At 63.2% G+C, this 56,034-nt stretch carries 50 protein-coding genes and 2 pseudogenes (1 of these 52 only partly in view); 36 read left to right on the top strand and 16 right to left on the bottom strand.

Features of this window, described 5'->3' with window-relative positions; all coding sequences use genetic code 11:
• On the top strand, positions 1-1,065 hold the 3' portion of the coding sequence (gene cysN / locus M1B35_RS20050; RefSeq protein ID WP_123337135.1) for a sulfate adenylyltransferase subunit CysN. 834 nt of this gene lie to the left of the window's left edge; the window shows 1,065 of its 1,899 coding nt (coding positions 835-1,899); its start codon lies beyond the left edge, outside the window; its stop codon occupies positions 1,063-1,065.
• 148 nt (positions 1,066-1,213) lie between these two features.
• On the opposite strand, the gene M1B35_RS20045 is transcribed toward cysN, so the two are convergent.
• The 3 genes and pseudogenes from M1B35_RS20045 to M1B35_RS20035 form a co-directional block, all read right to left on the bottom strand.
• Positions 1,214-2,119, bottom strand: coding sequence for an acyltransferase (locus tag M1B35_RS20045; protein WP_268262860.1), 906 nt, complete (start codon positions 2,117-2,119; stop codon positions 1,214-1,216).
• A complete protein-coding gene (gene pta / locus M1B35_RS20040; RefSeq protein WP_123337131.1) occupies positions 2,120-4,219 on the bottom strand; it encodes a phosphate acetyltransferase in 2,100 nt (699 codons plus the stop codon). It lies immediately after the preceding gene.
• Between the two features lie 61 nt (positions 4,220-4,280).
• Positions 4,281-4,619 (bottom strand): annotated as a pseudogene (locus M1B35_RS20035) (DUF3565 domain-containing protein).
• Here M1B35_RS20035 and M1B35_RS20030 point away from each other — a divergent pair.
• The 3 genes from M1B35_RS20030 to M1B35_RS20020 all read left to right on the top strand — a co-directional run bounded on the left by M1B35_RS20030 (position 4,588) and on the right by M1B35_RS20020 (position 7,005).
• Complete coding sequence (locus M1B35_RS20030; protein ID WP_123337129.1) at positions 4,588-5,073, top strand: FKBP-type peptidyl-prolyl cis-trans isomerase; 486 nt, start codon at positions 4,588-4,590, stop codon at positions 5,071-5,073. The pseudogene M1B35_RS20035 and the gene M1B35_RS20030 overlap by 32 nt on opposite strands.
• A 134-nt stretch (positions 5,074-5,207) precedes the next feature.
• Positions 5,208-5,690: a glutathione peroxidase gene (locus M1B35_RS20025; protein ID WP_123337127.1), complete on the top strand. Its 483-nt coding sequence runs from the start codon at positions 5,208-5,210 to the stop codon at positions 5,688-5,690.
• 211 nt (positions 5,691-5,901) lie between these two features.
• Complete coding sequence (locus tag M1B35_RS20020) at positions 5,902-7,005, top strand: NADH:flavin oxidoreductase (RefSeq protein WP_268262859.1); 1,104 nt, start codon at positions 5,902-5,904, stop codon at positions 7,003-7,005.
• Positions 7,006-7,102: 97 nt separating this feature from the next.
• Here the strand turns inward: M1B35_RS20020 and M1B35_RS20015 are convergent, their stop codons facing one another.
• On the bottom strand, positions 7,103-8,302 hold the full coding sequence (locus M1B35_RS20015) for a glycosyltransferase family 4 protein (protein WP_268262858.1): 1,200 nt from the start codon (positions 8,300-8,302) through the stop codon (positions 7,103-7,105).
• Positions 8,303-8,342: 40 nt separating this feature from the next.
• Positions 8,343-9,098 (bottom strand): sulfate transporter CysZ, encoded by a 756-nt coding sequence (gene cysZ / locus M1B35_RS20010; protein WP_123337121.1) that lies wholly within the window; start codon positions 9,096-9,098, stop codon positions 8,343-8,345.
• A 309-nt stretch (positions 9,099-9,407) separates the two neighbouring features.
• Between cysZ and trxB the strand changes: the two genes are divergently transcribed.
• Positions 9,408-10,370: a thioredoxin-disulfide reductase gene (gene trxB / locus M1B35_RS20005; protein WP_123337119.1), complete on the top strand. Its 963-nt coding sequence runs from the start codon at positions 9,408-9,410 to the stop codon at positions 10,368-10,370.
• 94 nt (positions 10,371-10,464) lie between these two features.
• Here trxB and M1B35_RS20000 read toward each other — a convergent pair whose 3' ends face one another.
• The 6 genes from M1B35_RS20000 to M1B35_RS19975 all read right to left on the bottom strand — a co-directional run bounded on the left by M1B35_RS20000 (position 10,465) and on the right by M1B35_RS19975 (position 13,539).
• Positions 10,465-10,803, bottom strand: a complete 339-nt coding sequence (locus M1B35_RS20000) for a HopJ type III effector protein (RefSeq protein ID WP_123337117.1) — start codon at positions 10,801-10,803, stop codon at positions 10,465-10,467.
• Positions 10,796-11,092 (bottom strand): DUF1244 domain-containing protein, encoded by a 297-nt coding sequence (locus tag M1B35_RS19995; protein WP_123337115.1) that lies wholly within the window; start codon positions 11,090-11,092, stop codon positions 10,796-10,798. The genes M1B35_RS20000 and M1B35_RS19995 overlap by 8 nt, the downstream gene beginning before the upstream one ends.
• Positions 11,093-11,170: 78 nt before the next feature.
• Positions 11,171-11,542: a dihydroneopterin triphosphate 2'-epimerase gene (folX, locus tag M1B35_RS19990; RefSeq protein WP_123337112.1), complete on the bottom strand. Its 372-nt coding sequence runs from the start codon at positions 11,540-11,542 to the stop codon at positions 11,171-11,173.
• Positions 11,543-11,544: 2 nt separating this feature from the next.
• Entirely contained in the window at positions 11,545-12,105 is a 561-nt protein-coding gene (gene folE, locus M1B35_RS19985) for a GTP cyclohydrolase I FolE (RefSeq protein ID WP_123337110.1), read from the bottom strand.
• 21 nt (positions 12,106-12,126) lie between these two features.
• Positions 12,127-12,837 carry a dihydromonapterin reductase gene (folM, locus tag M1B35_RS19980; RefSeq protein WP_123337108.1) on the bottom strand — a complete coding sequence of 237 codons (711 nt, stop codon included), beginning with the start codon at positions 12,835-12,837 and terminating at the stop codon, positions 12,127-12,129.
• 132 nt (positions 12,838-12,969) lie between these two features.
• The gene (locus M1B35_RS19975; protein WP_123337106.1) at positions 12,970-13,539 is read right to left on the bottom strand and encodes an antibiotic biosynthesis monooxygenase; all 570 of its coding nucleotides are present in this window, start codon (positions 13,537-13,539) and stop codon (positions 12,970-12,972) included.
• A gap of 212 nt (positions 13,540-13,751) precedes the next feature.
• Between M1B35_RS19975 and M1B35_RS19970 the strand changes: the two genes are divergently transcribed.
• Positions 13,752-14,711: a MerR family transcriptional regulator gene (locus tag M1B35_RS19970; RefSeq protein WP_123337533.1), complete on the top strand. Its 960-nt coding sequence runs from the start codon at positions 13,752-13,754 to the stop codon at positions 14,709-14,711.
• Positions 14,712-14,718: 7 nt separating this feature from the next.
• On the opposite strand, the gene M1B35_RS19965 is transcribed toward M1B35_RS19970, so the two are convergent.
• Positions 14,719-15,321 carry a hypothetical protein gene (locus M1B35_RS19965; RefSeq protein ID WP_123337104.1) on the bottom strand — a complete coding sequence of 201 codons (603 nt, stop codon included), beginning with the start codon at positions 15,319-15,321 and terminating at the stop codon, positions 14,719-14,721.
• 55 nt (positions 15,322-15,376) lie between these two features.
• Positions 15,377-15,850 carry a PAS domain-containing protein gene (locus M1B35_RS19960; RefSeq protein WP_123337531.1) on the bottom strand — a complete coding sequence of 158 codons (474 nt, stop codon included), beginning with the start codon at positions 15,848-15,850 and terminating at the stop codon, positions 15,377-15,379.
• 156 nt (positions 15,851-16,006) lie between these two features.
• Here M1B35_RS19960 and M1B35_RS19955 point away from each other — a divergent pair, with 156 nt between their 5' ends.
• Positions 16,007-16,462 (top strand): flavodoxin, encoded by a 456-nt coding sequence (locus M1B35_RS19955; RefSeq protein ID WP_123337102.1) that lies wholly within the window; start codon positions 16,007-16,009, stop codon positions 16,460-16,462.
• On the opposite strand, the gene M1B35_RS19950 is transcribed toward M1B35_RS19955, so the two are convergent.
• Positions 16,443-17,339 carry a LysR family transcriptional regulator gene (locus tag M1B35_RS19950; RefSeq protein ID WP_268262857.1) on the bottom strand — a complete coding sequence of 299 codons (897 nt, stop codon included), beginning with the start codon at positions 17,337-17,339 and terminating at the stop codon, positions 16,443-16,445. The two genes, M1B35_RS19955 and M1B35_RS19950, sit on opposite strands and share 20 nt — an antisense overlap.
• Positions 17,340-17,436: 97 nt before the next feature.
• On the opposite strand from M1B35_RS19950, the gene M1B35_RS19945 reads away from it, so the two are divergent.
• The 9 genes from M1B35_RS19945 to M1B35_RS19905 all read left to right on the top strand — a co-directional run bounded on the left by M1B35_RS19945 (position 17,437) and on the right by M1B35_RS19905 (position 28,273).
• On the top strand, positions 17,437-17,823 hold the full coding sequence (locus M1B35_RS19945; RefSeq protein WP_123337098.1) for a CidA/LrgA family protein: 387 nt from the start codon (positions 17,437-17,439) through the stop codon (positions 17,821-17,823).
• Positions 17,813-18,499 carry an LrgB family protein gene (locus tag M1B35_RS19940; protein WP_268262856.1) on the top strand — a complete coding sequence of 229 codons (687 nt, stop codon included), beginning with the start codon at positions 17,813-17,815 and terminating at the stop codon, positions 18,497-18,499. The genes M1B35_RS19945 and M1B35_RS19940 overlap by 11 nt, the downstream gene beginning before the upstream one ends.
• 154 nt (positions 18,500-18,653) lie before the next feature.
• Complete coding sequence (locus M1B35_RS19935; protein WP_123337094.1) at positions 18,654-19,436, top strand: class II aldolase/adducin family protein; 783 nt, start codon at positions 18,654-18,656, stop codon at positions 19,434-19,436.
• Positions 19,436-20,332, top strand: a complete 897-nt coding sequence (locus M1B35_RS19930; protein ID WP_268262855.1) for an alpha/beta fold hydrolase — start codon at positions 19,436-19,438, stop codon at positions 20,330-20,332. The genes M1B35_RS19935 and M1B35_RS19930 overlap by 1 nt, the downstream gene beginning before the upstream one ends.
• Before the next feature lie 186 nt (positions 20,333-20,518).
• Positions 20,519-21,430: an SDR family oxidoreductase gene (locus M1B35_RS19925; protein WP_123337091.1), complete on the top strand. Its 912-nt coding sequence runs from the start codon at positions 20,519-20,521 to the stop codon at positions 21,428-21,430.
• A gap of 104 nt (positions 21,431-21,534) precedes the next feature.
• Complete coding sequence (locus M1B35_RS19920; RefSeq protein WP_268262854.1) at positions 21,535-21,993, top strand: hypothetical protein; 459 nt, start codon at positions 21,535-21,537, stop codon at positions 21,991-21,993.
• A 383-nt stretch (positions 21,994-22,376) separates the two neighbouring features.
• Positions 22,377-24,167, top strand: coding sequence for a DUF1302 domain-containing protein (locus M1B35_RS19915; protein ID WP_123337087.1), 1,791 nt, complete (start codon positions 22,377-22,379; stop codon positions 24,165-24,167).
• 25 nt (positions 24,168-24,192) lie between these two features.
• Positions 24,193-25,560: a DUF1329 domain-containing protein gene (locus M1B35_RS19910; RefSeq protein WP_123337085.1), complete on the top strand. Its 1,368-nt coding sequence runs from the start codon at positions 24,193-24,195 to the stop codon at positions 25,558-25,560.
• Positions 25,561-25,708: 148 nt separating this feature from the next.
• Complete coding sequence (locus tag M1B35_RS19905; protein WP_268262853.1) at positions 25,709-28,273, top strand: LuxR C-terminal-related transcriptional regulator; 2,565 nt, start codon at positions 25,709-25,711, stop codon at positions 28,271-28,273.
• A 21-nt stretch (positions 28,274-28,294) separates the two neighbouring features.
• Here M1B35_RS19905 and M1B35_RS19900 read toward each other — a convergent pair whose 3' ends face one another.
• Positions 28,295-29,086, bottom strand: coding sequence for an IclR family transcriptional regulator (locus tag M1B35_RS19900; protein ID WP_268262852.1), 792 nt, complete (start codon positions 29,084-29,086; stop codon positions 28,295-28,297).
• A 166-nt stretch (positions 29,087-29,252) separates the two neighbouring features.
• Here M1B35_RS19900 and hmgA point away from each other — a divergent pair, with 166 nt between their 5' ends.
• Genes hmgA through maiA form a run of 3 tightly spaced genes read left to right on the top strand, consistent with a single transcriptional unit; the run spans position 29,253 to position 32,512 of the window.
• Complete coding sequence (gene hmgA, locus M1B35_RS19895; protein ID WP_268262851.1) at positions 29,253-30,557, top strand: homogentisate 1,2-dioxygenase; 1,305 nt, start codon at positions 29,253-29,255, stop codon at positions 30,555-30,557.
• Positions 30,558-30,560: 3 nt separating this feature from the next.
• On the top strand, positions 30,561-31,865 hold the full coding sequence (gene fahA / locus M1B35_RS19890; protein WP_268262850.1) for a fumarylacetoacetase: 1,305 nt from the start codon (positions 30,561-30,563) through the stop codon (positions 31,863-31,865).
• A gap of 11 nt (positions 31,866-31,876) precedes the next feature.
• Entirely contained in the window at positions 31,877-32,512 is a 636-nt protein-coding gene (gene maiA / locus M1B35_RS19885) for a maleylacetoacetate isomerase (protein ID WP_268262849.1), read from the top strand.
• Between the two features lie 36 nt (positions 32,513-32,548).
• Here maiA and M1B35_RS19880 read toward each other — a convergent pair whose 3' ends face one another.
• Positions 32,549-33,352 (bottom strand): SirB1 family protein, encoded by an 804-nt coding sequence (locus M1B35_RS19880; protein WP_268262848.1) that lies wholly within the window; start codon positions 33,350-33,352, stop codon positions 32,549-32,551.
• Positions 33,353-33,535: 183 nt separating this feature from the next.
• Between M1B35_RS19880 and M1B35_RS19875 the strand changes: the two genes are divergently transcribed.
• From M1B35_RS19875 to M1B35_RS19795, 17 genes and pseudogenes are all read left to right on the top strand, one after another.
• Positions 33,536-34,555 (top strand): Leu/Phe/Val dehydrogenase, encoded by a 1,020-nt coding sequence (locus tag M1B35_RS19875; RefSeq protein ID WP_123337071.1) that lies wholly within the window; start codon positions 33,536-33,538, stop codon positions 34,553-34,555.
• Between the two features lie 378 nt (positions 34,556-34,933).
• Positions 34,934-36,493 carry a type VI secretion system protein TssA gene (gene tssA / locus M1B35_RS19870; RefSeq protein WP_123337069.1) on the top strand — a complete coding sequence of 520 codons (1,560 nt, stop codon included), beginning with the start codon at positions 34,934-34,936 and terminating at the stop codon, positions 36,491-36,493.
• A 31-nt stretch (positions 36,494-36,524) separates the two neighbouring features.
• A complete protein-coding gene (gene tssB, locus M1B35_RS19865; protein ID WP_123337067.1) occupies positions 36,525-37,031 on the top strand; it encodes a type VI secretion system contractile sheath small subunit in 507 nt (168 codons plus the stop codon).
• 27 nt (positions 37,032-37,058) lie between these two features.
• The gene (gene tssC / locus M1B35_RS19860) at positions 37,059-38,534 is read left to right on the top strand and encodes a type VI secretion system contractile sheath large subunit (RefSeq protein ID WP_123337065.1); all 1,476 of its coding nucleotides are present in this window, start codon (positions 37,059-37,061) and stop codon (positions 38,532-38,534) included.
• A 14-nt stretch (positions 38,535-38,548) separates the two neighbouring features.
• A pseudogene (gene tssE, locus M1B35_RS19855) lies at positions 38,549-38,955 on the top strand (type VI secretion system baseplate subunit TssE).
• A 473-nt stretch (positions 38,956-39,428) separates the two neighbouring features.
• Positions 39,429-41,216: a type VI secretion system baseplate subunit TssF gene (gene tssF / locus M1B35_RS19850; protein ID WP_123337061.1), complete on the top strand. Its 1,788-nt coding sequence runs from the start codon at positions 39,429-39,431 to the stop codon at positions 41,214-41,216.
• On the top strand, positions 41,180-42,187 hold the full coding sequence (gene tssG, locus M1B35_RS19845) for a type VI secretion system baseplate subunit TssG (RefSeq protein WP_123337059.1): 1,008 nt from the start codon (positions 41,180-41,182) through the stop codon (positions 42,185-42,187). Before tssF ends, tssG begins: the two co-directional genes overlap by 37 nt.
• 6 nt (positions 42,188-42,193) lie before the next feature.
• On the top strand, positions 42,194-44,842 hold the full coding sequence (gene tssH, locus M1B35_RS19840; protein ID WP_268262847.1) for a type VI secretion system ATPase TssH: 2,649 nt from the start codon (positions 42,194-42,196) through the stop codon (positions 44,840-44,842).
• 10 nt (positions 44,843-44,852) lie between these two features.
• On the top strand, positions 44,853-46,370 hold the full coding sequence (locus tag M1B35_RS19835) for a sigma-54 interaction domain-containing protein (RefSeq protein WP_268262846.1): 1,518 nt from the start codon (positions 44,853-44,855) through the stop codon (positions 46,368-46,370).
• A 95-nt stretch (positions 46,371-46,465) separates the two neighbouring features.
• Positions 46,466-46,606 carry a type VI secretion protein gene (locus M1B35_RS19830; RefSeq protein WP_268262845.1) on the top strand — a complete coding sequence of 47 codons (141 nt, stop codon included), beginning with the start codon at positions 46,466-46,468 and terminating at the stop codon, positions 46,604-46,606.
• A 17-nt stretch (positions 46,607-46,623) separates the two neighbouring features.
• Positions 46,624-47,817 carry a type VI secretion system-associated FHA domain protein TagH gene (gene tagH / locus M1B35_RS19825; protein ID WP_268262844.1) on the top strand — a complete coding sequence of 398 codons (1,194 nt, stop codon included), beginning with the start codon at positions 46,624-46,626 and terminating at the stop codon, positions 47,815-47,817.
• A 5-nt stretch (positions 47,818-47,822) separates the two neighbouring features.
• Positions 47,823-48,329 (top strand): type VI secretion system lipoprotein TssJ, encoded by a 507-nt coding sequence (gene tssJ / locus M1B35_RS19820; protein ID WP_123337529.1) that lies wholly within the window; start codon positions 47,823-47,825, stop codon positions 48,327-48,329.
• Positions 48,326-49,657: a type VI secretion system baseplate subunit TssK gene (gene tssK, locus M1B35_RS19815; RefSeq protein WP_123337049.1), complete on the top strand. Its 1,332-nt coding sequence runs from the start codon at positions 48,326-48,328 to the stop codon at positions 49,655-49,657. The genes tssJ and tssK overlap by 4 nt, the downstream gene beginning before the upstream one ends.
• Positions 49,658-49,662: 5 nt before the next feature.
• A complete protein-coding gene (gene icmH, locus M1B35_RS19810; RefSeq protein ID WP_123337047.1) occupies positions 49,663-50,532 on the top strand; it encodes a type IVB secretion system protein IcmH/DotU in 870 nt (289 codons plus the stop codon).
• Positions 50,533-50,546: 14 nt separating this feature from the next.
• On the top strand, positions 50,547-54,074 hold the full coding sequence (gene tssM, locus M1B35_RS19805; RefSeq protein ID WP_268262843.1) for a type VI secretion system membrane subunit TssM: 3,528 nt from the start codon (positions 50,547-50,549) through the stop codon (positions 54,072-54,074).
• Positions 54,074-54,802, top strand: a complete 729-nt coding sequence (locus M1B35_RS19800) for a PP2C family protein-serine/threonine phosphatase (RefSeq protein ID WP_268262842.1) — start codon at positions 54,074-54,076, stop codon at positions 54,800-54,802. The genes tssM and M1B35_RS19800 overlap by 1 nt, the downstream gene beginning before the upstream one ends.
• Positions 54,799-55,854 carry a serine/threonine-protein kinase gene (locus M1B35_RS19795; protein WP_268262841.1) on the top strand — a complete coding sequence of 352 codons (1,056 nt, stop codon included), beginning with the start codon at positions 54,799-54,801 and terminating at the stop codon, positions 55,852-55,854. Before M1B35_RS19800 ends, M1B35_RS19795 begins: the two co-directional genes overlap by 4 nt.
• The last annotated feature ends 180 nt before the right edge of the window (positions 55,855-56,034 follow it).

Below are 56,034 nucleotides of genomic sequence, written 5' to 3'. Positions count from 1 at the left end.
CTGCCGTCGGGCAAGAGCAGCCGGGTCAAATCCATCGTCACCTTCGAAGGTGAGCTGGAGCACGCCGGCCCAGGCCAGGCCGTGACCCTGACCATGGAAGACGAGATCGACATCTCCCGTGGCGACCTGCTGGTACATGCCGACAACGTGCCGCAAGTGACCGACGCCTTCGACGCCATGCTGGTGTGGATGGCCGAAGAGCCGATGCTGCCCGGCAAGAAGTACGACATCAAGCGCGCCACCAGCTACGTGCCGGGTTCCATCACCAGCATCGTGCACCGTGTGGATGTGAACACCCTGGCCGAAGGCCCGGCGAGTTCGCTGCAACTGAACGAGATCGGCCGGGTCAAGGTCAGCCTCGACGCCGCCATCGCGTTGGACGGTTACGACAGCAACCGCACCACTGGTGCGTTCATCGTGATCGACCGTTTGACCAACGGCACCGTGGCGGCGGGCATGATCATCGCTCCGCCGGTCACCCACGGCAGCTCGGCTCAGCACGGCAAGTTGGCCCACGTGGCCACCGAAGAGCGCGCCCTGCGCTTCGGCCAGCAACCGGCTACCGTGCTGTTCAGCGGCCTGTCGGGTGCTGGCAAAAGCACCCTGGCTTATGCGGTTGAGCGTCGCCTGTTCGACATGGGCCGCGCGGTGTTCGTCCTCGATGGCCAGAACCTGCGTCACGACCTGAACAAGGGCCTGCCTCAGGACCGCGCCGGGCGTACCGAGAACTGGCGTCGTGCGGCCCACGTGGCCCGTCAGTTCAACGAAGCCGGCCTGCTGACCCTGGCCGCTTTTGTTGCACCGGACGCTGAAGGCCGTGAACAGGCCAAGGCGCTGATCGGCAAGGAGCGTTTGCTGACCGTTTACGTCCAGGCTTCTCCAGCGGTGTGCGCCGAGCGCGATCCGCAAGGCCTGTACGCGGCGGGCGGGGATAACATCCCGGGCGAGTCCTTCCCTTACGACGTGCCGTTGAATGCCGATCTGGTGATCGACACCCAGGCCCTGTCGCTGGAAGAAAGCGTCAAGCAGGTGCTGGATCTGTTGCGTCAACGCGGCGCGATCTAAACCACGCGGCCACAAAAAAGCCCGCCACCGAGTGATCGGTGGCGGGCTTTTGCATTGTGGGTGTTGCGGCTGATGTCATCGCCGGCAAGTCGCCTCCTACATGGGAATGCGATCAACCGTAGGAGCCGGCTTGCCGGCGATGGAACCCTCAAGACCGGCCAGGATATTCCTGATGCAACCGCTCGAGCAGTGCATCTTTGTCTTCCCACAGCTTATTGATCCACCCCTGGAACGCCAACCGGTACTCCCCATCCTGCTCATAATTCTTGCCAATGAACTGTGGCGGAATCTGCACTTCTTCAAACTGCACCACCACGTCTTTGACTCGACCGCACAGCAGGTCCCAGTAACCGGGCCGTCCGGCTGGGTAGTGGATGGTCACGTTGACGATGGACTCCAACTGTTCGCCCATGGCATCCAGCACAAAAGCAATGCCGCCGGCCTTGGGTTTGAGCAGGTAGCGAAACGGTGATTGCTGCTGGGCGTGCTTGCCCTCGGTAAAGCGCGTGCCTTCAGCGAAGTTGAAGATGCCCACCGGCTGGTTGCGAAACTTCGCGCAGGTCTTGCGGGTGGTTTCCAGGTCCTTGCCTTTCTTTTCCGGGTACTTCTCCAGGTAGGCCTTGGAATAGCGCTTCATAAAGGGAAAGCCCAATGCCCACCAGGCCAGGCCGATGACCGGCACCCAGATCAGTTCCTGCTTGAGAAAGAACTTCAGCGGGCGGATGCGTCGGTTGAGCACGTACTGCAGCACCATGATGTCGACCCAGCTCTGGTGGTTGCTGGTCACCAGATAAGAGTGCTGGTAGTCCAGGCCCTCCAGGCCGCGCAGGTGCCAGCGGGTGCGGCAGACCAGTTGCATCCAGGCCTTGTTGTTGCTGATCCAGGCCTCGTGGGTGTGGTTCATCAGCCAGATGCTCAAGCGCTGGGTGAGGGCGAAGGGCAGGGCCTTGACGATCGCCACGCAGAACAGAAACGAGCACAGCAGGATGGTGTTCAGCGCCAGGAGCAGCGAGGCGATGACCCCGCGCAGGGCGGCAGGCAGAAATTCCAGCATTTAGACATCCATAGGTCGGTTGGCGGCTTGGATCGCGGTGAGGGCGATGGTGTAGACGATGTCATCGACCTGGGCGCCGCGCGGCAGGTCGTTCACCGGTTTGCGCAGGCCTTGCAGCATCGGCCCCAGGCTCACGCAATCGGCGCTGCGTTGCACCGCCTTGTGGGTGGTGTTGCCGGTGTTCAGGTCGGGGAACACAAAGACCGTGGCCTTGCCGGCGACCTGGCTGTTGGGGGCCAGTTGCCGGGCCACGTTTTCATTGGCAGCGGCGTCATATTGCAGCGGGCCGTCGATCAGCAGCGTGCTTTGCGCTTCATGGGCCAGCAAGGTGGCTTCGCGGACCTTTTCCACTTCTTCGCCGCTGGCCGAGTCGCCGCTGGAATAGCTGATCATCGCCACTCGCGGGGTGATGCCGAAGGCGGCGGCCGAGTCGGCGCTTTGCAGGGCAATCTCCGCCAGTTCGCTGGCGCTGGGGTGCGGGTTCATCACGCAGTCGCCGTACACTAGCACCTGCTCGGGGAACAGCATGAAAAACACGGAGGACACCAGGGTGCAGCCGGGTGCGGTCTTGATCAGTTGCAGGGCCGGGCGAATGGTGTTGGCGGTGGAGTGAATGACCCCCGAGACCAGGCCGTCGACTTCATCCAGGGCCAGCATCATGGTGCCGATCACCACCGGGTCTTCCAGTTGCTGCTCGGCCATGGGCGCGTTGAGGCTTTTACTCTTGCGCAAAGCCACCATGGGCTCCACGTAGCGCTCGCGCACCAGGTCCGGGTCGAGGATCTCCAGGCCCGGCGGCAACTCGATGCCGTGGGCGCGGGCCACGGCCTGCACGTCTTCCGGTTTGGCCAGGAGCACGCAGCGGGCAATGCCCCGGGCCTGGCAGATAGCCGCCGCTTGTACGGTCAACGGCTCGCTGCCTTCCGGCAGGACGATGCGTTTGTTGGCCTCCTGGGCACGCTGGATCAACTGATAGCGGAACACCGCCGGTGACAGGCGCATTTCCCGCGGGGTGCCGCAGCGCTGGTGCAGCCAGCGGGCGTCCAGGTGGCTGGCGACGAAGTCGGTGATGATTTCCGCGCGCTCGCGGTCATCGATGGGGATTTCCTTGTTCAGGCCATTGAGCTGGTTGGCGGTGTCGTAAGAGCCGGAGCTCACCGACAGCACCGGCAGGCCGGCATTCAGCGCGCCGCGGCACAGCTCCATGATCCGTGGGTCGGGCAGGGTGTCACTGGTCAGCAGCAGTCCGGCCAGAGGCACGCCGTTGATCGCTGCCAGGCTGACAGCGAGGATGATGTCGTCGCGGTCGCCCGGGGTTACCACCAGCACGCCGGGCTTGAGCAGTTCCACGGTGTTGCGCATGGTGCGCGCGCAAATGATGATTTTGCTCATGCGCCGGCTTTCATAGTCGCCGGCATTGAGCACTTGGGCGCCCATCAGGTCCGCCACATCGCGGGTGCGCGGGGCATTCAGTTCCGGCTGGAAGGGGATGCAGCCCAGCAGGCGGAAGTCGCCGCTGCGCAACAGCGGCGAGTGTTCTTTCAGGCGCGCGGAGAATTGCTCCATGCTTTCGTCGGTGCGCACCTTGTTGAGGATCACCCCGAGCACTTTCGGGTCTCGCGGGCCGCCAAACAGCTGCGCTTGCAACTCCACGCGCCCGGACAGTTCGGTGAGCACTTCGTTTTCCGGCGCCGAGACCAGGATCACCTCGGCATCCAGGCTTTTCGCCAGGTGCAGGTTGACCCGGGCCGCGTAGCTGGCGCTGCGGGTCGGCACCATGCCCTCGACGATCAGCACGTCCTTGCCGATGGCGGCTTCCTGATAGAGGGTGATGATTTCTTCCAGCAGCTCATCCAACTGACCGTCGCCGAGCATCCGCTCGACATGGGCCAGCGCCAGGGGCTGCGGCGGCTTGAGGCCGTGGGTGCGGGCCACCAGCTCAGTGGAGCGCTCGGGGCCGGTATCGCCGGGATGGGGCTGGGCAATGGGCTTGAAAAAGCCGACTTTCAGGCCGGCCCGTTCCAGGGTACGCACCAGCCCGAGGCTGATGGAGGTCAGACCCACACCAAAATCGGTGGGCGCGATAAAAAAAGTTTGCATGCGAATTCTCAGAAGGTGCATGGCAAAGGTGGCGGTCTATGGCTGGCCGCCTACCTGATCGTCAGGCGCTAAGGTTATCGTTATCCGCGCCCTGCGCACACCAGCCACAGGCAAAGGCCTGGCCTATTTTTTCCTGGCGTTGCGCGGGGTCCAGGACCCAGCTGCGGGATTGCCAGGGCGGCAGGTGGCGCAAGTGCTGGGTGTGGCCGCAGGACAGTTCGACGACCCAATGGCTGTCTTCATCCTGATGAAAACCGGTGACTGTGGAGGGTTTCATGGGTGTCCGTCTGTCTGGGTTCCGTTCGCTTTCGAGCGATGGCTTCGCTAAACTTGCGGCTCTTCATTTCTAATGCAAAAGGTCTCGCCCCATGCTGATCGCCGCCAATAAGGCTGTCTCCATCGACTATACCCTGACCAACGACGCTGGTGAGGTCATCGACAGCTCTGCCGGCGGCGCCCCGCTGGTCTACCTGCAAGGCGCAGGTAACATCATCCCAGGCCTGGAAAAAGCCCTGGAAGGCAAGCAGGTTGGTGATGAACTGACCGTTGCCGTAGAACCTGAAGATGCCTACGGCGAATACGCGGCCGAACTGGTCAGCACCTTGAGCCGCAGCATGTTCGAAGGCGTCGACGAGCTGGAAGTGGGCATGCAGTTCCACGCGTCCGCTCCGGACGGCCAGATGCAGATCGTCACCATCCGTGACCTGGACGGCGACGACGTGACCGTTGACGGCAACCACCCGTTGGCCGGCCAGCGTCTGAACTTCCAAGTAAAAATCGTCGCCATCCGCGACGCCAGCCAGGAAGAAATCGCTCATGGCCACGTCCATGGCGAAGGTGGCCATCACCACTGATTTTCTGCGCTAAGCTCAAGTTGACTGGAGAGCGCCCGAGGGCGCCTTTTTAGTCGGCGCGGTTATTGCCGTGGGCACAGGGTGTGCTGTCGAGAGGCTGTTTTCTGTTAGAACACGGGAATTTGGAGTTCGTCATGAGTGCTTTTCACGACCTTAAATTGAAAGCCCTGGATGGTCAGGAGCTACCGCTCGCCCCTTTCAAAGGGCACGTCGTGCTGGTGGTCAACGTCGCCTCCAAGTGTGGCCTGACACCACAATACGCGGCGCTGGAGAACCTCTATCAGCAGTACAAGGGCCAGGGGTTCAGTGTCCTGGGCCTGCCGTGCAATCAGTTCGCCGGGCAGGAGCCGGGCTCCGAGCAGGAGATTCAGGACTTCTGCAGCCTCAACTATGGCGTGACCTTTCCGCTGAGCAGCAAGCTGGAGGTGAATGGTCCGGAGCGTCACCAGTTGTACCGTCTGCTGGCGGGCGAAGGCGCGGAGTTCCCTGGGGATATCACCTGGAACTTCGAGAAATTCCTCCTGGGCAAGGACGGTCGCGTCCTGGCGCGTTTCTCCCCACGCACGGCACCGGATGATCCGGCGGTGGTTCAGGCGATCGAAAAAGCCCTGAGCTGACCCTGACTGCCGGGCCCCGCTGCCCGGCCAGTTCCCCCGAGTTTCCTTGAATTCCCTTCTGCGCTTTTGCACCTTAATCACCCTGATCAATAGTGCTGTGCTGCGCTTCAGGCGATGAATATTATCGCCATCATAAGTTTGTCGGCCCGCGTCCTGTCGGGTGTCGACGTCCCGATCAATGATCCGAGCCCGCTGATCCCCGGAGTGCCGCATGCCTGTACAAGCCTTGTTCAAACCCTTCCAGCTCGGTGCCTTGGAGTTGCCGACCCGTGTGGTCATGGCGCCCATGACCCGCTCGTTTTCCCCGGGTGGTGTCCCCAACTCGAAAGTCATCGAATATTACCGGCGTCGTGCCGCAGCCGGCGTGGGCCTGATCATCACCGAAGGCACCACCGTCGGGCATCCGGCCGCCAACGGCTACCCGAACGTGCCGCATTTCTACGGTGAGGCGGCCTTGGCCGGCTGGAAGAAGGTGGTGGATGCGGTCCACGCCGCAGGTGGCAAGATCGTTCCGCAACTCTGGCACGTGGGTAACGTGCGACGCCTGGGCACTGAGCCGGACGCCAGCGTGCCGGGCTTTGGCCCCAGCGAGAAGCTCAAGGACGGGCAGGTGGTGGTGCATGGCATGACCCATCAAGACATTCAGCAGGTCATCGCAGCGTTCGCCCAGGCGGCCAAGGATGCCCAGAGCATCGGCATGGACGGCGTGGAGATCCACGGCGCCCATGGCTACCTGGTGGATCAGTTCTTCTGGGAAGGCAGCAACCAGCGCACCGACGAGTACGGCGGCGACCTGGCCCAGCGTTCGCGTTTTGCCATTGAGTTGATCCAGGCGGTGCGTGCGGCGGTGGGCCCGGACTTCCCGATCATCTTCCGTTTCTCCCAGTGGAAGCAGCAGGATTACAGCGCTCGCCTGGTGCAAACCCCGGAAGCCCTGGGCGCGTTCCTCAAGCCTCTGGCGGATGCCGGCGTGGATATTTTCCACTGCTCGACGCGGCGTTTCTGGGAGCCGGAGTTCGAAGGTTCCGAGCTCAACCTGGCTGGCTGGACCCGCAAGCTCACCGGCAAACCCACCATCACCGTGGGCAGCGTCGGCCTGGACGGCGAGTTCCTGCAGTTCATGGTCAACACCGACAAGGTGGCGCAGCCGGCGAGTCTGGAAAAGCTCCTGGAGCGCCTGAACAACGACGAGTTCGACCTGGTGGCCGTGGGCCGCGCCCTGTTGGTGGATCCGGATTGGGCGCAGAAGGTGCGTGAAGGTCGTGAGCAAGACATCCTGCCCTTCAGCCGCGAGGCGTTGATGACCTTGGTTTAAGCGCGACCTGATCACGGGCAGGCCCACGCCTTCGACCGAGATGGCGTGGGTTTGCCGATGATGGGTTCAGATCAGCCCGGTCTCAGTGCTGCAGTGTTCAAGGCAGTAACCGGCCGTCAGGCAGCCCTTGCTCGACCTGGCAGGCCCCGCGCAATTGGTTCTCAAACTGCTCGATGATTGCCGGCCAGCCCTGGCGGCTGGCATGTTGCCGAGCATTGAGCCGCACCCGACGCAGGGTTTCCTGCTCCTCCAGCAGCCAGGTGGCGGCGTCGCAGAAGGCGCTTTCATCCCCCGGCATGGCCAGCACCCCGTTATAGCCGTGGCGAATGTGCTGGGCGGCCGCGGCTTGGTCATACGCCACCACGCCCAACCCCGATGCCAGGGCTTCGAGCACCACGTTGCCGAAGGTCTCGGTCAGGCTGGGAAAAAGAAACAAGTCCCCCGACGCGTAATGACTGGCCAGGGTTTCGCCGCGCTGGCTGCCACAAAAAATCGCCTCGGGCAGTTCCTGTTGCAAGCTCGCCCGCTGTGGCCCATCGCCCACCACAATCAGCTTCATCCGCCGTTGTGGATAGGCGTTGCTCAGGCTGTTGAAGCAGCGCTTGAGCAGGCCGAGGTTCTTCTCCGGTGCCAGGCGCCCGACATGGATCACCGCAATGTCGTCGGGCCCCAGGCCCCAGCTTTCTCGCAGGTCGTTGCGGCGCCTGGTGGGGTGGAAGAGTTGGCTGTCGACGCCTCGGGCCAGCAGGGCCAGGCGTTCGAAATGCCGACGTTCCAATTCCAGGCGCTGGCTGGTGCTGGGCACCAGGGTCAATTGGGAGCGGTTGTGAAACCAGCGCAGGTAATGGGTCAGCAGGCGGGTCAGCAGGCCCAGGCCGTACTGGCTGGAGTACTGTTGGAAGTTGGTGTGGAAACCGCTGACCACGGAAATCCCCAGGCGCCGCGCCGCCCGTAGGGCAGACAGCCCCAAGGGACCTTCGGTGGCGATGTACAACACGTCCGGGCGCTGGCGCTTCCAGCGGCGTAACAGCTTGTGCATCGACGACTGGCCCCATTGCAGGCCTGGATACCCCGGCAGCGGCCAGCCGCGGCATAACAGCAAGGCGTCGTCGCTGGGGCGGGTCTGATCACAACCCTGGCGTGGGCGGATCAGCTCAACCTGGTGTCCACGGGCGCGCAGGCCGTCGCACAGGCGGCCCAGGGTATTGGCCACGCCGTTGATTTCCGGGGGGAAGGTTTCGGTGATCAGGGTGATGTGCAGGGCTGTCGTCATGACCTCAGTGTCGGCTGAGGCCATGTCGCCCGCATGACGTTGCGATGATGGATTTGTGACCCGATCAGCGTTGCTCGGCCACCAGCTTCTCGGCCCCGCGTTCGCGGACCCAGAACAGGGTGGCCCCGGCCACGGCGGCCGGCATCATGAGGATATTGACGAAGGGGATCATCAGCGCCAGGTAGACGATGCCGCCGAACCCCAGGCTCTGCCAGCGCTTCTCACGCAGCCAGGCGAGCATTTCGTTCCAGCCCAGCTTGTGGTTGTCCGCCGGGTAGTCGATGTATTGGATTGCCATCATCCACACGCCGAACAACAGCCACAGCGGTGCGGCAATCAGGTTCACCACGGGAATGAACGAGAGAATGAACAGGCCGATGGCCCGGGGCAGGAAATACCCCAGTTTGCGCATTTCCCGCGCCAGGGTGCGAGGGATCATGGCGATCAGCTCGCCCCAACTGAACGCCGGGAACTCGTCGGTGCCACGTACCACGATCTCGACTTTCTCCGCGAGAAAACCGTTGAAGGGCGCGGCGATGATATTGGCCAGCATGGTGAAGCTGAAAAACACCATCAGCGCCACCAGCACCACGAACAGCGGCCAGAGCAGGTAGCTGAGGAAACTCAGCCAATCGGGGAGTGAGGGCATCAGGGTGTCGACCCACAGACTGAACTGATGGCCGGCCAGATAGATCAATCCGACGAACAACACCAGGTTGATCATCAGGGGCAGGAGGACGAACAAGCGCAGGCCCGGGCTGAGGACCAGCTTCAGGCCTTCACGCAGGTATTGCGGGCCGGACAGTACGGGGGCGGGCATAAAGTGCTCCGAGCAGTGGAAAACGCGCCGACCTTACCGGCTTTGCCCGAACGGTGAAAGCGCGGTGAACAGGTCGACATCAACGGTAACAAAGCCCCTTTGAAATGGAGCGTTACCGGATAGAGACCGCCTATGAGCTGGATTGTTAAACCGTATTTCCTTAATCTTCGCCCCCTCTATACGCTTCACCCATATTTTTTGGGACGGGCGAGTTTTAACCTTCCCCAAGGTTTCGCCGTCCTTTTTTATTCCAGCCGGCTATCCGGCGTTCCGCGCCAGGTCACCCGGGCCGGTCGATAGGAGTGACTCATGTCTGAAGTACGCCATTCGCGTGTGATTATTCTCGGTTCCGGCCCTGCCGGTTACAGCGCAGCGGTCTACGCGGCCCGTGCCAACCTCAAGCCATTGCTGATCACCGGCATGCAGGCTGGCGGCCAACTGACCACCACCACCGAAGTCGACAACTGGCCGGGCGACGTCCATGGCCTGACCGGCCCGGCGCTGATGGAGCGTATGCGTGAGCACGCCGAGCGTTTCGAGACCGAGATCGTTTTCGATCACATCAACGCCGTGGACTTCGCCGCCAAGCCTTACACCCTGACTGGCGACAGCGCGACCTACACCTGCGATGCGCTGATCATTGCCACTGGCGCCAGCGCTCGTTACCTGGGCCTGCCATCGGAAGAAGCGTTCATGGGTAAAGGCGTTTCCGCTTGCGCCACCTGCGACGGTTTCTTCTATCGCAACAAGCCTGTGGCCGTGGTCGGTGGCGGTAACACCGCTGTCGAAGAAGCCCTGTACCTGGCCAACATCGCCAGCAAGGTCACCCTGATCCACCGTCGCGATACCTTCCGCGCCGAGAAGATTCTGATCGACAAGCTGAATGCCCGGGTTGCCGAAGGCAAAATCGAGCTCAAGCTGAACTCCAACCTGGACGAAGTGCTGGGCGACAACATGGGCGTGACCGGTGCGCGCTTGAAGAACAACGACGGCAGCTTCGACGAACTGAAAGTCGACGGCGTGTTCATCGCCATCGGCCACACCCCGAACACCTCGCTGTTCGAAGGCCAGCTGGCGCTCAAGGACGGTTACCTGGTGGTGCAGGGCGGTCGTGATGGTAATGCCACCGCCACCAGCGTCGAAGGCATCTTCGCGGCCGGTGACGTGGCTGACCACGTTTACCGCCAGGCCATCACCTCGGCCGGTGCCGGCTGCATGGCGGCACTGGACACCGAGCGTTACCTGGACGGCCTGCAGAACGCTTCGTTCTAAATCCGTTGCAATAAAAAAACCGGCGCAAGCCGGTTTTTTTATGGGCAACCCTCTGACCAACGCCGCTCCTACGGGGTGGCGTGTGGGGCAGGGATCAGCGCCGGGTCAGGGGCTGGGCCGCCAGCTTCACGCCGGCCAGGCCATGGGCGATCAGGGCGCGGATGTTGCCGTGGTCGCTGCCTTGCGGGGTGGCCAGTACGGAGCGGTAATGCTCACCGAAGGCCAGCAGGGCTTCTTCATCGCTCAAGCCTTCCAGCAGGGCCAGGCCCAGGGTCTTGCACGAGCCTTCGTTCTGCCCGGCGGCGTTTTCCACGTCGCCATTGGTGAAGGCTTGCGGCTGGTAGTCGTAACCGGCGGCGATAAAGGCCAGTGTGTCAGCGAAGGCGTGTTCGCCGCTCTTGAGGCTGGCGCGCAGGGTGTTCAGGTCAGTCATGGGTTTTTCCTTTGGCGAACGCCGCTTGCTGCTCGGCGCTGGCTTCTTTCTGGTAGAGATTTTTCCATTCGGCGTAGGGCATGCCGTACACCACTTCACGGGCGTCATCGAGGCTGAGCTCGATCTGGCGCTCGTCGGCCTCGGCCTTGTACCACTTGGACAGGCAATTGCGGCAGAAACCGGACAGGTTCATCAGGTCGATATTCTGCACATCCTTGCGGCTGTCCAGGTGCGCCACCAAGCGGCGAAAGGCCGCGGCCTCAAGTTCAAGACGTTCTTGGGAAGTCATAAGGTTCACTGCGAAAAAAGTGGAAGACAGCAGCCGCTGCAAGCCAAAGCCGTTCGGCTTTCGACGTGCAGCTTGCCGCTAACGACTGGCCGCCAAGGTAATTGACACCGACTCGGCAAAACGCAGGGCGTGGGGTTTGTCGACTTCGACTTCGGCGTACAGCACCGACCCATTGCTCATCACCAGGTCCAGCAACTCCTGGGTCAGGCGTTCGAGCAGGGCAAAACGGTTGCCCTCCACATGGGCGATCACCGCCTTGGTGATGGTGCGGTAGTTCAGGGCGTGGTCGATGTCGTTATCGCGCACGGCTTCCTGGGCGGCATAGAGGATGGTCAGGTTGATCAACACATCCTGCTTGTTGAGGATTTCGTCCTCGTTGATGCCGATAAAGGTTCGCAGGCGCAGGTCCTTGACCCGGATGCGAGCCATTCCTGGCTGAAGTTGTGGCATTGCTACTTACTCCGTCCAATCAATTGCAGGAATTCCTGGCGTGTGGTGCTCGAGTCGCGGAAGGCGCCGAGCATCACCGAGGTGTGCATGGTGGAATTCTGTTTCTCGACGCCGCGCATCATCATGCACATGTGCTTGGCCTCGATCACTACGGCCACGCCGGCGGCCTGGGTTACACGCTGCACCGCGTCGGCGATTTCCCGGGTGAGGTTCTCCTGGATCTGCAGGCGCCGGGCGAACATGTCGACGATTCGCGCGATCTTCGACAGGCCCAGCACTTTGCCGGTGGGAATATAAGCCACATGGGCCTTGCCGATGAAGGGCAGCAAGTGGTGTTCGCACAGTGAATACAGTTCGATGTCGGCCACGATCACCATTTCATCGCTTTGCGAGGCAAACAGGGCGCCGTTGACGATTTCTTCCAGCGACTGCTCATAACCGTGACACAGGTATTGCATGGCCTTGGCCGCGCGTTGCGGCGTATCGAGCAGGCCCTCGCGTTCGGGGTCCTCGCCAAGACCCTTGAGGATCTCGCGGTAGTGCTGGGGCAGGGTTAAAGACATACAACATCCTCGCGGGAAGGCTTATTTGACGTGTCTTCCGCCATTAACGGTCAGGGTCGTGCCGGTGACATAGGGGTTGTCCAGCAGATAGCGCAGGCTCTGGTAGATCACTTCGCTGCCGGGTTCGATGCCCAGCGCGGATTTGGCCAGGGCCTTGGCGCGGTACGCCGCGTCGTCGTCGGGGTTGAACAATAGCAGGGCCGGGGCTATGCCGTTGACCTTGATCTGCGGCGCGTACTGGGCGGCGAACGACAGGGTCAGGCTCTCCAGGCCGGCTTTACTGGCGCAGTAGGCGATGTGCTTGCTGCTGCCTTTGCGGGTCACGTCGTCGCTGATATGGACGATGTCCGCCGGTGTGGAGCGTTCCAGCAGTTCGGCGCAATGCAAGTTAATCAGGTAGGGCGCGAGCATGTGCACGTTGAACATACGGGTGAAGGCAGCGCCTTCCTGGTCCTGGGTTTCCGCCAGCCACTCTGAAGCGTTATGGACGATGGCCCGCAAGCGGTCGGTATGGTTTTTCAACTCGCCGATCAAGGCCAGGATTCCGGCTTCACTGGAGAAGTCGGCGAACAGCAGGGTGGCGCCCTTTTCGCGCAAGGTCTGCAGGCCGGGGCGATCGCTGCGATAGGTGACAATGACCGGGTGCCCGTCTTCCAGCAGGCGCAGGGCGCAATGCAGGCCGACACGCTGGCTGGCACCCGTGATCAGGATCGGGGCGGAGGAGGGGTTCATGGAGGGCTCGCGTCGCGGGTGGAGCAAAACTATACCAGCGGGTGGCGCGCTGTGCCTGTTGTGGCTGTTGCGCCCAGGGGGAGCATCGCTGGCAAGCCGGCTCCTACAGGTGGGAGCCGGCTCGCTGGCGAATCACGGGTTTTGGGTCGATGGAGTGGCTGGCAGCGTGCGGACCGGGGTGCTGTGGAGCCAGTTGGCCAGCAACCGGGTCGACAGCGGGATGAACAGGTAGACCATCAGCGGCGTCAGGGCCAGGGTGCTGACGAAGACCCGGGGCAGCAGGCTCAGGTCGCTCAGCAGCGGGCCGAGGACGAAGTTGAACAGCAGGGACACCGGAAAGAATGCCAGCCAGATCGCCACGGCCTGTTTCCAGCGCGGTGGGCGTTGATCGATGGCGCCAAACCAGCCGTCGATGCCACTGACCCGATGCTCGGACGGGTGGGCGAACAGGTCGCTGCCGCGGGCCAGCCAGGCGGTGCGCGACGCCGAGTGCTCCCAGGTGTGCAGGGTCTGCTCGTCGGCAAAGCGGAAGATGATCTGGAATTCGTCATCGTCGGGCGGCGGGGCCAGGACGCCGGAGCCCAGGTAGCCGGGAAAGTCGGTGGCCAGTTGCTCGCCTTCGCGCAGCCAGGCGATCAGATCCTGGTAACGCCCGTCGGCAACGCGCCGGGCAACCATCAAGGTGACGGGTGAGGTAGACATTATGTATCTCCGTAAAGCCTATGCGCTGCCTGGATAAGGCAGGCGCCGAACGTGGCCCGGGGTGTTGGGCCGCGTTTGCGAACAAGCAAGGATTATTCCTGATTCCTGGCCAACCACCAACGACATTGGTCGGCTTTTGTCTGGCTTGAGGCACAGCGGCCCAGGAAGAGTAGAATGGCCGCCACTTTGCTTAATCGGTGTTTTCTCCCCAGATGCCCGTCATGACTGAACTTGCCCGCGTCTCCCAGCCCGCCAGCCCCCTGGTGCAGGACGATCTGTTTCCGATCCGCGAAGTTTCGCGGCTGACCGGGATCAACCCTGTGACCTTGCGCGCCTGGGAGCGGCGCTATGGTTTGATCCAGCCCACGCGCACTGAAAGTGGGCATCGCCTGTACTCCATGGGCGATGTCGAGACGGTCCGCGAGATCCTCGGCTGGATCGAGCGCGGCGTGTCGGTGAGCAAGGTTGGCAAGATCCTGGCCAAGACCCAGGTGGCCCAGAACCTGGACCGTGTGGCGCCGGATGAGGGGTTGCAGGGCGAATACGCGCAGTGGCGCAGCCAGTTGGGGGTGGCGGTCAGTGCCTTTGACGAGGCGCAACTGGAGCGGTTGTACGGGCAGATTTTTTCCAGCTATTCACTGACCGTGGTGTTCCAGGACATTCTCATGCCGTTCTGGAGGCAACTGCTGCAGGCCCAGGAAGCGTTTGGACGTGCCTGTGAGTGGTTGTTTCTCGACGGCTTTTTGCGGGCGCGGATCAGTCAGCGCCTGGCCTTGCAACGAGGTGCCCAGGCGCGGCCGTTGCTGTTGGCGGCGCTGGGTGATCAGGGGCGTGAGTTGGAGTTGCTGGTGACGGCCCTGATGCTGGGCAGCGGCGAGTTCGAGGTCCGGGTGCTGGGGCAGGGTGCGCCCCTGGATGAATTGACCCTGGTTTGCGAGAAGATCAAGCCGGCGGCGCTGGTGCTGTTTTCCAACCATGCGCCGGCCGCCGAGCTGCCACGACGCCTGAATCGCCTGGCCATGACCCTGGATTGTCCTTTGATGCTGGCCGGCGATACCGCCGAACTGGCCCAGGACAGTCTCGCCACTTCACCGGTGGCCTGCCTGGGTAACGACGCACGGGTGATCCCACAACGGCTGCGGCAGTTTCTCAGCGGCAAGTTGGATACCTGAGCGCGGGTCAGGCGTGAAGGGCGGGATGGGTCAGGCGATGTTGTTGCAGGATGAACTGGCGTAGCCGCTCGGTTTCTTCCAGATCGCTCTGGTCCAGCCGGTAGGCATAAAAGCCGCTGTCAGTCTCGCGCTCGAACTTGCCATGCAAGGCGATGCGCTCATAACCCGACGGGCTGAACCACAAGGCGAACTGCTTGGGCGGTTTGGTGCGGTTGCGGATCTCCAGCAGCACCCCTTTGAACGACACCTCGTGAACCCACAGCTGCCCGGGTTGGCCTTTGGCGTTTTCCAGCGCGACCGGCTCCTCCAGAATCAGGCGCCATGGCCGCACCATCGGGCCGTCCTCGTAGATGCTCGGCACGCCCAGGCGCAGGTGCAGGGCATGGAACTCGTCTTCCACGAGGTGCAGGGGGAAGGTCATTTGCTGATTTTCGAAATGCGCCTGGATGGTGACCTTTTCATTGGCGGCCAGCCGCGTGAGCAAATCACGAATCTGCGCGCCACCATTGACCATCAGGCTCGAGTTGGCATCCCGCATGTTGAGTTGCGGGTTGTGCTGCATGGTCTGAATGAAGTCCAGTTCATCCTGGGTCAGTAGGGCATCGCGCATGGTCTGCTCGAAAGAAAAGGTTACAAAGTCGTCGGGGGAATATAGCTACTGACCACTAATTCGATAAATTGTTTTCGCCGTTTGTCGCCTTTATTGCAGCCAGCTCAGCCTGGGCTTCGGCCAGTTGCTGCTCCAGCTGGGCCAGTCGCTGTTGTGCCTTGACCTGCGCGGTGACGTCTTTCTGCACCCCAATGAAGTAGGTCAGTTGGTCGCTGTCGTTGAACACCGGGGTGATCGACAGCTCATTCCAGAAGTGGCTGCCGTCCTTGCGGTAATTGCGCAGGACCTGACGGCACGGCTGGCCTTGGCTCAGGGCCTGACGAATCGCCACCAGGCCCGGCTGGTCGCGATCGCCGGACTGGAGAAAGCGGCAATCCTGGTACAGCACTTCGTCGGCGCTGTAGCCCGTGAGCCGCTCGAACGCCGGGTTCACGTAGATCACGATGTTGTCTTCGCCTTCCTGTTCGGCGACCACAATGCCGTCGTTGGAGGCGTTGATCATCCGTTGCAGCAAGTGAGCATTGATCATCATCAGGTTCCGCAATCGTTCGGCAGGTGCCGCATTTTAAGAGATGCCGGCAAGCTGTCCACTTGCCATTAGCTTTTGGGACGACCGCCCAGGGTCCGGATTTTAGCGCCTAGCTGTTAATATCCCAGTCTTTTACTCAGCTTCAGGATCAGATTGATGAAAGTCGCCATCCTTTCCGGCTCGGTGTACGGCACGGCTGAAGAAGTCGCCCGGCACGCTGCCAACCTTCTCAAAGCCGCAGGTTTCGAGGCCTTGCACAACCCCCGCGCGACCCTGGCGGAGCTCCAGGCGTTCGCCCCACAAGCCTTTTTGGCCGTGACCTCCACCACGGGCATGGGTGAGCTGCCGGACAACCTGGTGCCGCTGTATTCGACCCTTCGTGACCAATTGCCCGCCGCTTGGCGTGGCCTGCCTGGGGCGGTGATCGGCCTAGGCGACTCCAGTTACGGCGACACCTTCTGTGGTGGTGGCGAGCAGATGCGCGAGCTGTTTGCCGAGCTTGGGGTTACCGAGGTGCTGCCGATGCTGCGCCTGGACGCGAGTGAAAGCGTGACCCCGGAAACCGATGCCGAGCCTTGGCTGGGCGATCTGGTCAAGGCGCTGCGCGGCTGACCCTGCGCTCGCGCAGCAACGCCAGCCAGGCTTGCGCGGCCTTGGACAGATAGGCCCCGCGACGCCAGATAAAGGCAATGTCCCAGCGCAGGTACTCGGGGGCCTTGAGGGTCAGGCGCACCACGCCTGGCCTCACCAGGCCCCGGGCGACCACGCTGGGCAGCAGCACCACGCCTTGCCCGGCAGCCACCAGGGCCGCGAGAAAATCCGCCTGGCCGCTGCGCCCGCCTTCCTTGGGGGTAAAGCCCACTTGCTGGCAGGCCTGGAGCAGGCGATCGTTGAGCACGAAGCTGCGCTGATACAGCAGGAAGGGCGTCTCGGCCAATTCCTCCAGCCGCACCTGAGCATTCATCGCCAAGGGGTGGTCGGCCGGCAGCAGGGCGTCCAGAGGTTCGTCGCAAAAAGACTGGTAGTCGAACAGCGGGTCTTTGGGCGTCAGGCTGCCGCCCAGTTCCAGCTCGCCGGTTTGCACCGCCTGCTCGATGTTCAGGCTGCCGCCTTCCAGCAGTTGCACACTGATGTTCGGGTAGCGTCGGCGGTATTCGGCGAACAACCCGGCAAACAGGGCATCGCTGCCCAGCAGCGGCAAGCCCAGGCGCAACTCGCCACGGGCCAATTGGCTCAAGTCATCCAATTCACTGAGCAATTCGCTGCGCAGCCGGAGCATGCCTTCGGCCCGTTGCAGGACCACGTTGCCGGCCGCCGTCAGGTGAATATGGGAACCCTGGCGATCCAGCAGCGGGGTTCCAAGGCTCTGCTCCAGCTGGGCGATCTGCTTGCTGACCGCCGACTGGCTGATGTGCAGGGTCTTGGCCGCTTGGGTAAAACCGCCTTGATGGATCACTTCGACAAAACTGCGCAGTTGCTTGAAGTCCATAGCCTGAATTCCATTTTGGAATGGCTTCCAGTCTAACAATTCGCTTCGGTGATGGTGGGCGCTTCTTTAACATGAACGCCTGCGAGGACCGAAGCCGATGAACATTGCCACCTTCAAACACCTGGGCCGACTGCTGGCCGAACTGGCCATCCTGCTGGCGATTTACCTGCTGGGCTGCCAGTTGGCGAGCTGGCTGGCCTGGCCGATTCCCGGTGGGGTGATCGGGCTGGCGTTGCTGTTGCTGGTGTTCGCCCTGGGTTGGGTCAAGCCGGCGGCGTTGCAGTTGGGCGCGGGGTTGTTGATGGCCGAGATGTTGCTGTTTTTCATCCCCGCGCTGATGAGCCTGCTGGACTACGGCGGCCTGCTGCGCGAGGACGGTTGGCGGATCCTGTTGGTGATCGGCGTCAGCACCTTGATGGTGATGCTGGTCACGGCCTTTACCGTGGAGTGGGCTTGCCGCTGGCGGATGCGCCATGACGCTTGAGCTGATGCCGATGTTCTGGCTGGCCCTGACGCTGGGCGCGTACCTGTTCAGCCGCTGGCTGTATGCCCGCAGCGGACGCTACTTGCTCTCGCCGCTGATCCTGGTGCCGGCCCTGTTGTTGGCGATTGCTGTGCCGATGCACACGGCGTACGCCGAATACGCCGCCAACACCCACTGGCTGATGCTGGTGTTGGGGCCGGTGACCGTGGCCTTCGCGGTGCCGATCTGGCAGCAACGGCATTTGCTGATGCGCCATTGGTCGGCGCTGTTGCTCGGGATGCTGGCCGGCAGCACCGCCTCCATTGCCAGTTCCTTTGGCCTGGCCAGGGTCCTGGCGCTGGACAGCTCGGTGACCTTGTCCCTGGTGCCGCGCTCCATCACCACACCCTTCGCCATGCCCCTGGCCCATGACCTGGGCGGCGTGCCTGAATTGACCGCGGTGTTCGTGATGTTCACCGGCGTCTTTGGGGCCCTGCTGGGTGGCGTGCTGCTGCGTTGGCTGCCCTTGCGCAGTGCCCTGGCTCGCGGTGCCCTGTTTGGCGTTGGGGCCCACGGTGCGGGCGTTAGCCGGGCCCGTGAAGTGGGCGGTGAAGAGGGTTCGGTGGCTGGGCTGGTGATGGTCCTCACCGGGCTGCTGAATCTGTTTGCCGCGCCGGTGCTGGCCTGGTTGTTATGAGCGCCATCGGCTGCGTCAGGGGCCATTCTCGGCACTGACTCGCTCGGTCAGTAAGCTGGCTGCCAATGCAACTACGCCAGCCTCGGCGGCTGGCTAGACTGCTGTTCATGCCTGCCCACACATAACAAAAAAAACCAGCATCGAGGTCCTTGCCGTGAGCCTAGCCCCCGTTCCATCGACGCAGAGTGTGAAAGAGCAAGTCAGCGCGGCCGAGTGGCAAACCCGCGTCGACCTGGCGGCCTGTTATCGCCTGGTGGCGATGCATGGCTGGGACGACCTGATTTTCACCCATATTTCCGCCAAGGTACCGGGCACTGAAGACTTCCTCATCAACCCCTTCGGCTTGATGTTCCACGAGATCACCGCCTCCAGCCTGGTGAAGGTTGACCAGGCCGGCAACAAGCTGATGGCCAGCCCCTACGAGATCAACCCGGCCGGCTACACCATTCACAGCGCGGTGCATGAAGTACGCCATGACGTGGTCTGTGTGCTGCACACCCACACGGCTTCCGGGGTGGCGGTGTCGGCGCAGCAGCAGGGTGTGTTGCCCATCAGCCAGCAATCCCTGTTCGTGCTGTCGAGCCTGGGTTACCACGCCTACGAAGGGGTGGCCCTGAACCCTGAAGAGAAGGTGCGCTTGCAGGCGGACCTGGGGCCGAACAATTTCCTGATGCTGCACAACCACGGGCTGCTCACCTGCGGCAGCACCATCGCCGACACTTTCCTGATGATGTTCACCTTCCAGCGCGCCTGCGATATCCAGGTGCTGGCCCAGGGCGGCGGCGCGGCCTTGATCGCCATCGAACCGCAGGTCCTGGCTGGTGCCCGGGCGATGATCGCCGGGGTGACCAAAAGCGCCCAGGGCATGGGCGGGGCACTGGCCTGGCCGGCGTTGCTGCGCAAGCTCGATCAACAAGACTCGGGTTACAAACTCTAATGCCACTGGCCGAGATTCCCCTCTGCGTCTGGCGCAAGCGCGGGCGCAGTTTCATGTTTCGCGGGCAGGCCATTCGCTATTGGGTGGCCGGTCACGGCGAGCCGCTGCTGCTGATCCATGGTTTCCCCACGGCCAGTTGGGATTGGCATTACCTGTGGCAACCCCTGGCCCAGCGCTACCAAGTGATTGCCTGCGACATGCTGGGGTTTGGCGATTCGGCCAAGCCGCTGGACCATGCCTACAGCCTGCTGGAACAGGCGGACTTGCAGCAGGCATTGCTGGCCCACTTGAATATCGAGTCGCCGCTGCATGTGCTGGCCCACGATTATGGCGACAGCGTTGCCCAGGAGCTGTTGGCCCGGCATTACGAGGCGCGGCTGACCCTGGCCAGTTGCGTGTTTCTCAACGGCGGCCTGTTCCCCGAAGCCCATCGCCCGGTGTTGATGCAAAAACTGCTGCTCAGCCCGGTGGGCTGGATGCTTGGGCGCACCTTCAGTCGTGATGCGCTGGTGAAGAGTTTCAGCCAGATTTTCGGCCCGCAGACCCGCCCCAGTGAAAGCGCCCTGGATGACTTCTGGAGCCTGGTGGAAAGCAATCATGGGCCGCGCATCCTGCACAAATTGATCGCCTACATCCCCGAACGCCGGCTCCTGCGTGAACGCTGGGTCGCCGCGATGCAGCGCAACGACGTGCCGCTGAGCTTGATCAGTGGCGCGTTGGGCTGCACCTCCGGGGCCGACATGGTCGAGCGTTACCGCGAACTGATCCCCAATCCGCAGACCGTGCTGCTGGCCGGGATCGGTCAATATCCGCAAACCGAAGCCCCGGTCCAGGTACTCCGGCATTACCTGGGTTTTCGCGAAAAGATCGTGCTGCCGCCGCTGAAAATGGCCTGACTGCGACGCATCGCCTAGGCCCTGTTCCGTGCGTTCTGCCCGATCCTGCGGGCCCTGCTTGCCCCGACCTGGGCGATCATCCTGCTGCCTTATTGCCCACCATTCAGCCGCAAACGTATTTATTGTGACCAGAAGCCGCCTGCCTGACACTCGGGGCATTGTCCATTGCCCCCGTTGGAGTTCGGTATGAGTGAGTCTGTACGCTTCGAAGATAAAGTCGTGGTCATTACCGGCGCTGGCGGTGGCCTGGGGCGGGCTCATGCATTGCTGTTCGCCAAACACGGGGCGCGGGTGCTGGTCAACGACCTGGGCGGATCCACTCAAGGCGAGGGCGCCAATGCCTCGGCGGCGGATCGGGTGGTGGCGCAAATTCGTGAGGCCGGCGGCATTGCCGAGGCCAACCATGATTCGGTGACCGACGGGGAAAAGATCGTGCAGCACGCCCTGGATGTCTTTGGCCGGGTCGATGTGGTGGTCAATAACGCTGGCATCTTGCGGGACAAAACCTTTCACAAGATGGACGACGCCGATTGGGACCTGGTGTACCGGGTGCATGTCGAGGGTGCCTATAAAGTCACCCGCGCCGCCTGGCCTCATCTGCGTGAGCAGGGTTATGGCCGGGTGATTTTCACCGCGTCCACTTCAGGCATCTACGGCAACTTCGGCCAGTCCAACTACGGCATGGCCAAGTTGGGGCTGTACGGCCTGACCCGCACCCTGGCGATCGAGGGCCGCAAGAACAACATCCTGGTCAACGCCATCGCACCCACCGGCGGCACGCGCATGACCGAGGGGCTGATTCCGCCGCAAGTCTTCGAACAGCTGAAGCCGGAACTGGTGAGCCCGCTGGTGGTGTACCTGGGCAGCGAGCAATGCCAGGAAACTTCCGGCCTGTTCGAAGTGGGCGGGGGCTGGATGGGCAAGGTGCGCTGGGAGCGCAGCCTGGGGGTGGGCTTCGATCCGCGCCAGGGCTTTTCACCGGAGGAAGTGGCGGCCCACTGGCAGCAGATCTGCGACTTCGAAGGCGCGGCCCACCCTGGGGATAACATCGAAGCCCTGAAGGAAATGATGCACAACCTGCAAAAGTACGCCCTCTGAAACTCGGCACAGGGCGGGCCGGGAGAGCGCGGTTTTACTCCTGAGGCCGGGCTCTTTATGCTCGATGGGCAGTGGACGCCCCCGACGCATAAGGAGCCGTAGGCATGTACGAGTCAAAAGACCAGCCCGTGTTATCCCGCTTGTTGTTTGTCCGCCGGTTGTTTCTCCACGCCCTGGTGGTGCTGGCGCTGATTGGTTTTTCCATCGGCCTGGGCATCATCGGGTACCTGTATTTCGAAGAAGGAATGCCCCTTCACGACGCCCTGATCAATGCCGCCATGCTCTTGGGCGGCGTGGGGCCCGCCAGCTTGCCGACCACCCCCGGCGGCAAGCTGTTCCTCGCCGGTTATGGCCTTTACGCCAACATCGTGTTTGCTGCGACCATCGGCCTGCTGCTGTCGCCAGTGGCGCATCGGCTGCTGCACCGGTTTCATTACGATGACGGCGACACCGCCTGGGCGCCTGCCCTGGCCCGTGTTTTCCACAGGCATAAAAAAGGCCGCTGCAAGAGCAGCGGCCGAAGTAAGACGTTAGATCAAGGAGCTACCAATCAACGTCAGTGAACCTGGGGGAGCGGCCTGAACCCAAGGGCTTCAGGCGCGCTGGAAAGGGTTATGCCCCGGTGCTGCAACAGCACCTCGGCGGCAGTGACGGGCGCTTTGCCGTGACTGCGCGACAAGAATAAGTGCTTGTTGCGTAATGAAAAATAGTCAATTGGGACAAGGACTTTTACATCCTGGGCAACAGTGTCCCGCTCCAGGCTTCATCCCCGCCATCCATTCCCCTGATGCAGCGGCATCCAGCCCATGCATAAGCCTCTGAACAGCCCCGCTGGCGCAGGCATTCACTCCTTTGAGCGACACTGCGAATACCTCCTTGGTGCGCTTATCGCACCCGGTACAGCGGCAGTAGGGTGAGGCCTTCTGTCACTCACCGGGGAAGACGCATGACAAAAACAACAATGCGCGCCATCTTCACGCCGCAGGCGCTGGCCGTCGCGGTGGCCATGGGCTGCAGTGCCCAGGCTCAGGCGGTTTCATTCAATATTGGCGAGATCGAGGGGCAGTTCGATTCGTCGCTGTCCGTCGGCGCCAGTTGGGGCATGCGCAATGCCGACAAGGACTATGTGGGCACGGTCAATGGCGGCCGTGGCCAGTCCTCCACCGGTGATGACGGACGCCTGAATTTCAAGAAGGGCGAGACCTTCTCGAAAATCTTCAAGGGCCTGCACGACCTGGAACTCAAGTACGGTGACACCGGCGTGTTCGTGCGTGGCAAGTACTGGTACGACTTCGAACTCAAGGATGAAGACCGCGAGTTCAAGCCCATCAGTGACCACAATCGCAAGGAAGGCTCCAAGTCGTCCGGTGCGCAGATCCTCGATGCCTTCGTCTATCACAACTACTCCATCGCCGACCTGCCCGGCACCGTACGCGCCGGCAAGCAAGTGGTCAGCTGGGGCGAAAGCACCTTCATCGGCAACTCCATCAACAGCATCAACCCGATCGACGTGTCGGCATTCCGGCGCCCCGGTGCCGAGATCAAGGAAGGCCTGATCCCGGTGAACATGCTGTTCGCCTCCCAAGGGCTGACCAACCAATTGACTGTGGAAGGCTTCTATCAACTGGAGTGGGACCAGACGGTCCTGGACAACTGCGGCACCTTCTTTGGTGGCGACGTGGCAGCGGACGGCTGCACCACCGGCTACACCGTCGGCAGCCCGGCCATCAGCCCGTTGCAACCCTTGGCCGCCGGCGCCGGCCTGGGCTTCGAGGTCAGCCGCGAGGGGGTGATCCTGCCCCGGGGCGGCGACCGTGATGCGCGGGATTCCGGCCAGTGGGGCGCGGCCCTGCGCTGGCTTGGCGACGAAACCGAGTACGGCCTGTACTTCATGAACTATCACGCCCGTACCCCGATCGTCGGCACCACCACCGCCAACGTCAGCCTTGCCACGCTGGGGGCGCTGGCTGCGGCCGCCAACGGCATTGTTCCGGGCAGCGGCGCGGGCCTGGTGCAAAGCGTGATGCTCGGCCGCGGCCAGTACTACCTGGAATACCCGGAAGACATCCGCCTGTACGGCGCCAGCTTCTCCACCACCTTGCCCACCGGCACCGCGTGGAGCGGCGAGATCAGCTACCGGCCCAACGCCCCGGTGCAAATCAACACCAACGACGTGACCCTGGCCCTGCTCAACCCCATCGCGGGCGGTGCAGCTTCACCGATTTCAAGCGCCATGGGCGCCGACAATACCGGCTACCGGCGCAAGGAAATCACCCAACTGCAAAGCAGCATGACCCAGTTCTTCGACCACGTACTGGGGGCCGATCGCCTGACCCTGGTGGGCGAAGCCGCGATCGTCCACGTCGGCGGCCTGGAGTCGAAAAGCCAGCTGCGTTATGGCCGCGACTCGGTCTACGGGCAATACGGGTTCAACGGTGACACCGACGGTTTTGTCACCGCGACTTCCTGGGGTTATCGCGCCCGGGCCATCCTCGACTACAACAACGTGATCGCCGGGATCAACCTCAAGCCCAACCTGTCCTGGTCCCACGACGTCAACGGCTACGGCCCCAACGGCCTGTTCAACCAGGGCGCCAAGGCGGTGAGCCTCGGGGTGGATGCCGACTACCGCAACACCTACACCGCGAGCCTCAGTTACACCGACTTTTTCGGCGGTGACTACAACACCCTCACCGACCGTGACTTCCTCGCGTTGAGCTTCGGCGTGAACTTCTGATCCGGCTAAGAGAAGGACGACTTTGATGCGCAAGATGATTCTGCAATGCAGTGCCTTGGCCCTGAGTTTGCTGGCCGCCAACGTGATGGCGGCGGTCTCCCCCGACGAGGCGGCCAAGTTGGGCACCAGCCTGACCCCGCTGGGGGCGGAGAAGGCCGGGAATGCCGATGGCTCGATCCCGGCCTGGACCGGTGGCATTCCGAAAAACGCCGGTGCGGTGGACAGCAAGGGCTTCCTGGCCGACCCGTTCGCCAATGAAAAGCCCCTGTTCATCATCACCGCCGCCACGGTGGACAAGTACAAGGACAAGCTCTCGGACGGCCAGGTGGCGATGTTCAAGCGCTACCCGGAAACCTACAAGATCCCGGTCTACACCAGCCATCGCACCGTGGGCCTGCCGGCGGAAATCTACGAGTCGGCCAAGCGCAGTGCGCTGAATGTGCAGGCGATCAACGACGGTAACGGCCTGGCCAACTTCACCGGCAATCGCTACTACGCCTTCCCGATTCCGAAGAACGGCGTGGAGGTGCTGTGGAACCACATCACCCGTTATCACGGCGGCAACCTGCGCCGCATCATCACCCAGGCCACGCCCCAGACCAACGGCAGCTACACGCCGATCCGCTTCGAGGAAGAAGTGGCGGTGCCGCAGCAGATTCCGGACATGGACCCGGCCAAGGCGGCCAACGTGCTGACCTTCTTCAAGCAGTCGGTGACCGCACCGGCGCGCCTGGCGGGCAACGTGCTGCTGGTCCACGAGACCCTCGACCAGGTCAAGGAACCGCGTTCGGCGTGGATCTACAACGCCGGTCAGCGCCGGGTGCGCCGGGCCCCGCAAGTGGCCTATGACGGCCCGGGCACCGCCGCCGACGGCCTGCGCACCTCGGACAACTTCGACATGTTCTCCGGCGCGCCGGACCGCTACGACTGGAAGCTGGTGGGCAAGAAGGAGATGTACATCCCCTACAACAGCTACAAGCTGGATTCCCCCAGCCTCAAGTACGACGACATCATCAAGGCCGGGCATATCAACCAGGACCTGACCCGTTATGAGCTGCACCGGGTCTGGGAAGTGGTGGGAACGGTCAAGCCCAGCGAGCGGCACATCTACGCCAAGCGCCACATGTACCTCGACGAGGACAGCTGGCAGGTGGCCCTGGCGGACCACTACGACGGTCGCGGTCAGCTGTGGCGGGTCGCCGAAGGCCACGCTCAGTTCTACTACGACCACCAGGTGCCGGCGTACACCGTGGAAACCCTGTACGACATCATCGCCGGCCGTTACATCGCCCTGGGCATGAAGAACGAGGAGAAGCACAGCTTCGAATTCGGCTTCGCGGCCAAGGCGGCGGACTACACCCCGGCGGCACTGCGAGCCAGCGGCGTGCGGTAACGCGGTGGATACATTTGATGGCAAAAGGCGACCTTTGGGTCGCCTTTTTTATGGCTGCCGATCAGCGCACTGAATGTTTCTCAACAAGCGCCAAGGACAGGGCTAGGGTGAGTCCACGCAGGCTAAAACTATAAAAAGGCACGCCGCAATGACCGCCATGAGTCACCGTCTGGACCGCCCTGGATTCATGCCTCGCTTGTCCGCTCACCATCTGTCCCGCCCTCGCTTGAGCACGCCCTTGCTGGCCTCCACGGCCCGGGTCAAGGTGCTGTGCGCGCCACCCGGCAGTGGCAAGACTGCGCTGCTGGTCGAGTGCCTGTCCCAGGCGCCGGCGTCGATCCACATCTGTTGGTTGTCCCTGTCTGGCATGCCGCGCAGCCCCGAGGATTTCTGCGGGCAACTGGCCGCTGCCCTGGGCCTGGCGGAAGGCGATGAGCGAGCGCTGCTGGATCACCTGGCACAACGGCAGACGCCGACTTGGTTGTGCCTCGATGACTATTGCCGGGTTGCTGCTCCCGAACTGGACCTGATGCTCGATCGCTTGCTGGCGGTGGATAACCCGGCCCTGAGCTGGTGGCTGGGCACCCGGCGGCGGCCTCAATGCAATTGGCCGCGCCTGTTGCTCGACGATGAGTTGTACGAGTGCGACGGCCCGGCCCTGGCCTTCGGCCTGGAGGATATCCAACAGTTGTTGCAGCAGTTGCCCCAACCCCTGGGCGCACAGACCGCCAGCCGGATTCTGCAACGCAGTGCCGGCTGGTGCGCCGGGGTGCGCATTGCCCTGCTTGAAGGCAGCGAGTGGGTGGCCACGCCCTGCAAGCCGGGGCGGCCCAATACCTTGCTGGAATACCTGGAGCACGAACTGTTCGGCGTGCTGGCGCCGGAGTTGGCGGAAACCTGGCAGGTACTGGCGCACTTGCCGCGCTTCAATCCTGCGCTGTGCGAGCACTTGTTCGGGGCCGGTGAAGGCGCTCAGTACCTGCGCACGCTGCAGGAGCAAGGTTGCTTTATCGAGCCCTGGCAGGGCTCGTCCGAATGGCTGCAAGTCTTTACTCCGCTGGCCCGCTTGATGCGCGACGAGCCTTGGCCGGCAGGGCGTTCCTGGCATCGGCGGGCCTGCCAGTGGTTCACCGCCGAGCAGGATTGGCAAGCGGCGTTCGAGCAAGCCTTGCTGGCCCATGAATATGAAGTGGCGGTCAGCCTGTTGCAGCACTTCAGCTTCGAGTCGCTGTTCCAGCAGCAGAACCTGGTGCTGCTGTTGCGCCTGTATGAGCAGCATGGGGCCGAGTTGCTGGTGGGCAGCCCGCATCTGGTGGGGCTGGTGACGGCGGCGTTGTTGTTTGCCGGGCGCTTCGCCCAGGCGCAACAGTGCATCGAGCACATGGCGCGTTTTGCGCCGCAGCCTTCGGCCGATCTGCAACGCCAGCTGCTGGCGCGCTGGCAAGCCCAGCAAGGCTGGCTATTGCATCTGCAAGGCCAGATGGAGCCAGCCCGTGAGCATTTTCTCCAGGCGCTGTGCGTGCTGGCCGACAATGCCTGGCCGACCCGTTTGTTGTGCCTGTCCGGGCTGACCCAGCAGGCCCTGCTCAAGGGCGAATTGGACGTGGCCCAGGGCCTGAACCGTGAGGCGTTGTGCCTGGCGCGGGCCCAGGACTCCTTGCTGTTTGAGGCCTTGCTGGAGTTGGATCATGGGCAACTGCTGGAGCAGCGTGGGGCGCCCCATCGGGCGCAGGCCCTGCTCGACGACGTGGCCGAACTCCTGGCCCGACAGCCGGTGCCGGCCACGCCGCTGTTGGGGCGCATAGCCCTGCGTCGTGGGCACTTGGCGTTGCGTCAGGGACGCGAGAGCGAGGCGGCGGGTTACTTTCAGGTGGGCCTGGAAGACTGCCTGCTGAGCCATGACAAACGCGCGTTGTACGGCTTTCTCGGGCAGGCGCAGTTGGCTGCCAACCAGCGCGATTACGCCCAGGCCTTTGTGCGCCTGCGTGATGCCGAACGCCTGATGCAGCAACGGCAGATTCCAGACACCGTGTACCGCGGGGTGTTGTTGCAGGTCAGCAGTCATTTCTGGCTCCAGCAGGGCCGACCGGAGTTGGCCCTCGAAGCCTTGAGCCGAGTCTTGCGGCACTACCGTGGCCCGCAGGCCGTGCAGGCGCCCCCGGCGACGCTGGAGCTGATCCCGCGGATTGAATACCTGCTGGTGCTGGCCGAAGTCTATTTGGGGCAGGCGCCGGCCGCGATGGCGACCTTGCAGGAGAGAGTGGAGTGGGCCCGCTGCCATGGCATGTCAGGGCTGGAGACCGAGTTGCAACTGGCCTTGGCCGAGGTCGCGTATCTGCAAGGCGACCGGCGCGTGTCTGCCCAGGCCCTGGAGGCCGGGTTGCAACTGGTGCAGCGTTGCCATTTACCCCAGGCGCTGCTGGACTTGCGCCTGCGGCAACCGGAGCTGTTGCAGACGCTGGAGGGCCTTGAATCCCCTGCGCCCGGCTTGCCAGGCCCTCAAGCCGACGCCGGGGCCAACCCGTTGAGCCTGCGTGAACTGGAAGTCCTGCAGTTGATCGCCCAGGGCAGTTCCAACCTGCAGATTGCCGAGCAGTTATTTATATCCCTGCACACGGTCAAGACCCACGCCCGGCGCATTCACAGCAAGCTGGGGGTGGAGCGGCGCACCCAGGCCGTGGCTCGGGCCAAGTCCCTGGGGTTGATGGGCTGAGCGAGGGCCGTCACCCGGCACTCAGGGTTGGTAACCCATGCGCCAGCTCACGGCCTGGCTCGCCGTCAGCAGGCGCTGGGCCGCCGGGCCATGTTCATCGGCGTGAAACAGCGAGGCCGGTCCCACCACCGTGAGCACGGCGGCGATCTTGCCGGTGGCATCGAACACCGGCGCCGACAAGGCATCCACCCCCGGCATCAGCAAACCATGCACATGGTGCAGGCCGCGGGCGCGGATCTGTTCGCCGAGCTCGGCGTACTCGCCCTCATCGGCCAGTGCATGGGCGCTGTTGGCCTGTAGTTCCTGCTGGCGCAGTTCGAGGGTTTCCCGGGCGGGCAGGTAAGCACCAAACACCAGGCCGGTGGACGAACTGAGCAGGGGCAGGACCGAGCCCAACTGGGTGACCACGGTCACCGCCCGCACGGCCGGTTCGATGTGCACCACGGTCGCGCCCTGATTGCCCCAGACCGCTAGGAAACAGGTTTCATTCAGCTCATCGCGCAGATCGGCCAGGGGCAGGGCGCTGACCTTCAACACGTCCATGCTGTTCAAGGCGGCCAGGCCCACCCGCAGGGCTTCGCGGCCCAGGCCATAGTGGTTGGTGGCGCTGTTCTGCTCGGCGAAGCCACTGGCGATCAAGGCTTGCAGGTAGCGGTGGACCTTACTGGCCGGCATCTGCACATGTTCGGCCAGGCGCGACAGGGAAGTGGACGGCGACAGTTCGGCCAGGGCCTTGAGGATGTCCGTACCGACCTCCGCCGAGCGGACTTTCTGTTTGCCGGTACTGTCGCTGGTGCTGCGGGGCTTTTCCATGGCGGTGCTGTGATCCCGGGACGAATGGCGGTCTTTATAGCTTGACGCTATTCGGCAATCAAATTACGTTGTGCGTAATTCAATTACGATAAAAATAAACCTGGCGTGCCGAGCACTCTCACAACGGAGTCGTCGGCCACCGCCTGCTCCCTGCATAGGAGGCTCCATGAATCTCGATTCCACGGCGACGGTGCTCGCCTATCAGTCGGGTTTTGGTAATGAATTTTCCAGCGAGGCCCTGCCAGGCGCCTTGCCGGTTGGCCAGAACTCCCCGCAAAAGGCCCCCTACGGCCTGTACACCGAACTGTTCTCCGGCACCGCCTTCACCATGGCCCGCAGCGAAGCCCGGCGCACCTGGATGTACCGTATCCTGCCTTCGGCCAACCACCCGTCCTTTACCAAACTTGAACGTCAATTGGCGGGTGGGCCCCTGGGCGAGGTGACGCCCAATCGCCTGCGCTGGAACCCGTTGACCATTCCCGCTGAGCCGACCGATTTCATCGATGGCCTGGTGAGCATGGCGGCCAACTCGGCGGCGCAGAAACCGGCGGGTATCAGCCTCTATCACTATGGCGCCAACCGCTCCATGGAACGGGTGTTCTTCAACGCCGACGGCGAGCTGCTGCTGGTGCCGGAGTTGGGGCGGCTGCGCATCGCCACCGAATTGGGGGTGCTGGATATTGAGCCCCTGGAAATCGCAGTCTTGCCCCGTGGCCTGAAATTTCGCGTCGAATTGCTGGACCCCCAGGCGCGTGGTTACGTTGCCGAAAACCATGGCGCGCCCTTGCGCCTGCCGGACCTGGGGCCCATCGGCAGCAACGGCCTGGCCAACCCGCGGGACTTCCTGACCCCGGTGGCCCATTACGAAGACCTCCAGCAGCCCACGCCCTTGGTACAGAAGTTCCTGGGCGAACTCTGGGGCTGCGAGCTGGACCATTCGCCGCTCAACGTGGTGGCCTGGCACGGCAACAACGTGCCCTACAAATATGACCTGCGGCGTTTCAACACCCTTGGCACTGTCAGCTTCGATCACCCGGACCCGTCGATCTTCACGGTGCTGACCTCGCCCACCAGCGTGCACGGCCTGGCCAACCTCGACTTCGTGATTTTCCCGCCGCGCTGGATGGTGGCCGAGAACACCTTTCGGCCCCCGTGGTTCCACCGCAACCTGATGAACGAATACATGGGCCTGATCCAGGGGGCCTACGACGCCAAGGCCGAAGGCTTCCTGCCCGGCGGCGCGTCGCTGCACAGTTGCATGAGTGCCCACGGGCCCGATGGCGAAACCTGCAGCAAGGCCATCAACGCCGAACTGCAGCCGGCCAAGATCGACAACACCATGGCGTTCATGTTCGAGACCAGCCAGGTGTTGCGCCCCAGCCAGTTCGCCCTGGCCTGCCCGCAATTGCAGAACAACTACGACGCCTGCTGGGCCACGCTGCCCAGCACCTTCAACCCGAATCGGAGATAACCCATGAATCAGCCATCCTTGACCCGCAGTTGGGTTGCCTCCGCCAACGGTCATGCCGATTTCCCCCTGCAAAACCTGCCGCTGGGGGGGTTCAGCACCCCAGGTTCGGCGGCCCGCAGTGGCGTCGCCATTGGTGAGCATATTCTTGACTTGGACGCGGCCCTGGACGCCGGCCTGTTCGACGGCGCGGCCCGTACCGCAGTGGAAGCCACCCGTGGCGGGCAACTTAACGCCTTCTTCGAGTTGGGCCGTGGGGCCCGGGTCGCCCTGCGTGAGCGGCTGCTGGAACTGCTCGGCGAAGGCAGCAGCCTGCGCGGAAAAATGGAAGCCCTGGGGGCCAGATTGTTGCCCTTGGCGGCGGATTGCCAACTGCACCTGCCGGCCCGCATCAGCGACTACACCGACTTTTACGTCGGCATCGAGCACGCGCAAAACGTCGGCAAACTGTTCCGTCCGGACAACCCGCTGCTGCCGAACTACAAGCATGTGCCCATCGGTTATCACGGCCGCGCGTCGACCGTCCGTGCGTCGGGCACCGAGGTCCGCCGTCCCAAGGGCCAGACCCTGCCGGCCGGGCAGAGCGAGCCGGTTTTCGGCCCCTGCGCACGCCTGGACTACGAGCTGGAACTGGGGATCTGGATCGGCCAGGGCAACGAGATGGGCGAGCCGATCGCCATTAGCGAAGCCGCTGAGCATATCGCCGGTTTCTGCCTGCTCAATGACTGGTCGGCGCGGGACATCCAGGCCTGGGAATACCAGCCGTTGGGGCCGTTCCTGTCGAAAAGCTTTATCACCAGCATCTCGCCCTGGGTGGTGACCGCCGAAGCCCTGGAGCCGTTCCGCCGTGCCCAGCCGGCACGCCCGCAAGGCGACCCGCAGCCGCTGCCGTATCTGCTGGACCCGCGCGACCAGGCGGGCGGCGGCTTCGATATCGAACTGGAAGTGCTGCTGCTGACCGAGGCCATGGCCGAGCAGGGCCTGGCTCCCCAGCGCCTGACCCTGAGCAACACCCAGCACATGTACTGGACCGTGGCGCAAATGGTCGCCCACCACAGCGTCAACGGTTGCCAGTTGCAGGCCGGTGACCTGTTCGGTTCGGGCACTTTGTCCGGGCCGCAAGAAGGGCAGTTCGGCAGCCTGCTGGAAATCACCGAGGGCGGCAAAAAGCCCATCGAACTGGCGTCCGGCGAAGTGCGCAAATTCCTTGAAGACGGCGACGAAATCATCCTGCGCGGGCGCTGCCGCCGTGAAGGTTTTGCCTCCATCGGCTTCGGCGAGTGCCGCGGCAAAGTCGTGCCTGCCCGTTAAGAGGTCGTGCCATGGAGCTCTATACCTACTACCGCTCGACCGCGTCGTACCGGGTGCGCCTGGCCCTGGCCCTCAAGGGCCTGGATTTCCAGGCGGTGCCGGTCAACCTCCTGGTGCCCAAGGGCGGTGCCAATCGGCAGCCGGAGTACCTGCGCATCAACCCCCAGGGCCGGGTGCCGGCCTTGCGCACCAACGAGGGGGCGGTGCTGATCCAGTCTCTGGCGATCATCGAATACCTGGAGGAATGTTATCCACAGGTGCCGTTGCTTTCCCGTGACCTGCTCAGCCGCGCCCATGAACGGGCGGTGGCGGCGGTGATCGGTTGCGATATCCATCCGCTGCACAACTCCAGTACCCAGAACCTGCTGCGTGACTGGGGCCACGATGACGGGCAAGTGCAGGTGTGGATCGACCATTGGATCAGCCAGGGGCTGGGAGCCGTGGAGCAATTGATCGGCGATCGGGGCTTCTGCTTTGGCGAGCAGCCGGGGTTGGCGGATGTGTTTCTGATTCCGCAGCTGTACGCCGCCGAACGTTTCAAGGTGCCCTTGGCGAGTTACCCACGGATTCTCCGGGTGGCTGCCCTGGCGGCTGAGCACCCGGCGTTCCAGGCGGCCCATCCGGCTCATCAGCCCGACACCCCCTGAGGCCTGCGGCAGTCTTGCCGGTGGGGCCTTGCGGGTTCAATGCACGATGCTGCTGGGCGGCAAGTGCCCGAGGCGCTCGGTCAGGCGCAAGCGCTGGATCGGGTCCTCGCTGAGCAGCAGCGCATGCTCCAGATCGAAGCGTTCGGCATTGGGGCATTCCAGGCGTTGGTACAGGCTGGCCCGGGCCAAGTAGTCGGCGGCGCTGCCATTGCCCAGCTCCAGCACCCGCTCGGCATTGATCAGGGCCCCCAGGTTGTCATCGCAGGCCAGGTGCAATTGGCGCAGGTTGCGTGACAGGCGCTGAAGCATCTGCTGTGGTTCGGCGGTCACCAGGTGCTCGGCCGAGAGTTTGAAGTTTGCGCCGTACTGGCGCTGCAGCAATTCCCGGCAATCGTTGGGGTACAGGCGGCGCCCGCCGCAAGGGTCCAGCAGGTGGTCGGCGCCGGGCACCCGCAGCAGAAAATGCCCGGGGAAATTCACCCCGACCATGGGGATCTCCAGCCGACGGGCCAGTTCCAGGGCAATCAGGCCGAGGGCCAGTGGCTGTCCGCGGCGCCGTTGCAGGACCTTGTCCAGCAGGGCGGCGTGGGGGCGCAAGGGTAGGTGCTCGTCCTGCTGAAAACCCAGGTCGTTCATCTGCCGCAGCAAGGGTTGGCCCAACTCGCTGACCGGCAACAGCGGCAAGCCGGCACTCACCCGTTGCTGCAGCGCCTTCATTTCCTCGAGCAACAGGCCTGGCACGACCTGTGGGTCATGCTCGGCGGCAATCCACAGCGCGGCTTCGAACAGGGCGGGCGGGGAGCGGTGCAGGCAGGCGAAAAAAGCTTGGCGCGGGTTCATCTCAACCTCCGACGGATGCCTCGTTTTAGCCTCGTCTCAAGCGTTCGTCCAGTGCTGTACATAGTCGGTAGCAGGTTATTTCCCAAAGGCTGCAAACCGGCGCTGCTTATTCTTGCGTGCTCCAGCAATTTTCAGGCGCAGGCCTATACTGGCGACTACAAGAAGTGACTCGGGAGCCCGACAATGTTCGCTCTCATGCAAAGCACTCGCCTTGAATCGCTGCACTTGAGCGTCGACCCGATCACCGGGTTGAAGGCGGTCATTGCCATCCATAACAGCCGACTGGGGCCCGCCCTGGGAGGTTGCCGTTACCTGGCCTACCCCGACGACGAAAGTGCCGTGGCGGATGCCGTGCGCCTGGCCCAGGGCATGAGCTACAAGGCGGCGCTGGCCGGCCTGTCCCATGGCGGCGGCAAGGCGGTGATCATTCGCCCGGCCCACGTGGAAAACCGCGCCGCGCTGTTCGAGGCCTTTGGCCGTTGCATCGAGCAACTGGACGGCCGCTTCATCACCGCCATCGACAGCGGCACCTCGGTTGCCGACATGGATTGCATCGCCCAGCAGACCCAACACGTCACCAGCACCAGCGCTGCCGGCGACCCGTCGCCCCACGCGGCCATGGGGGTGTTCGCCGGTATCCGCAGCACCGCCATGGCCCGCCTGGGCAGCGACAACCTGGAAGGCTTGCGCGTGGCGGTGCAGGGCTTGGGCAATGTCGGTTTTGCCCTCGCCCAGCAATTGCACGCTGCCGGCGCCGAGCTGCTGGTGAGCGACATCGACCCCGGCAAGGTGCAACTGGCCATGGAGCAACTGGGCGCCCATCCGGTGGCCAATGACTCGTTGCTCAGCACCCCCTGCGACATCTTTGCCCCTTGCGGCCTGGGCGCGGTGCTCAACAGCCACAGCGTGGCGCAACTGCGCTGCTCGGCGGTGGCCGGTTCGGCGAACAACCAACTGACCCATCTGGATGTGGCTGACCAACTTGAGCGGAGGGGCATCCTCTACGCGCCGGACTACGTGATCAACTCGGGCGGCCTGATCTACGTTTCACTCAAGCACCAGGGCGCGGAACTGAGCACCATCACCGCTCATTTGTCGAAGATCAGCTCGCGCCTGACCGAAGTCTTCGCCCACGCCCAGGCAGAAAAACGCTCCCCCGCGCGGGTCGCGGACGAGTTGGCGGAACGCGTGTTGTATCGCTAGCTGGCAGGCAGCCCCATTTCAAGATTGTGGACAGGTGTGCGCAGCGACTGCTGTGTCGCCCGCCGATTTTCTGTTCTCTGAAGGGCTGTAAACAGGCCGTTTTTCAAGCGTTCGGGCGCTCCCATCGCAACGCTGCGGACAGCCCCGTGGCCTGTGGCTTGCGGCATTTTTACGAGCATTTTTTTGACGTCTATTTTTTGACTAATGGCTTTTTGATGGTAAAGGATGATTGCAAAGCGCTATCAGCCTGATTACGATGCCCGCACTTTCAACAAGTGCAGATGACTCAAGGGATGAGTTTTTTCGGCTGCACTTGGGTCTGTGCCGTGGGCGGAATTCCCCCTCGGCGTCGAGATCGTAATCCGTCGAAGGTCATGGATGTCCTACTCAAGCAAGCTCTCAGCGCATTACCTCGAGATCGCCCAAACCGCTATTTCCAAAGAGCGATTTGCCGGCGAGGACGTGCGGTTCTCCAGTGAATATGAAGCCCTGGAAAGCGAGCTGAACAAAGCCCAGTCAATGCACGAAAGCGGGCAGATCGACTGGCTGAAAATCCTCGAAAACAGTGAAGCGCTGCTGCGCACCCAGTCCAAGGACTTACGGGTGGCGGCCTGGCTCACCTGGGCCTTGTTCCAGCGCGAATCCTTTCCTGGACTGTTGGCGGGCGTCGGCCTGTTGCAGCACCTGTGCGCCGAGCACTGGTCCGAGGTTCATCCCGGTAAACCGCGAACTCGGGCGGCCGCCATCAGTTGGCTGGTGCCCCGGCTGGAGCAGGTCCTGGGTGAGAACGTGGCGATCAAGGAACAGCTGCCGCTGTTTCGCCGCCTGGTGGAATGCCTGCAAGGCCTCGATGCAGCGCTGACTGAACACCTGGGCGATGACGCGCCGCTGTTGCTGCCCATCAGCCGGCGCTTGTCGAGCATGGTGCAGCGCGCCGCCGACAATCAGCCCGAACCCGGTGTGGTGGGCGCGGCCGTGGCCCAGGTCAAGCAGGCGGCCACGCAGCTGTTCACCCCGGGCGCGCCCATCGACAACGAGAAAGAAGCTCACAAGGCCCTGCGGGCGTTGCAGGAAAGCGCGCGCCCGCTGTGTGCCTGGTGGCTGCGGCAGAAGGCGTCCGATGTGCGTGCGTTGCGTGTCAATCGCACCATGCTGTGGCTGCCCATCGATGCAGTCCCCGAGCGCAATGCCGAGCAGATCACCGTGCTGCGCGGGCTGCCGGCCGACAAGCTGAAGCAGTACCAGGAGCGCTTCAACAACGGTCAGTTCGCCGATCTGTTGGTGGAGCTTGAAGCCAGCCTGGCCAAGGCGCCGTTCTGGTTCGATGGCCAGCGCATGGTCTGGGAATGCCTGATGGAGCTGAACGCCGAGCAGGCGATGCGCGAGGTGGAGTTTCACTTTGCGCTGTTGCTGCAACGCCTGCCGGGGGTGGTGGAGTTGCGCTTTCACGATGGCGCGCCCTTTGCCGACCCCGCCACCCGGGCCTGGATCAGCGCCAACGTCATGCCCCACCTGCAAAGCGCCAGCGCGCCGCGCAAGGTCGAAGTGGCCTCGGCCAACCAGCCGGCCTGGGAACTGGCCCTGGAAGAGGTGCTGCCGGTGCTGCGCAAGGACGGTCTGAAGGCCGCGGTGCAGATTCTCAAGCAGGGCCTGCAGGCCGCCCATGGTGGCCGGGTGCGTTTCTTCTGGCTGTTCAGCCTGGCGCGCCTGTGCTTCCTGGCCAAGAAGTACGAACTGGCCAAGACCCAACTCGAAACCCTCGATCAAGAATTGCAGAACTCGGGCTTGCATGCCTGGGAGCCTGATCTGGCGCTGGATGTGCTGCACCTCCTGCATAGCTGCTGTGAGTTGTTGCCGCAAAACCACGCCGTGCGTGAACGCAAGGAAGAGATTTATCGCAGGCTGTGCCACCTCGACCTCGAAGTGGTGCTCGATTAGGCCCCCCGGGCCGTACACAAGGAGAAACGCCATGGCCAAAGAAGGCTCGGTAGCCCCCAAGGAACGCATTAACGTCACCTTCAAACCCGCCACCGGTGGTGCTCAGGAAGAAATCGAGCTGCCGCTGAAACTGTTGGCGATCGGTGACTACACCCAGCGCGCGGACGAGCGCAAGGTGGAGGATCGCAAGCCCATCAGCATCGACAAGATGACCTTTGACGAGGTCCTGGCCAAGCAGGAGTTGAGCCTGACCCTGAGCGTGCCCAACCGTCTGCAGGACGACGGTGAGATGGATGAGCTGGCGGTCAAGCTGCGGGTCAATTCGATGAAGGACTTCAACCCGGCGAGCCTGGTGGAGCAAGTGCCTGAACTGAAAAAACTGATGGAGCTGCGTGATGCCCTGGTGGCGCTCAAAGGTCCGTTGGGCAACGCCCCGGCGTTCCGCAAAGCCATCGAAGGCGTGCTTGCCGACGATGAATCCCGTGGTCGGGTCCTGGGTGAACTGGGCCTGAGTGCCGCCACCGCCAAGGACGCTTAAGCCCCATCCGCTAAGGAAGCCAAGATTATGAGCAGCAGCGCAGCACAGCAAAGCAGCACCGAAAACGGCGAGTACAGCATTCTCGACAGCATCATCGCCGAAACCCGCCTGACCCCGGACGACGAAGCCTACGACATCGCCAAGCGCGGCGTGTCGGCCTTTATCGAAGAATTGCTCAAGCCGCAGAACAACGGCGAGCCGGTAAAAAAGGCCATGGTCGATCGCATGATCGCCGAGATCGACGCCAAGCTCAGCCGGCAGATGGACGAGATCCTCCACCACGCTGATTTCCAGTCCCTGGAGTCCGCCTGGCGCGGCCTGCAGTTGCTGGTGGACCGCACCAACTTCCGTGAAAACATCAAGATCGAAATCCTCAACGTCTCCAAGCAGGACCTGCTGGACGATTTCGAGGACTCGCCGGAAGTGATGCAGGCCGGCCTCTACAAGCACATCTACACTGCTGAATACGGCCAGTTCGGTGGCCAGCCGGTAGGCGCGATCATCGCCAACTACTTCATGTCCCCCAGTTCGCCGGACGTGAAACTGATGCAGTACGTGTCCAGCGTGGCCTGCATGTCCCACGCGCCGTTTATCGCCGCGGCCGGGCCGAAGTTCTTTGGCCTGGAAAGCTTCACCGGCCTGCCGGACCTGAAAGACCTGAAGGATCACTTCGAAGGCCCGCAGTTCGCCAAGTGGCAGAGTTTCCGCCAGTCCGAAGACGCCCGTTACATCGGCCTGACCGTGCCGCGCTTCCTGCTGCGCAACCCGTACGACCCGGAAGAAAACCCGGTCAAGTCGTTCGTCTACAAGGAAACCGTGGCCAATAGCCATGAGCATTACCTGTGGGGCAACACCGCCTATGCCTTCGGTACCAAGCTGACCGACAGCTTCGCCAAGTTCCGCTGGTGCCCGAACATCATCGGCCCGCAAAGCGGTGGCGCGGTGGAAGACCTGCCGTTGCACCACTTCGAAAGCATGGGCGAGATCGAAACCAAGATCCCGACCGAGGTGCTGGTCAGCGACCGTCGTGAATATGAACTGGCCGAGGAAGGCTTCATTTCCCTGACCATGCGCAAAGGCAGCGACAACGCGGCGTTCTTCTCCGCCAGTTCGGTGCAGAAGCCGAAGTTCTTCGGCATCAGCGCCGAAGGCAAGGCTGCCGAGCTGAACTACAAGCTCGGCACCCAACTGCCGTACATGATGATCGTCAACCGCCTGGCCCATTACCTGAAAGTGCTGCAGCGCGAGCAACTGGGTTCGTGGAAGGAACGCACTGACCTGGAGCTGGAACTCAACAAGTGGATCCGCCAGTACGTCGCCGACCAGGAAAACCCGAGCGCCGAAGTGCGTGGCCGTCGTCCGCTGCGCGCCGCGCAGATCATCGTCAGCGATGTGGAAGGTGAGCCGGGCTGGTACCGCGTAAGCCTGAACGTGCGCCCGCACTTCAAATACATGGGGGCTGATTTCACCCTGTCGCTGGTGGGCAAGTTGGACAAAGAGTAATCGGGAGAAAGGTCATGAGCGGATACGGCAGCCTGTTCGAACGCCTGAGTGGCGAAGCCGACAAACGCGTCGGTTGGAGCCGCGAGGCCTGTGCAACGGTTTCAGTGGCGGCCCATCTGGGCAAGATGCTGAGCACCCGTGCGGGGAGCGTGCAAACGTTGGCGGACTACGGGTTGCCGGATCTGAATGACATGCGCCTGAGCCTGCACGACGCCTTGAGCCAAGCCCGCCTGGCGATCGAGAGTTTTATCGAAGCCTATGAGCCGCGCCTGACGAATGTGCGGGTGGTGTCCCTGCCGCGGGATCACGACCAACTCAAGTTGCCTTCAGTATCGAAGGCCTGCTGGAAGTGGAAGGGATCAAGCGTCAGGTGAGTTTCGCCGCGCGCTTGAATGGCAGTGGCCAAGTCAAAGTCAGTTAACAAACCCGGGATTGAAAACATGCAGTTCCTGGTTTGCAACATAAGTTGCAAGCGTGATCTTCAACTATGAGGTTCAAACAGCCATCGAATAATAAGTGGCTGGCCGGGAAGCACTTCCCTGTTGTGCAGTACTTTGCATCACTAAGTTCGGTTGTTTGTTTCAGAAGTCCAGAACGCCCCTGCAAACGGGCTGGCCTGGCGATTCAACGCGGCGCCTGAATCCAAGGCCCGCAGAGGAGGGTGAGTGTTATCTGTTCGACGGCCAATTGCCGGCGCCGTGCGCGTTCGCCTGTCAAACCCTGTTCGGGTCTGTGGCAAGTGATGTGTCGGGCCTTTGTCGAACCCTTGAAATCAACGTAACAGCGTTGGGTTTATAGCGACCCGAGGCTGTTTGAAGACGTGCCTTGCCGGGGCAATAACCTGAAGGTTTTGCCCGGCTAATTATTGCGAATACGACAAACAGGTAATCCGAAGTGTCCTTCAACTACTACTACCAAAGCGAACTCACTGCGCTGCGCCAATTGGGTCGCCGTTTCGCCGAACGTAGTCCGGCATTGGCGCCGTTTTTGGGCCAGGCTGGGCGGGACCCGGATGTGGAACGCCTGCTTGAAGGGTTCGCCTTTCTCACGGGGCGGCTTCGGCAGAAGCTGGATGACGAGTTGCCCGAACTGAGCCATTCGCTGATGCAACTGCTGTGGCCGAACTACATGCGGCCATTGCCGGCCTTCAGCATCTTGCAGTTCGACCCCTTGAAGCAGTCCGGGCCGGCGCTGCGGGTGGAGCGCGATACGCCGGTGGAAAGCAAGCCGATCGATGACGTGCGCTGCCGCTTTCGCACCTGCTACCCCACCGAGGTCCTGCCTCTGGACCTGACGGCCCTGAACTATTCGGTCAAGGGCGGTGGCGCCCTGCTTAGCCTGCGCCTGGAGATGAGTTGCGACGGGCACATCGGTGAATTGAACCTGAGCCGCCTGCGCCTGCACCTGGCCGGTGAGCGCTACATCAGCCAGATGCTCTACCTGTGCCTGTTGCGCAACCTGGAGGGCATCGAACTGGTGCCCCTGGGCATGGACGGCAAGCCGTTCCCCGGAGCCAACGGCGAGGGCATGGCGTTCAAGATGCCGGGCAACCGGGTGCAGCCGGTGGGGTTCGCCGAAGAAGAGGCGTTGATCCCTTACCCGCTCAATACCTTTCGCGGCTATCGCTACCTGCAGGAGTATTTCGCCTTCCAGGACAAGTTCCTGTTCGTCGACCTGAATGGCCTGGACCTGTTGCAGTCGCTGCCCGAGGAAACCCTCAAGCAGATGCGCGGCCTGGAGCTGCGTTTCGACATCCTCAAAGGGGGTATCCAGCGCCTGCGCCCGACCCTGGACAACGTCAAGCTGTACTGCACGCCGATCGCCAACCTGTTCAAGCACGATGCCTTGCCGATCCGCCTGGACGGTAAACAGGACGAATACCTGCTGCTGCCTGCCGAGTACGACCTGGAAAACTGTGGGGTGTTTTCGGTGGAAACCGTCACCGGCTGGAAGCCCGGCGGCCTGGGTTACCAAGAGTACGTGCCGTTCGAATCCTTTGAGCACGACCCGAGCTTCGACGTCCCCCACAGCAGCCCGCACTACAGCATCCGCCAGCGCTCCTCGTTATTGCATGACGGCCTGGACACTTACTTGAGCTTTGGCATCCGCCACACCGAAGCCCATGAAACCCTGTCCATCGAGCTGACCTGCACCAACCAGAACCTGCCGCGCCGGCTCAAACTGGGGGACATCAACCAACCTTCCGAAGCCACCCCGGAGTTCCTCAGCTTCCGCAACATCACCCCGGTCACATCGAGTTTTGCACCGCCGTTGAACCGCGACTTCCTGTGGAAGCTGATCAGCAACATGTCCCTCAACTACCTGTCGCTGGCCAACGTCGACGCCTTGAAGGTGATTCTCGAAACCTACGACTTGCCGCGCTACTACGACCAGCACGCGGAGAAGGTTAGTAAGCGATTGCTCGGCGGGCTCAAGTCGATCCGCCATGAACACGTGGACCGGCTGCACCGTGGCCTGCCCCTGCGCGGCCTGCGCACCGAACTGACCATCGACCCCGAAGGCTACATCGGCGAGGGCGACCTGTTTGTCTTCGCCTCGGTGCTCAACGAGTTTTTTGCACTGTACGCCAGCCTCAATTCCTACCACGAGCTGCGGGTGAAAAGTACCCAAGGAGAGGTGTACCAATGGACACCACGTATGGGCCTGCAGCCCCTGCTCTAAGCGGGCTGAGCCGGGTTATTCGCGAGTACTCGCTGTTTCAGGCGGTGCTGCTGGTGTTGGATCGGCTGCGCGAGGTGCACCCGCAACTGAGCGAGGAAGACCTCTACGACCAGCTGGAATTCCAGGCCAACCCGAGCCTGGGGTTTCCCGGCAGCGACGTCGATCGCGTGGAGTTTTTCCAGGAGCACGGGCAACTGCGGGCGCGCCTGCGCTTCAACCTGATCGGGCTGTTTGGCTCCGGTTCGCCGCTGCCGGCGTTTTATGGCGAAGAGGCCTTGGGCGACAGCGAGGAGGGCAACCCGACGCGCAACTTCCTCGACCTGTTCCACCACCGCCTGCAACGCCTGATGCTGCCGATCTGGCGCAAGTACCGCTACCGCGCCAGCTTCCAGAGCGGTGCCCTGGACCCGTTCTCGTCCCAGCTGTTTGCCCTGATCGGCCTGGGCGGCGAAGACATTCGCCGGGCCAAGGAACTGAACTGGAAACGCCTGCTGCCGTACCTCGGGTTGCTCAGCCTGCGCGCCCACTCGGCGGCGCTGATCGAAGCGGTGCTGCGCTACTACTTCAAGCACGCGGACCTGGTGATCGAGCAATGCATTGAGCGCCGGGTGGAGATTCTCCAGGAGCAGCGCAATTGCCTGGGCCAGGCCAACAGCCTGCTGGGCGAGGACTTGGTACTGGGCGAGCGGGTTCGCGACCGCAGCGGCAAGTTTCGCATCCACATCAGCCAGCTGGACTGGCAGCGCTTCCACGAGTTTTTACCGATTGGTTTCGGTTACCAGCCGCTGTGCGCGCTGGTGCGTTTCACCCTGCGCGACCCCTTGGACTACGACATTCGCCTGGTGCTGCGTCAGGAAGAAATCCGCGAACTGCGCATCGGTGAGCAGAACGCTTGTCGCCTGGGCTGGACCAGCTGGCTGGGTCGTGAACACGCGGATGGCGTGGTGACCCTGGGCAGCAAAATTCATTAAGGACGGATGAACATGATCAACCTCGACTTGCAACAACTTATCCAGGCTCTGGACGCCGAGACCCGCCGCGACCTGGAGCGCTCCGCCGAGCGCTGCGTGGCCCGGGGCGGCAGCAAGATCCTCGTCGAAGACCTGTTGCTGGGGTTGCTGGAGCGGCCCCAGGGGTTGCTCGCCCGTGGCTTGCAGGACGCCGGCGTGGACCTCGGCGAGCTGAGCGCAGCGTTGCAGTCGCGGGTCGAGCACAGTGCCTCGCGCAACCCGGTGTTCGCTCCGGAATTGGTGCAGTGGCTGCAAGACGCCCTGCTGGTGGCCAACCTGGAACTGGGCCAGACCCAGGTCGAGCAGGCGGCGCTGATTCTTGCCCTGCTGCGCAACCCGATGCGCTACGCGGGCAGCCGTTATCAACCCTTGTTGGCCAAGTTGAACATCGAGCGCCTGAAAGATTTCGCCTTGGCGCAGAACGCCCCCGCCAACCCGGGCAACCCCGCGGTGGGCGGCGAGTCGTTGTTGCAACGCTTCACCCACAACCTCACCCAGCAGGCCCGTGACGGCCAGCTCGACCCGGTGCTGTGCCGCGATGAGGCGATCCGCCAGATGGTCGACATCCTTGCTCGGCGACGCAAGAACAACCCCATCGTGGTGGGTGAGGCCGGTGTCGGTAAAACCGCCATCGTCGAAGGCCTGGCCTCGAGGATTGCAGCCGGTGAAGTGCCCCAGGTGTTGCAAGGGGTTGAACTGCTGGCCCTGGACATGGGCCTGTTGCAAGCCGGCGCCAGCGTCAAAGGTGAGTTTGAGCGGCGCCTCAAAGGGGTGATCGACGAGGTCAAGGCTTCGCCCAAGCCGATCATTGTGTTTATCGACGAGGCCCACACCCTGATTGGTGCGGGTGGCAATGCCGGCGGTTCCGATGCGGCAAACCTGCTCAAGCCGGCCCTGGCCCGCGGCGAACTGCGCACCATTGCTGCCACTACCTGGGCGGAATACAAAAAATACTTCGAGAAAGACCCGGCCCTGGCCCGGCGTTTCCAGCCGGTGCAACTGCACGAGCCAACGGTCAATGAAGCCGTGACCATCCTGCGTGGGCTGGCCGGGGTGTACGAGAAGAGTCACGGCATCTACCTGCGCGACGACGCGGTGGTGGCAGCGGCCGAGTTGTCGGCCCGTTACCTGGCCGGGCGACAACTGCCGGACAAGGCGGTGGACGTGCTCGACACCGCGTGTGCCCGGGTGCGTATCAGCCTGGCGGCCGCGCCTGAAAGCCTGGAGCGCCTGCGCGCCGAACTGGCCGAAGGGGGGCGACAACGCCAAGCCTTGCGCCGGGACGCCGAGGCCGGCCTGAACATCGACCAGGAGGCCTTGGCGCTGCTGGAAGCGCGGCTGCTCGAGGCAGAAACGCAGCAACAGGCCCTGCAAGCGCGTTGGAACGAGCAGCGTGAATTGGCCGAGCGCCTGCTGCACTTGCGTCAGCAACTGGCCAAGGCCCGAGAGGCTGAACCTGCGTCGTCGGATGAATCGCTTGAAGAGCACGAGGTTCAGCCGGGGCTGGTGGCTGCCGAGGACAGGCTCGACATCGCGGCCCTGGAAGCGGCGCTGCATGCCACCCAAAGCGCCCTCAACCTTGCCCAGGTGCATGAGCGCCTGGTGAGTTTCGAAGTGTGCCCGCGCCTGGTAGCCGAGGTCATCAGCGCCTGGACCGGCGTGCCCCTGGCCCAACTGGCTCGTGAGCACAACACCAAGGTGGTGAACTTCGCCGCAGACTTGCGCACGAGGATCCGTGGCCAAGAGCAGGCGGTGCAGGCCCTGGACCGCTCCATGCGTGCCAGCGCTGCCGGCCTGAACAAACCCGACGCGCCAGTGGGGGTGTTCCTGCTGGTGGGCCCCAGCGGCGTCGGCAAGACCGAAACCGCCCTGGCCCTGGCCGACCTGCTGTACGGCGGCGAGCGTTTTATCACCACCATCAACATGTCCGAGTTCCAGGAGAAACACACGGTTTCACGCCTGATCGGTGCGCCGCCGGGCTACGTCGGTTACGGCGAGGGCGGCATGCTCACCGAAGCCGTACGGCAGAAACCCTACTCGGTGGTGCTGCTGGACGAGGTGGAAAAAGCCGACCCGGACGTGCTCAACCTGTTCTATCAAATCTTCGATAAAGGCGTGGCCAACGACGGCGAAGGGCGCGAGATCGACTTCCGCAACACCCTGATCCTTATGACCTCGAACCTGGCCAGCGAGCAGATCAGTGCCCTGTGCGAACAGGCCGAGCGGCCAAGCGCCGAGACCCTGGAAGCGACCATTCGCCCGGCCCTGAGCAAGCATTTCAAGCCGGCGCTGCTGGCCCGCATGCGCGTGGTGCCTTACTACCCGGTGAGTGGCCCGGTGCTGCGCGAGCTGATCGACATCAAGCTGCAACGCCTGGGCGAGCGTCTGCAACGTCGGCAGTTGGGGTTCAGCTACTGCCAGAACCTGGTGAGCCATTTGGCCGAGCGCTGTACCCAGAGCGAAAGCGGCGCGCGGTTGATCGACCACTTGCTGGAGTCGCACCTGGTGCCGCTGGTGGCCGACCGGCTGCTGGAGGCCATGGCCCGTGGCGAGTCCCTCAAGCAGGTACACGCCACGCTGGATCACAGCGCCGGCGTGACGTGCGAGTTCGCCTGAGGTGGGTGTGATGTTCACATGTGTCCCGCAACCCTTGATCTACGCCGAGGCCCTGCTGGCGCAATTTTCCGGCTTGTCCCGGGCGGCGGAAGGGGCCGCGTTGCTGGGGGAGTTCGTCCAGGGCGTGGCCGAGCTCAGCGGCTGTGAACTCAGCCAGTTGTTCTTGCTGGATGCAACCCATACCCGCCTGGGGCTGAGTGCCGAATGCCTGGGTGGGCTGCTGCAACCACGGGAAGCGGCCAGCCTGCCGGCGGACTACAACGGTGAACAACTGCTGCAATTCGCCCTGTGCCAGAACCGGGTACTGAGCCTGCAGGGCTTGAGCACCAGCCTGCATGAGACCAGTTTCCTGCCGGCCCAGGGTGCGCCCTGGCAGTCGCTGCTTTGTGTGCCCCTGGTCAACTCGCGCAAGGCGGTGGAGGGCCTGCTGCTCTGCGCCAGTCGGGAGCAGGTGGACCTGCAAGGCTTTGCCGATTCCCTGGGGCAATTGGGTTCCTTTGTGCTGGCGCAACTGGAGCTGCTCCAGCGTTTGCGGCGGCCTTCCGGGGAGGTGACGCCAATGGGCGACACCGTGGTCAATGCCAGCGGCTACGGCCTGATCGGTAGCAGCCAGGCCATGCGCCAGACCTACCAGTTGATCAGCAAGGTGCTGCACAGCCCCTACACCGTGCTGCTGCGGGGGGAGACCGGCACCGGCAAGGAAGTGGTGGCGCGAGCCATCCATGACTACGGCCCGCGGCGCTCCCAGGCATTTATTGTGCAGAACTGCGCAGCGTTCCCGGAGAGCCTGCTGGAGAGCGAGCTGTTCGGCTACCGCAAGGGCGCCTTTACCGGCGCCGACCGCGATCGCCCGGGGCTGTTCGATGCGGCCAATGGCGGGACCTTGCTGCTGGATGAAATCGGCGACATGCCACTGTCCCTGCAAGCCAAGCTGTTGCGCGTGCTGCAGGAGGGTGAGATCCGCCCCTTGGGGTCCAACGACACCCACAAGATCGACGTGCGCATCATCGCGGCCACCCACCGCGACCTGGCGGTGCTGGTCAGTGAAGGCAAATTCCGCGAGGACCTGTATTACCGCCTGGCGCAATTTCCCATCGAGTTGCCGGCCCTGCGCCAGCGCGAGGGCGACATCCTCGACCTGGCCCGGCACTTCGCCGACAAGGCCTGCAGCTTTCTGCGACGTGACCCGTTGAACTGGTCAGACGCGGCCCTGCAGCACCTTGGCGGCTACAGCTTCCCGGGCAATGTGCGCGAGCTCAAGGGCCTGGTGGAGCGGGCGGTGCTGCTGTGTGAAGGCAGCCAACTGCTGGCCGAGCACTTTTCGTTGAGCATCGAGACGCTGCCCCAGGACAGCGGCCTGAACCTGCGCGAGCGGCTGGAGAAAGTCGAGCGCCACCTGTTGCTCGACTGCCTGCGCAAGAACGCCGGCAACCAGACCCTGGCCGCCCGCGAACTGGGCCTGCCCCGACGCACCCTGCTGTACCGCCTGGGTCGCTTGAACATCAATCTCGGCGACTTCGAGGGATAAGCGGCCATGACGGGTTCACGCTCACTTTTCTTTTCTTTACACGGTGCCTGCCGGGCGCCGCGTTCCGTGCATCGTCCACCCATGGAGACTTCCTGATGTCCCTTCGTCACTGGTCAGCCGTGCTGCTGGCCCTGGTTGTCCTGAGCGGCCTTGGCGGCTGCGGCGGCAACTACAAATTCAACGACAACACCTATCGCCCCCTGGGTGATCCGCAAGCGGTCAATCGCGGCAAGTGACCGCAAGGAGCATCACCATGGAATTGGTATTCGAAATGCTCAACACCAAGCAGTTCGTGCCCACGGAGTTGAGCAGCAAGACCTTCAAACAGGCCGGCGGGGTAATCGGCCGTGGCGAGGATTGCGATTGGAGCATTCCCGATCAGAAGCGCCACCTGTCCAATCACCACGCCCTGGTCAGCTACCGCGATGGTGGCTTTTTCCTGACCGATACCAGCAGCAATGGCATCCAGGACGGTGACAGCGGCGCGCGTATGCGCAAGGGCGAGCCGCGCCGCATCGAGCACGGCAGTGTCTACCAGTTGGGGGACTTCCAGATTCGCGCGCGCCTGCGCCAGCCGGTGGAAAGCTTCGAGGCCGAGGTCGGCCTGCCCCAGGCGGCCGGCAGCATCATCCCCGATGACGCCTTCCTTGAACTTGACCCCCTCAACGCCCTGGACCGGGACGACACGCAGCTGTCACCGATCGACGAACTCAGCGCCCTGAATGTGCGGCACCAGGAGCCGGTGCAACTGGCGGACTACGCGCGCATCGACGTGGAAACCCTGCTGGTGCCGGAACTGGTGGCCCCGCCAAAGGCCGCTGCGGTGGTCGAGGCGGCGCCGGTGGAGCAGCAGAGCGAGCTGTTCTGGGGCCAGTTCGGCGCCGCACTCGGGGTGGACTTGCGGGGCATGGACCACGCCGCTCGTGAAGCGCTGGCGCTCCAGGCGGCCAGCCTGCTCAAGCAGAGCATCGGTGGTTTGCAGCAAAGCCTGCGTACCCGCAGCGAACTGAAAAACGAGCTGCGCCTGGCCCAGAGCAGTGTCCAGGGCGTCAGCGGCAACCCGCTGAAATTCGCCCTGGAAGCCGGCGAGGCCCTGGGCCTGCTGTTGCGCGGCAGCAAGCCTGGGCAGTTGTCCGCCGAGCAGGCGGTGGCCCGTGCCTTCCGTGATGTACAGGCGCATCAAGTGGCGTTGCTGACGGCCAGCCGCGCCGCCCTGCGCGGCACCCTGGAGCACTTTGCGCCGCAGCAACTGACCCTGCGTTTCGAGCGCGACCGCAAGCCGTTGCTGGCCACCGCCGGCAGCCGCTGGAAAGCCTACAACCGCTACCACCAGGCCCTGTGTCAGGACGACGAGTGGAGCGAGCGTCTGTTGGCCCGTGACTTCGCCCAGGCCTATGCGGAGCAGGTGCGCCTGATTTCCACCCTTCACACTGATTTTCAAGGATGACCTTCATGTCCCGCCGCTCGACCCTGCTGTTCAAGGCGCTGTCAGCGCTGATTGTCCTGGTGCTGCTGCCTGGCTGCGTTGCCATGTCGCCGTACTCGACCATGACCAAGCTCAACCTGCGCCTGACCGGTGGTGAGCAGCTCAACCTGGACCTCAACGGTCGGCCCTCGCCGATCGTGGTGCGGCTGGTTGAGCTCAAGCACCCGGTGGCCTTTGAAAATGCCGATTTCTTCAGCCTCTACGAGCGCGCCAAAGAGTCCCTGTCCCCGGACCTGGTGGTCAGTGAAGAGCTGGAATTGCGCCCTGGCGAGACCCTCGACCTCAAGCTCAGCATCGCTGACGGCAGCCGCTTCGTCGGCGTACTCGCGGCGTACCGCGACCTGGAACAGACCCAATGGCGTTACGTGCTGCAGATCACCCCGGTGGAGCAGAACAACGTCGACCTGACCCTGGACCAGACCGGCATCCGCAACACCCACGCAACCCTGGCCAAGGCGGATGACCCTTCATGAACGTGCACAAAATCATCTGGCAGGAAGGCATGCTCCTGCGCCCGCAGCACTTCCAGCACAACGACCGCTACTACGACTACCAGATGAAGACCCGCACCCAGTTGCTGGGTAGCTACAACTGGGGGTTCCTGGGCCTGGAGATCGACCAGCAGTTCCTCAACATGGGCAAGCTGGTGATCAGCCAGGCGTCCGGCGTACTGCCCGATGGCAGCCTGTTCGAACTGGGCGGCAACATCGAGCCGCTGGCCCTGGACATCCCGCCGAACACCGGCAACACCCCGATCTACCTGGCCTTGCCCTTGGTCACCGGCAACCACATCGAGTCGCGTCGCCCGGAGCAGTCCGACGTGCTGGCCCGCTACACGGTGTATGAAACGGAGATCAGCGACTCCAACGCCGGTGACGACTCCAGCAGCCAGCTCAGTTGTGGCCGCCCGGACTTCCGCCTGCTGTTGGGTGAGCAACAGAGTGACCAGGCCTATGTGAAGCTCAAACTGTGTGAGGTCCTCGACACCACGCCGGACGGGGTCATCAGCCTGGACGGCGACTTTGTGCCGACCTTCATCCACACCCATGGCTCCGGCTACCTGCTGTCGTGCCTCAAGGAAGTGATCAGCATGCTCGGCCACCGAGGCGACACCATTGCCGAGCGCATTCGCTCCAACGGCAAGGTCGGTGGCGCCGAGGTCGGGGACTTCATGATGCTGCAACTGATCAACCGCACCGAGCTGTTGCTGCGTCATTACCTGGGCCTGGACCAGGTTCACCCCGAAGAGCTGTACCGCATCCTGCTGACCATGCTCGGCGATCTGGCGACCTTCGCCAGCGATAGCAAACGCCCGCGCCTGGACAGCCGTTACCAGCACAGCGACCAGGGCGCGAGCTTTCGCAAACTGATGGACGCGATTCGCCAGGTGCTGTCCATGGTGCTGGAGCAACACGCTATGGAACTGGCCCTGCAGACTCGCCAGTACGGGATCCTGGTGGCGCCGCTGCACGATCACAAACTGCTCGAGTCAGCGTCGTTCGTGCTGGCGGCCAGCGCCAACTGCGACTCCGAGGAACTGCGCCAGCGCCTGCCGGCGCACCTGAAAGTCGGCCCGGTGGAGCGCATCCGCCAACTGGTCAACCTGCACTTGCCGGGGATCAAGGTCAAACCGCTGCCGGTGGCTCCGCGGCAGATTCCGTTCCACTCCAACAAGACCTATTTCATCCTCGAATTCAATGCCGAGGACCAGGAACAACTGGAGCGTTCCGGCGGTTTCGCCTTCCACGTGTCCGGCGAATTCTCCGAGCTTGAACTGAAATTCTGGGCCATAAGGAACTGACCCCAATGATCAAGGACATGGAACACCAGCAGGATGACAAGACCGTCCTTCTCGATCGCCAGGGGCACGGCCCGGCACAGAGCCCGCTGACGGATTTCGCCGCGCCACCGCGCTTCGAACAGTTGGAAGAACGGATGATCTACGCCGCCCGCCTGGGGCCGGCCGAAGCCATCAATATCAGCCTCAACGCCCTGGTGGCGGCCGCTTCCGAGCTGTTGTCGGAGGTGGTGCGGCTCAAGCACAGCGAGACCCGCGAAGACCTCTACGCGTTGAACGAGCGGCTGACCGCCGGGTTGAAAATGTTCGAGGCACGGGCGCTGCACAACGGTGCCGAAAGCAGCCAGGTGATGACCGCGCGCTACGTGCTCTGCTCGGTGCTGGATGAAGCCCTGGTGACCACGCCTTGGGGCAATGAAAGCGAGTGGTCGCAGATGAGCCTGCTGAGCAGCTTCCACAACGAGACCTTCGGTGGCGAGAAGTTCTTCCAGCTGTTGGATCGGCTGTCGAAGAACCCGGTCAAGCACCTGCCGATGCTGGAACTGATGTACCTGTGCCTGTCCCTGGGGTTCGAGGGCAAGTACCGGGTCATGGCCCGCGGCATGCTCGAACTGGAAGGCATCCGTGACGCGCTGTACCGGCAGGTGCGGCAGTTGCGTGGCGATGCGCCGCGCGAGCTGTCACCGAACTGGGAAGGCCTCAGCCACAAGCGCAATGGCCTGGTGCGCATCGTGCCTTGGTGGATGGTGGCGCTGTTCGCCCTGGTCTGCCTGGTGATGATGTATTCGGGGTTCGCCTGGGTACTGGGCGAGCAGCGTGAAACCGTGTTGCAACCTTATCAGCCGCTTGATGCAGGCGTGGTCCGGCCGCAGTCGTAATACAGGGATGTGTGATGAAAAAGTTCTTCAAGAAAGCCGCGGACTTCCTGTGCAAGCCCTGGGTCTGGACCCTGTTGCTGGTACTCGTGGTGGCGCTGCTGGTGTGGTTCGTCGGGCCGTTGCTGGCGGTCGATGACAACAAGTTCTGGGAAAGCGCGGTGGCGCGCTTGCTGACCATCAGCGTGCTGTTCCTGATCTGGGGCCTGAGCATGGTGTTTGTCAGCTGGCGCTCCGGGGTGCGCAAGAAAGCCGTGGAAGAGAGCGACGATGGCCAGGAGCGCCTGCGTCGCGAAGAGCAGATCGACGAGGAACACAAGGAACTGCGCAGCCGCTTCAATGACGCCCTGCGCACCCTCAAGGCGTCGAGCCTGTACCGCGGACGCAGCGAGCGCTGGCGCAACGACTTGCCCTGGTACCTGGTGATCGGTCCCCAGGGCAGCGGCAAGACCAGCCTGCTGGATTTCTCGGGCCTGGAATTTCCCCTGAACAAGATCGAGCGCAAGCTGACCCGCGACACCAGCGGCACCCGGCATTGCGACTGGTATTTCGCCGACCACGCGGTGCTCATCGACACCGCCGGCCGCTACCTGACCCAGCCCAACACCGAGGTGGACGGCAGTGCCTGGAACACCTTGCTCGGCCTGCTGCGCAAGCGCCGTCGCGGGCGTCCGCTGAATGGCGTGCTGGTGAGCATTCCCCTGGACCTGCTCAAGGGTGGTAACGAACAGGAACTCGACACCCTGGCCCGTCAGGTGCGTGCGCGCTTGCAGGATATTCACCAGAAACTGCACGTCGATGTGCCGGTGTACCTGGTGCTGAGCAAGGCCGACCAATTGCTGGGCTTTGACGAGTTCTTCGACCAACTGACCCGGGAAGAAACCGACCAGGTCCTGGGCAGCAGTTTCCGCAAGGACCAGAGCGGCACCGATGTGGCCGTGCTGCGCCAGGAGTTCGAAGGCCTGCTGCGGCGCCTGAACAGCCAGGTGATCATGCGCATGCACCAGGAGCGTGACACGCAGCGCCGGGGTCGGATCCTCGATTTTCCGCATCAGTTGGGGCGGATCGGCGAGCAGCTGTGCCTGTTTGTCGACATGGCTTTCACCGGCAACCGCTACCAGCGTGCCAGCCAACTGCGCGGCTTCTACCTGACCAGCGCGCCGTACCTGACTGAACGGCTCGATCAGGACACCGCGGGCATCGGCGCGAGCCTGGGGCTGTCGGCTGGGATCTTGCCGACCCTGCGCAGCGGTCGGGCGCGTTTCATTCATCACTTGCTCAGCCGGGTGATTTTCCCTGAGGCGGATCTGGCCGGCCTGGACAAGCGCGAACGCAGCCGTATCCATTGGGGCCAGCGGGCGCTGTATGTCGGGGCGCTGGCGGTCCTGGGGCTGTTTGGCCTGCTCTGGACCGGCGGTTTTTCCGCCAACTACGAACGCCTGGAAAACCTCCGTACCCTGGCCCAGACCTGGTCCCAGCAACGGGCCGCCCTGAGCCCACGAGACGACTCGATGGCCTTGCTCAAGGTCCTCGACAGTGGCTTTGCCGCCACCCGGGTATTCCCTCCCAAGGGCGATGTGGGCTGGCATGAGCGCTTCGGCCTGTATCAGGGCGAGGCTAGCAACCCGGTGCTGTTGAACGCCTACGAACGTGAGCTGGACACCCAGTTGTTGCCGCGCATCGGGCAGATGCTCGAAGGGCAGATCCGCGCCAACCTGCGGGACCGTGAGCGCCTGCTCAACAGCTTGCGCGCCTACCTGATGCTGAACATGCAGGACCGGCGTGATGCCGCCTGGCTCAAGGATTGGGTGGCCAGTGACTGGTCACGGCGCTACGCCGGCAATACCGTCGTGCAAAATGGCCTGAACAGCCACCTGGATCGTTTGCTGGCGCTGCCGTTCAGCTACCCACTCAACGATGCGCTGGTGACTCAGGCGCGCCAGGTATTGCGCAGCGAATCGTTGGCCAACGTGGTGTATCGGGTACTGCGGGAGCAGGCGCGGAGCCTGCCGGACTATCGCCTGAGCCAGCATTTGGGGCCCCAGGGCGGGTTGTTTGTCGGTGCGGATTACGTGATCCCGGGCTTTTACACCCAACAGGGTTACCAGCAGTATTTCTCGGTCCAGGGCTCGGCGCTGGTCACCGAATTGCTGCGTGACAACTGGGTGCTGGGGGAGGGCAATGGCATCAGTGACATGGACCTGCGGCGCTTGATGGTGGAGCTGGAGCAGCTGTATTTCCGTGACTACGCCAACTACTGGAGCGAGGCCGTCGGCCAGGTGGGCTTGCAGCCGTTCAACGACGCCGGTGAGGGGGCCGACCAGATCGCCGGCCTGACCTCGGCCAACTCGCCGATTCTCCAGCTGCTGGTGGAAGTGCGCGAGAACACACGCTTCCAGGCGATTGCCGAGAGCACGGAAGAACTGGGCGCCGTTGTGGATAAAGTCGCCGAGAAGGGCGGGGCGCTGGGCAAAGTGGCGGCCGTGGCGGCGGGCAAGGCTCAAGAGGCCCTGGCCAAGAGCCTGCCGGACACGGCGAAGAAATCCCTGCAGCGGCGCTTCGAACCCTTGCATCGCCTGCTGGATGATAACAACGGGCCGGCGGCGGACCTGACCCCGGTGTTGCTGGCGCTCAACGACCTGCAACTGCAACTGGCCAGCCTGGCCCGAGCCGGTCAGCCGGAGCAAATGGCCTTTGAAATGGCCAAGTCGCGCATGGGCGGCCAGCGTGATGCCCTGAGCAACTTGCGCAATGCCTCGCAGCGCCTGCCACGTCCGGTGGGTGTGTGGTTCAACCTGTTGGCCGAGGACACCTGGCGCCTGGTGCTGGACGATTCGTACCGCTACCTCAACCAGCGTTACCAGAGCGAGCTGTACAGCATTTACGACAAGACCATCAGCAAGCGCTACCCGTTCACCGCCCACAGCACCAGCGACGTCGCCATCAGCGACTTCCGCGAGTTCTTCAAGGCCCAGGGCATTGCCGAGCGTTTCTTTGACACCTACATGCGACCCTTTGTCAGCGGCGACCCGGGCAGTTACCGGCTGCGCAGCGTCGACGGCCACAGCCTGCCGATGTCGAAGATCTACCTGGAGCAGATCGCGGCGATGCAGCAGATCCGCCAGAGCTTCTTCGCCGAGAACCCGGCTGAGCCGCAACTGCAATTCCGGCTTGAGCCCTACACCCTCGATTCGTCGGTGAGCCGGGCCGAGTTCCGCTTCGGCAACCAGCAACTGGATTACCGCCACGGCCCGATCGTGCCGATGAACTTCAAATGGCCAACGGATGCCGAGGACGGTCGCGCCAGCCTGGTGCTGGACAAGATGGCCGGGCGGCCGATCGGGATCGAGAAAAACACCGGGCCCTGGTCGCTATTCCGACTGTTCGACCTGATGCAGACCGAGTACCTGACCGGGCGTGACGTGCTGGTGCTCAAGGCCGACCTGGGCGGGCTGCGGGCCAACTACTTGTTGACCAGCCAGCGTGCGCCGAACCCGTTCGACATGGGCGTGTTGCGCACCTTCCGCATGCCGGTGCAGCTTTGATGGCGAGCACCCACCCCTGGCGCAGCGCAGCGCGCACCGACCCGGGCAAGGTCCGGGCGCGCAACGAGGACGCCTTTCTCGACTGTCCACAGCAAGGGCTGTGGGCAGTGGCGGACGGCATGGGCGGGCACCATGCCGGTGATCTGGCCAGCCAGTTGATCGTCGCCAGCCTTGCCGAGTTGCCGCCCCAGGCCAGTTTCGATGAACGGCTCAAGGGCTTGCGCCAATGCCTGCACTGGCTTAACCGGCGCCTGGGCCAGGAGCTGACGGTCACCGCTGAACGGCGCGACAGCATCATGGGCAGCACCGTGGTGGCGCTGCTGCTGGAAGGCAATCGCGGGGCCTGTATCTGGGCCGGCGACAGTCGCTGTTATCTATGGCGCGGGCAGCGTTTGTACCAGCTGTCCAAGGACCATTCGCTGCAGCAGCAACTGATGGATGAGCAGCAGATGAGTGCCGAGCAGGCCAGTGCCCACCCGGCCGCCAACGCCCTGACCCGGGCAGTCGGGGCCTGTGAGCAATTGACCCTGGATGTGCTGGAGCTGGAGGTGTACCCCGGGGACGTTTTCCTGCTGTGCAGCGACGGCCTGTACCAGGGCCTGAGCAGCGATGCCCTGGGCCGCGCCCTGAGCCTGGGGCATGCCCAGGTGGCCCTGGAGCGCTTGTTCGACGGGGCCTTGAGCGGCGCCGCGCGGGATAACCTGACGGCGGTGGTGATACGCCAATGAGTGAACTCAATGCTGGGTTGGAGGGCATTCTGCTGAGCGAGGAAGAGGCCAACAACCTGACCTATTTCGCCTTTGCCAAAGCCCACGCCGCACCGCGCCCGGCCCCACCGACCAAAGGCAGGGGCCGACAACGTGCCAAGGGCCGGGCCAAGCCCAAGCCACTGGTGGCCGCTGGCGGCTTGCCCGAAGTATTGGGTGGGCGTTATCGCCTGGAACGCCTGCTGGGCGCCGGTGGCATGGGCGTGGTTTATCGCGCGCGGGACCTGTTGCACGAGCAGTTCGGCGACCCGTCTCCCTACGTGGCGCTCAAGGTGCTCGGCGAGGAGTTTTGCCAATCGCCGGACGCCAGCGCCTTGCTCTACAGCGAGTTCGCCCTGACCCGGCGTTTGAACCACCCCAACATCGTGCGCTTGCACAGCTTCGAGGTGGACACCCAGTGCCAGCGTGCCTTTATCACCATGGAGCTGATGCACGGGCCGACCTTGGACAAATGGCTGTGTGAGCACCCTCTGGGATTGCCCTGGAAGCAACTGCGGGAAGTGTTGCTGCCGCTGCTCGATGCCCTGGCCTACAGCCATGGGCGCGGGGTGCTGCACGGCGACCTCAAGCCGAGCAACGTCATGCTTGGCGAAGACGGTGTGCGGCTGTTCGATTTCGGCCTGAGCCAGGCCGAGGAGGGCGTGCTCGCCGGCCTGCCGCACCTGAGCCGGGGGCGCTTCAACGCCTGGACCCCCAGTTATGCCGCCCCTGAGTTGCTGGAACAGGCGCCGCTGTCGGCCGCTGCGGACCTCTATGCCCTGGCGTGTGTGATCTACGAACTGGCCTGCGGCAAGCACCCGTTTCGGCGCCTGCCATCGACCCAGGCCCGGGACGAACGCCTGGACCGTCAGTTGCGGGCTCCCGAGCATTTGCCGGCTCACCTCTGGCCGGCGTTGCGCACGGCCCTGGCGTTCGATGCCGCAGACCGTCGCATCAGCGCCAGCGAGTTGCGCGAGGCCCTGGCCGAGTCGCCGTCGTGGTTGCGACGTTGCTGGCCTGGCCGGCGGGGTTGAGGCAGGGCGGCGGGTACAGAAAAGAACAGAACACTGCGCTGGCCCCCTTGGCCGAGGGTTTGGCCAAGTGCGCAAGAAGTTGCGCAGTGGGTTGTGGATAAGTGTGTGGATAAGGTTCTGGAGGCTAGGTGCTTCGGTGGTTGTGGGGGAGTGCGCAAGAAGTTGCGCAGTACTGCGCAA

Origin of the sequence: Pseudomonas morbosilactucae, assembly GCF_023241665.1 — a bacterium.
In the GTDB taxonomy this organism is placed as follows: Bacteria; Pseudomonadota; Gammaproteobacteria; order Pseudomonadales; family Pseudomonadaceae; genus Aquipseudomonas; species Aquipseudomonas morbosilactucae.
This window is presented reverse-complemented; position numbering and strand designations above follow the sequence as displayed.

Excerpts from the sequence above, each read along its gene's own strand:
- M1B35_RS20045 (WP_268262860.1), bottom strand. The coding sequence starts at position 2,119 with ATGCTGGAATTTCTGCCTGCCGCCCTGCGCGGGGTCATCGCCTCGCTG.
- pta (WP_123337131.1), bottom strand. The coding sequence starts at position 4,219 with ATGCAAACTTTTTTTATCGCGCCCACCGATTTTGGTGTGGGTCTGACC.
- M1B35_RS20030 (WP_123337129.1), top strand. The coding sequence starts at position 4,588 with ATGCTGATCGCCGCCAATAAGGCTGTCTCCATCGACTATACCCTGACC.
- M1B35_RS20025 (WP_123337127.1), top strand. The coding sequence starts at position 5,208 with ATGAGTGCTTTTCACGACCTTAAATTGAAAGCCCTGGATGGTCAGGAG.
- M1B35_RS20020 (WP_268262859.1), top strand. The coding sequence starts at position 5,902 with ATGCCTGTACAAGCCTTGTTCAAACCCTTCCAGCTCGGTGCCTTGGAG.
- M1B35_RS20015 (WP_268262858.1), bottom strand. The coding sequence starts at position 8,302 with ATGGCCTCAGCCGACACTGAGGTCATGACGACAGCCCTGCACATCACC.
- cysZ (WP_123337121.1), bottom strand. The coding sequence starts at position 9,098 with ATGCCCGCCCCCGTACTGTCCGGCCCGCAATACCTGCGTGAAGGCCTG.
- trxB (WP_123337119.1), top strand. The coding sequence starts at position 9,408 with ATGTCTGAAGTACGCCATTCGCGTGTGATTATTCTCGGTTCCGGCCCT.
- M1B35_RS20000 (WP_123337117.1), bottom strand. The coding sequence starts at position 10,803 with ATGACTGACCTGAACACCCTGCGCGCCAGCCTCAAGAGCGGCGAACAC.
- M1B35_RS19995 (WP_123337115.1), bottom strand. The coding sequence starts at position 11,092 with ATGACTTCCCAAGAACGTCTTGAACTTGAGGCCGCGGCCTTTCGCCGC.
- folX (WP_123337112.1), bottom strand. The coding sequence starts at position 11,542 with ATGCCACAACTTCAGCCAGGAATGGCTCGCATCCGGGTCAAGGACCTG.
- folE (WP_123337110.1), bottom strand. The coding sequence starts at position 12,105 with ATGTCTTTAACCCTGCCCCAGCACTACCGCGAGATCCTCAAGGGTCTT.
- folM (WP_123337108.1), bottom strand. The coding sequence starts at position 12,837 with ATGAACCCCTCCTCCGCCCCGATCCTGATCACGGGTGCCAGCCAGCGT.
- M1B35_RS19975 (WP_123337106.1), bottom strand. The coding sequence starts at position 13,539 with ATGTCTACCTCACCCGTCACCTTGATGGTTGCCCGGCGCGTTGCCGAC.
- M1B35_RS19970 (WP_123337533.1), top strand. The coding sequence starts at position 13,752 with ATGCCCGTCATGACTGAACTTGCCCGCGTCTCCCAGCCCGCCAGCCCC.
- M1B35_RS19965 (WP_123337104.1), bottom strand. The coding sequence starts at position 15,321 with ATGCGCGATGCCCTACTGACCCAGGATGAACTGGACTTCATTCAGACC.
- M1B35_RS19960 (WP_123337531.1), bottom strand. The coding sequence starts at position 15,850 with ATGATCAATGCTCACTTGCTGCAACGGATGATCAACGCCTCCAACGAC.
- M1B35_RS19955 (WP_123337102.1), top strand. The coding sequence starts at position 16,007 with ATGAAAGTCGCCATCCTTTCCGGCTCGGTGTACGGCACGGCTGAAGAA.
- M1B35_RS19950 (WP_268262857.1), bottom strand. The coding sequence starts at position 17,339 with ATGGACTTCAAGCAACTGCGCAGTTTTGTCGAAGTGATCCATCAAGGC.
- M1B35_RS19945 (WP_123337098.1), top strand. The coding sequence starts at position 17,437 with ATGAACATTGCCACCTTCAAACACCTGGGCCGACTGCTGGCCGAACTG.
- M1B35_RS19940 (WP_268262856.1), top strand. The coding sequence starts at position 17,813 with ATGACGCTTGAGCTGATGCCGATGTTCTGGCTGGCCCTGACGCTGGGC.
- M1B35_RS19930 (WP_268262855.1), top strand. The coding sequence starts at position 19,436 with ATGCCACTGGCCGAGATTCCCCTCTGCGTCTGGCGCAAGCGCGGGCGC.
- M1B35_RS19925 (WP_123337091.1), top strand. The coding sequence starts at position 20,519 with ATGAGTGAGTCTGTACGCTTCGAAGATAAAGTCGTGGTCATTACCGGC.
- M1B35_RS19920 (WP_268262854.1), top strand. The coding sequence starts at position 21,535 with ATGTACGAGTCAAAAGACCAGCCCGTGTTATCCCGCTTGTTGTTTGTC.
- M1B35_RS19915 (WP_123337087.1), top strand. The coding sequence starts at position 22,377 with ATGACAAAAACAACAATGCGCGCCATCTTCACGCCGCAGGCGCTGGCC.
- M1B35_RS19910 (WP_123337085.1), top strand. The coding sequence starts at position 24,193 with ATGCGCAAGATGATTCTGCAATGCAGTGCCTTGGCCCTGAGTTTGCTG.
- M1B35_RS19905 (WP_268262853.1), top strand. The coding sequence starts at position 25,709 with ATGACCGCCATGAGTCACCGTCTGGACCGCCCTGGATTCATGCCTCGC.
- M1B35_RS19900 (WP_268262852.1), bottom strand. The coding sequence starts at position 29,086 with ATGGAAAAGCCCCGCAGCACCAGCGACAGTACCGGCAAACAGAAAGTC.
- hmgA (WP_268262851.1), top strand. The coding sequence starts at position 29,253 with ATGAATCTCGATTCCACGGCGACGGTGCTCGCCTATCAGTCGGGTTTT.
- fahA (WP_268262850.1), top strand. The coding sequence starts at position 30,561 with ATGAATCAGCCATCCTTGACCCGCAGTTGGGTTGCCTCCGCCAACGGT.
- maiA (WP_268262849.1), top strand. The coding sequence starts at position 31,877 with ATGGAGCTCTATACCTACTACCGCTCGACCGCGTCGTACCGGGTGCGC.
- M1B35_RS19880 (WP_268262848.1), bottom strand. The coding sequence starts at position 33,352 with ATGAACCCGCGCCAAGCTTTTTTCGCCTGCCTGCACCGCTCCCCGCCC.
- M1B35_RS19875 (WP_123337071.1), top strand. The coding sequence starts at position 33,536 with ATGTTCGCTCTCATGCAAAGCACTCGCCTTGAATCGCTGCACTTGAGC.
- tssA (WP_123337069.1), top strand. The coding sequence starts at position 34,934 with ATGTCCTACTCAAGCAAGCTCTCAGCGCATTACCTCGAGATCGCCCAA.
- tssB (WP_123337067.1), top strand. The coding sequence starts at position 36,525 with ATGGCCAAAGAAGGCTCGGTAGCCCCCAAGGAACGCATTAACGTCACC.
- tssC (WP_123337065.1), top strand. The coding sequence starts at position 37,059 with ATGAGCAGCAGCGCAGCACAGCAAAGCAGCACCGAAAACGGCGAGTAC.
- tssG (WP_123337059.1), top strand. The coding sequence starts at position 41,180 with ATGGACACCACGTATGGGCCTGCAGCCCCTGCTCTAAGCGGGCTGAGC.
- tssH (WP_268262847.1), top strand. The coding sequence starts at position 42,194 with ATGAACATGATCAACCTCGACTTGCAACAACTTATCCAGGCTCTGGAC.
- M1B35_RS19835 (WP_268262846.1), top strand. The coding sequence starts at position 44,853 with ATGTTCACATGTGTCCCGCAACCCTTGATCTACGCCGAGGCCCTGCTG.
- M1B35_RS19830 (WP_268262845.1), top strand. The coding sequence starts at position 46,466 with ATGTCCCTTCGTCACTGGTCAGCCGTGCTGCTGGCCCTGGTTGTCCTG.
- tagH (WP_268262844.1), top strand. The coding sequence starts at position 46,624 with ATGGAATTGGTATTCGAAATGCTCAACACCAAGCAGTTCGTGCCCACG.
- tssJ (WP_123337529.1), top strand. The coding sequence starts at position 47,823 with ATGTCCCGCCGCTCGACCCTGCTGTTCAAGGCGCTGTCAGCGCTGATT.
- tssK (WP_123337049.1), top strand. The coding sequence starts at position 48,326 with ATGAACGTGCACAAAATCATCTGGCAGGAAGGCATGCTCCTGCGCCCG.
- icmH (WP_123337047.1), top strand. The coding sequence starts at position 49,663 with ATGATCAAGGACATGGAACACCAGCAGGATGACAAGACCGTCCTTCTC.
- tssM (WP_268262843.1), top strand. The coding sequence starts at position 50,547 with ATGAAAAAGTTCTTCAAGAAAGCCGCGGACTTCCTGTGCAAGCCCTGG.
- M1B35_RS19800 (WP_268262842.1), top strand. The coding sequence starts at position 54,074 with ATGGCGAGCACCCACCCCTGGCGCAGCGCAGCGCGCACCGACCCGGGC.
- M1B35_RS19795 (WP_268262841.1), top strand. The coding sequence starts at position 54,799 with ATGAGTGAACTCAATGCTGGGTTGGAGGGCATTCTGCTGAGCGAGGAA.